The 44,376-nt window shown below is 56.6% G+C and carries 62 protein-coding genes (1 of these 62 running past the window's edge); 41 read left to right on the forward strand and 21 right to left on the reverse strand.

Annotated features, from left to right (window positions below; genetic code table 11):
• From G533_RS0109995 to G533_RS21470, 18 genes are all read right to left on the reverse strand, one after another.
• Positions 1 to 31, reverse strand: the 5' portion of a protein-coding gene (locus tag G533_RS0109995; RefSeq protein WP_035527450.1) for a tyrosine-type recombinase/integrase. Its footprint begins 989 nt before the window's first position; the window shows 31 of its 1,020 coding nt (coding positions 1-31); its start codon is at positions 29 to 31; its stop codon lies off the left edge, out of view.
• Complete coding sequence (locus G533_RS25340; protein WP_084638920.1) at positions 28 to 213, reverse strand: DUF4224 domain-containing protein; 186 nt, start codon at positions 211 to 213, stop codon at positions 28 to 30. The genes G533_RS0109995 and G533_RS25340 overlap by 4 nt, the downstream gene beginning before the upstream one ends.
• Complete coding sequence (locus tag G533_RS24515; RefSeq protein ID WP_144079844.1) at positions 210 to 860, reverse strand: hypothetical protein; 651 nt, start codon at positions 858 to 860, stop codon at positions 210 to 212. The genes G533_RS25340 and G533_RS24515 overlap by 4 nt, the downstream gene beginning before the upstream one ends.
• On the reverse strand, positions 847 to 1,182 hold the full coding sequence (locus G533_RS0110005; RefSeq protein WP_027949837.1) for a hypothetical protein: 336 nt from the start codon (positions 1,180 to 1,182) through the stop codon (positions 847 to 849). Before G533_RS0110005 ends, G533_RS24515 begins: the two co-directional genes overlap by 14 nt.
• Positions 1,179 to 1,607, reverse strand: coding sequence for a hypothetical protein (locus G533_RS25010; RefSeq protein WP_051230181.1), 429 nt, complete (start codon positions 1,605 to 1,607; stop codon positions 1,179 to 1,181). Before G533_RS25010 ends, G533_RS0110005 begins: the two co-directional genes overlap by 4 nt.
• 285 nt (positions 1,608 to 1,892) lie before the next feature.
• A complete protein-coding gene (locus tag G533_RS24785) occupies positions 1,893 to 2,063 on the reverse strand; it encodes a hypothetical protein (RefSeq protein WP_158413407.1) in 171 nt (56 codons plus the stop codon).
• On the reverse strand, positions 2,063 to 2,557 hold the full coding sequence (locus G533_RS24790; RefSeq protein ID WP_027949839.1) for a hypothetical protein: 495 nt from the start codon (positions 2,555 to 2,557) through the stop codon (positions 2,063 to 2,065). The genes G533_RS24785 and G533_RS24790 overlap by 1 nt, the downstream gene beginning before the upstream one ends.
• A gap of 421 nt (positions 2,558 to 2,978) precedes the next feature.
• Positions 2,979 to 3,404 carry a DUF551 domain-containing protein gene (locus tag G533_RS0110030; protein WP_027949840.1) on the reverse strand — a complete coding sequence of 142 codons (426 nt, stop codon included), beginning with the start codon at positions 3,402 to 3,404 and terminating at the stop codon, positions 2,979 to 2,981.
• Positions 3,397 to 3,939, reverse strand: coding sequence for an ead/Ea22-like family protein (locus G533_RS0110035; RefSeq protein WP_144079845.1), 543 nt, complete (start codon positions 3,937 to 3,939; stop codon positions 3,397 to 3,399). The genes G533_RS0110030 and G533_RS0110035 overlap by 8 nt, the downstream gene beginning before the upstream one ends.
• Before the next feature lie 115 nt (positions 3,940 to 4,054).
• On the reverse strand, positions 4,055 to 4,450 hold the full coding sequence (locus tag G533_RS0110040; protein WP_027949842.1) for a single-stranded DNA-binding protein: 396 nt from the start codon (positions 4,448 to 4,450) through the stop codon (positions 4,055 to 4,057).
• Entirely contained in the window at positions 4,447 to 6,075 is a 1,629-nt protein-coding gene (locus tag G533_RS0110045) for a YqaJ viral recombinase family protein (protein WP_027949843.1), read from the reverse strand. Before G533_RS0110045 ends, G533_RS0110040 begins: the two co-directional genes overlap by 4 nt.
• Positions 6,072 to 6,866 (reverse strand): hypothetical protein, encoded by a 795-nt coding sequence (locus G533_RS24925; RefSeq protein WP_169515388.1) that lies wholly within the window; start codon positions 6,864 to 6,866, stop codon positions 6,072 to 6,074. Before G533_RS24925 ends, G533_RS0110045 begins: the two co-directional genes overlap by 4 nt.
• Positions 6,867 to 6,880: 14 nt before the next feature.
• Positions 6,881 to 7,168, reverse strand: coding sequence for a hypothetical protein (locus G533_RS0110055; protein WP_027949844.1), 288 nt, complete (start codon positions 7,166 to 7,168; stop codon positions 6,881 to 6,883).
• Positions 7,165 to 7,401: a hypothetical protein gene (locus G533_RS0110060; protein WP_027949845.1), complete on the reverse strand. Its 237-nt coding sequence runs from the start codon at positions 7,399 to 7,401 to the stop codon at positions 7,165 to 7,167. Before G533_RS0110060 ends, G533_RS0110055 begins: the two co-directional genes overlap by 4 nt.
• Positions 7,398 to 7,544: a hypothetical protein gene (locus G533_RS24795; protein ID WP_158413408.1), complete on the reverse strand. Its 147-nt coding sequence runs from the start codon at positions 7,542 to 7,544 to the stop codon at positions 7,398 to 7,400. The genes G533_RS0110060 and G533_RS24795 overlap by 4 nt, the downstream gene beginning before the upstream one ends.
• Positions 7,541 to 7,777 (reverse strand): hypothetical protein, encoded by a 237-nt coding sequence (locus tag G533_RS0110070; protein ID WP_027949846.1) that lies wholly within the window; start codon positions 7,775 to 7,777, stop codon positions 7,541 to 7,543. Before G533_RS0110070 ends, G533_RS24795 begins: the two co-directional genes overlap by 4 nt.
• Positions 7,778 to 8,004: 227 nt before the next feature.
• Positions 8,005 to 8,313 (reverse strand): DUF8108 domain-containing protein, encoded by a 309-nt coding sequence (locus tag G533_RS24520; RefSeq protein WP_144079846.1) that lies wholly within the window; start codon positions 8,311 to 8,313, stop codon positions 8,005 to 8,007.
• An 8-nt stretch (positions 8,314 to 8,321) separates the two neighbouring features.
• On the reverse strand, positions 8,322 to 8,981 hold the full coding sequence (locus tag G533_RS21470; protein WP_158413409.1) for a LexA family protein: 660 nt from the start codon (positions 8,979 to 8,981) through the stop codon (positions 8,322 to 8,324).
• Positions 8,982 to 9,097: 116 nt separating this feature from the next.
• On the opposite strand from G533_RS21470, the gene G533_RS0110095 reads away from it, so the two are divergent.
• The 40 genes from G533_RS0110095 to G533_RS21535 all read left to right on the forward strand — a co-directional run bounded on the left by G533_RS0110095 (position 9,098) and on the right by G533_RS21535 (position 39,644).
• Complete coding sequence (locus tag G533_RS0110095; RefSeq protein ID WP_027949847.1) at positions 9,098 to 9,304, forward strand: Cro/CI family transcriptional regulator; 207 nt, start codon at positions 9,098 to 9,100, stop codon at positions 9,302 to 9,304.
• A gap of 76 nt (positions 9,305 to 9,380) precedes the next feature.
• A complete protein-coding gene (locus tag G533_RS0110100; RefSeq protein WP_027949848.1) occupies positions 9,381 to 9,716 on the forward strand; it encodes a phage regulatory CII family protein in 336 nt (111 codons plus the stop codon).
• On the forward strand, positions 9,713 to 10,096 hold the full coding sequence (locus G533_RS0110105; protein WP_027949849.1) for a hypothetical protein: 384 nt from the start codon (positions 9,713 to 9,715) through the stop codon (positions 10,094 to 10,096). The genes G533_RS0110100 and G533_RS0110105 overlap by 4 nt, the downstream gene beginning before the upstream one ends.
• On the forward strand, positions 10,096 to 10,755 hold the full coding sequence (locus G533_RS21475) for a Lin1244/Lin1753 domain-containing protein (protein WP_051230184.1): 660 nt from the start codon (positions 10,096 to 10,098) through the stop codon (positions 10,753 to 10,755). The genes G533_RS0110105 and G533_RS21475 overlap by 1 nt, the downstream gene beginning before the upstream one ends.
• Positions 10,752 to 11,708 (forward strand): AAA family ATPase, encoded by a 957-nt coding sequence (locus G533_RS23505; protein ID WP_051230185.1) that lies wholly within the window; start codon positions 10,752 to 10,754, stop codon positions 11,706 to 11,708. Before G533_RS21475 ends, G533_RS23505 begins: the two co-directional genes overlap by 4 nt.
• On the forward strand, positions 11,705 to 11,992 hold the full coding sequence (locus G533_RS0110120; RefSeq protein WP_027949850.1) for a hypothetical protein: 288 nt from the start codon (positions 11,705 to 11,707) through the stop codon (positions 11,990 to 11,992). Before G533_RS23505 ends, G533_RS0110120 begins: the two co-directional genes overlap by 4 nt.
• Positions 11,992 to 12,330: a hypothetical protein gene (locus tag G533_RS24525; RefSeq protein ID WP_035527460.1), complete on the forward strand. Its 339-nt coding sequence runs from the start codon at positions 11,992 to 11,994 to the stop codon at positions 12,328 to 12,330. Before G533_RS0110120 ends, G533_RS24525 begins: the two co-directional genes overlap by 1 nt.
• Complete coding sequence (locus G533_RS0110130; protein ID WP_027949851.1) at positions 12,327 to 12,764, forward strand: NinB/YbcN family protein; 438 nt, start codon at positions 12,327 to 12,329, stop codon at positions 12,762 to 12,764. Before G533_RS24525 ends, G533_RS0110130 begins: the two co-directional genes overlap by 4 nt.
• Positions 12,761 to 13,195, forward strand: a complete 435-nt coding sequence (locus tag G533_RS0110135) for a hypothetical protein (protein ID WP_027949852.1) — start codon at positions 12,761 to 12,763, stop codon at positions 13,193 to 13,195. Before G533_RS0110130 ends, G533_RS0110135 begins: the two co-directional genes overlap by 4 nt.
• A gap of 9 nt (positions 13,196 to 13,204) precedes the next feature.
• Positions 13,205 to 13,423: a hypothetical protein gene (locus G533_RS0110140; RefSeq protein ID WP_027949853.1), complete on the forward strand. Its 219-nt coding sequence runs from the start codon at positions 13,205 to 13,207 to the stop codon at positions 13,421 to 13,423.
• On the forward strand, positions 13,423 to 13,983 hold the full coding sequence (locus G533_RS0110145; protein WP_027949854.1) for a recombination protein NinG: 561 nt from the start codon (positions 13,423 to 13,425) through the stop codon (positions 13,981 to 13,983). Before G533_RS0110140 ends, G533_RS0110145 begins: the two co-directional genes overlap by 1 nt.
• On the forward strand, positions 13,980 to 14,492 hold the full coding sequence (locus tag G533_RS0110150) for an HNH endonuclease signature motif containing protein (protein WP_027949855.1): 513 nt from the start codon (positions 13,980 to 13,982) through the stop codon (positions 14,490 to 14,492). The genes G533_RS0110145 and G533_RS0110150 overlap by 4 nt, the downstream gene beginning before the upstream one ends.
• Positions 14,493 to 14,809: 317 nt before the next feature.
• Entirely contained in the window at positions 14,810 to 15,175 is a 366-nt protein-coding gene (locus G533_RS25345; RefSeq protein WP_420835528.1) for an antiterminator Q family protein, read from the forward strand.
• A 418-nt stretch (positions 15,176 to 15,593) separates the two neighbouring features.
• Complete coding sequence (locus G533_RS21490) at positions 15,594 to 15,899, forward strand: hypothetical protein (RefSeq protein ID WP_035527463.1); 306 nt, start codon at positions 15,594 to 15,596, stop codon at positions 15,897 to 15,899.
• Positions 15,883 to 16,353 carry a lysozyme gene (locus tag G533_RS0110165; protein WP_027949856.1) on the forward strand — a complete coding sequence of 157 codons (471 nt, stop codon included), beginning with the start codon at positions 15,883 to 15,885 and terminating at the stop codon, positions 16,351 to 16,353. The genes G533_RS21490 and G533_RS0110165 overlap by 17 nt, the downstream gene beginning before the upstream one ends.
• Positions 16,346 to 18,538 carry a hypothetical protein gene (locus tag G533_RS24935; protein WP_027949857.1) on the forward strand — a complete coding sequence of 731 codons (2,193 nt, stop codon included), beginning with the start codon at positions 16,346 to 16,348 and terminating at the stop codon, positions 18,536 to 18,538. The genes G533_RS0110165 and G533_RS24935 overlap by 8 nt, the downstream gene beginning before the upstream one ends.
• On the forward strand, positions 18,538 to 20,118 hold the full coding sequence (locus G533_RS23965) for an Ig domain-containing protein (protein ID WP_084638923.1): 1,581 nt from the start codon (positions 18,538 to 18,540) through the stop codon (positions 20,116 to 20,118). The genes G533_RS24935 and G533_RS23965 overlap by 1 nt, the downstream gene beginning before the upstream one ends.
• On the forward strand, positions 20,118 to 22,217 hold the full coding sequence (locus G533_RS0110180; protein WP_027949859.1) for a hypothetical protein: 2,100 nt from the start codon (positions 20,118 to 20,120) through the stop codon (positions 22,215 to 22,217). Before G533_RS23965 ends, G533_RS0110180 begins: the two co-directional genes overlap by 1 nt.
• A 61-nt stretch (positions 22,218 to 22,278) precedes the next feature.
• Positions 22,279 to 22,797 carry a hypothetical protein gene (locus tag G533_RS23515; protein ID WP_144079847.1) on the forward strand — a complete coding sequence of 173 codons (519 nt, stop codon included), beginning with the start codon at positions 22,279 to 22,281 and terminating at the stop codon, positions 22,795 to 22,797.
• On the forward strand, positions 22,797 to 23,075 hold the full coding sequence (locus tag G533_RS0110190; protein WP_027949861.1) for a phage fiber-tail adaptor protein: 279 nt from the start codon (positions 22,797 to 22,799) through the stop codon (positions 23,073 to 23,075). Before G533_RS23515 ends, G533_RS0110190 begins: the two co-directional genes overlap by 1 nt.
• Positions 23,075 to 23,413 (forward strand): HNH endonuclease, encoded by a 339-nt coding sequence (locus G533_RS25350; protein WP_084638924.1) that lies wholly within the window; start codon positions 23,075 to 23,077, stop codon positions 23,411 to 23,413. The genes G533_RS0110190 and G533_RS25350 overlap by 1 nt, the downstream gene beginning before the upstream one ends.
• A gap of 78 nt (positions 23,414 to 23,491) precedes the next feature.
• Positions 23,492 to 23,905 carry a P27 family phage terminase small subunit gene (locus G533_RS0110200; RefSeq protein WP_027949862.1) on the forward strand — a complete coding sequence of 138 codons (414 nt, stop codon included), beginning with the start codon at positions 23,492 to 23,494 and terminating at the stop codon, positions 23,903 to 23,905.
• Positions 23,898 to 25,649 carry a terminase large subunit gene (locus G533_RS0110205; protein WP_027949863.1) on the forward strand — a complete coding sequence of 584 codons (1,752 nt, stop codon included), beginning with the start codon at positions 23,898 to 23,900 and terminating at the stop codon, positions 25,647 to 25,649. The genes G533_RS0110200 and G533_RS0110205 overlap by 8 nt, the downstream gene beginning before the upstream one ends.
• Positions 25,650 to 25,652: 3 nt before the next feature.
• Positions 25,653 to 26,882 (forward strand): phage portal protein, encoded by a 1,230-nt coding sequence (locus tag G533_RS21505; protein WP_035527467.1) that lies wholly within the window; start codon positions 25,653 to 25,655, stop codon positions 26,880 to 26,882.
• Positions 26,866 to 27,504, forward strand: coding sequence for an HK97 family phage prohead protease (locus G533_RS21510; RefSeq protein ID WP_051230188.1), 639 nt, complete (start codon positions 26,866 to 26,868; stop codon positions 27,502 to 27,504). Before G533_RS21505 ends, G533_RS21510 begins: the two co-directional genes overlap by 17 nt.
• A 5-nt stretch (positions 27,505 to 27,509) precedes the next feature.
• Positions 27,510 to 28,772, forward strand: a complete 1,263-nt coding sequence (locus tag G533_RS0110220) for a phage major capsid protein (RefSeq protein ID WP_027949864.1) — start codon at positions 27,510 to 27,512, stop codon at positions 28,770 to 28,772.
• 52 nt (positions 28,773 to 28,824) lie between these two features.
• On the forward strand, positions 28,825 to 29,007 hold the full coding sequence (locus G533_RS0110225) for a hypothetical protein (protein ID WP_027949865.1): 183 nt from the start codon (positions 28,825 to 28,827) through the stop codon (positions 29,005 to 29,007).
• Positions 29,004 to 29,588 carry a head-tail connector protein gene (locus G533_RS0110230; protein ID WP_027949866.1) on the forward strand — a complete coding sequence of 195 codons (585 nt, stop codon included), beginning with the start codon at positions 29,004 to 29,006 and terminating at the stop codon, positions 29,586 to 29,588. Before G533_RS0110225 ends, G533_RS0110230 begins: the two co-directional genes overlap by 4 nt.
• On the forward strand, positions 29,585 to 29,914 hold the full coding sequence (locus G533_RS0110235) for a phage head closure protein (protein WP_027949867.1): 330 nt from the start codon (positions 29,585 to 29,587) through the stop codon (positions 29,912 to 29,914). The genes G533_RS0110230 and G533_RS0110235 overlap by 4 nt, the downstream gene beginning before the upstream one ends.
• Positions 29,911 to 30,369 carry an HK97-gp10 family putative phage morphogenesis protein gene (locus G533_RS0110240; RefSeq protein WP_027949868.1) on the forward strand — a complete coding sequence of 153 codons (459 nt, stop codon included), beginning with the start codon at positions 29,911 to 29,913 and terminating at the stop codon, positions 30,367 to 30,369. Before G533_RS0110235 ends, G533_RS0110240 begins: the two co-directional genes overlap by 4 nt.
• A complete protein-coding gene (locus G533_RS25355; protein WP_027949869.1) occupies positions 30,366 to 30,749 on the forward strand; it encodes a DUF3168 domain-containing protein in 384 nt (127 codons plus the stop codon). Before G533_RS0110240 ends, G533_RS25355 begins: the two co-directional genes overlap by 4 nt.
• Positions 30,750 to 30,822: 73 nt before the next feature.
• Entirely contained in the window at positions 30,823 to 31,287 is a 465-nt protein-coding gene (locus G533_RS21515; protein WP_051230189.1) for a phage tail tube protein, read from the forward strand.
• Positions 31,284 to 31,616 (forward strand): hypothetical protein, encoded by a 333-nt coding sequence (locus G533_RS0110255; RefSeq protein ID WP_027949870.1) that lies wholly within the window; start codon positions 31,284 to 31,286, stop codon positions 31,614 to 31,616. The genes G533_RS21515 and G533_RS0110255 overlap by 4 nt, the downstream gene beginning before the upstream one ends.
• 95 nt (positions 31,617 to 31,711) lie before the next feature.
• Complete coding sequence (locus G533_RS21520; protein WP_169515389.1) at positions 31,712 to 31,879, forward strand: hypothetical protein; 168 nt, start codon at positions 31,712 to 31,714, stop codon at positions 31,877 to 31,879.
• A complete protein-coding gene (locus G533_RS23520) occupies positions 31,869 to 34,883 on the forward strand; it encodes a tape measure protein (protein ID WP_027949871.1) in 3,015 nt (1,004 codons plus the stop codon). The genes G533_RS21520 and G533_RS23520 overlap by 11 nt, the downstream gene beginning before the upstream one ends.
• Positions 34,883 to 35,236, forward strand: coding sequence for a hypothetical protein (locus G533_RS0110270; RefSeq protein ID WP_027949872.1), 354 nt, complete (start codon positions 34,883 to 34,885; stop codon positions 35,234 to 35,236). The genes G533_RS23520 and G533_RS0110270 overlap by 1 nt, the downstream gene beginning before the upstream one ends.
• Entirely contained in the window at positions 35,229 to 35,747 is a 519-nt protein-coding gene (locus G533_RS0110275) for a hypothetical protein (RefSeq protein WP_027949873.1), read from the forward strand. Before G533_RS0110270 ends, G533_RS0110275 begins: the two co-directional genes overlap by 8 nt.
• 149 nt (positions 35,748 to 35,896) lie before the next feature.
• Positions 35,897 to 38,914 (forward strand): discoidin domain-containing protein, encoded by a 3,018-nt coding sequence (locus G533_RS0110280; protein ID WP_158413411.1) that lies wholly within the window; start codon positions 35,897 to 35,899, stop codon positions 38,912 to 38,914.
• On the forward strand, positions 38,911 to 39,300 hold the full coding sequence (locus G533_RS0110285) for a hypothetical protein (protein WP_027949875.1): 390 nt from the start codon (positions 38,911 to 38,913) through the stop codon (positions 39,298 to 39,300). Before G533_RS0110280 ends, G533_RS0110285 begins: the two co-directional genes overlap by 4 nt.
• Positions 39,297 to 39,644 carry a hypothetical protein gene (locus G533_RS21535; RefSeq protein WP_035527473.1) on the forward strand — a complete coding sequence of 116 codons (348 nt, stop codon included), beginning with the start codon at positions 39,297 to 39,299 and terminating at the stop codon, positions 39,642 to 39,644. The genes G533_RS0110285 and G533_RS21535 overlap by 4 nt, the downstream gene beginning before the upstream one ends.
• Positions 39,645 to 39,649: 5 nt before the next feature.
• On the opposite strand, the gene G533_RS0110295 is transcribed toward G533_RS21535, so the two are convergent.
• The 3 genes from G533_RS0110295 to G533_RS0110310 all read right to left on the reverse strand — a co-directional run bounded on the left by G533_RS0110295 (position 39,650) and on the right by G533_RS0110310 (position 42,504).
• Positions 39,650 to 40,222 carry a hypothetical protein gene (locus G533_RS0110295; RefSeq protein WP_144079848.1) on the reverse strand — a complete coding sequence of 191 codons (573 nt, stop codon included), beginning with the start codon at positions 40,220 to 40,222 and terminating at the stop codon, positions 39,650 to 39,652.
• A gap of 106 nt (positions 40,223 to 40,328) precedes the next feature.
• Complete coding sequence (locus tag G533_RS0110305) at positions 40,329 to 41,423, reverse strand: tyrosine-type recombinase/integrase (RefSeq protein WP_027949877.1); 1,095 nt, start codon at positions 41,421 to 41,423, stop codon at positions 40,329 to 40,331.
• A gap of 214 nt (positions 41,424 to 41,637) precedes the next feature.
• Positions 41,638 to 42,504: a phage integrase N-terminal domain-containing protein gene (locus G533_RS0110310; RefSeq protein WP_027949878.1), complete on the reverse strand. Its 867-nt coding sequence runs from the start codon at positions 42,502 to 42,504 to the stop codon at positions 41,638 to 41,640.
• Between the two features lie 1,030 nt (positions 42,505 to 43,534).
• Between G533_RS0110310 and G533_RS0110315 the strand changes: the two genes are divergently transcribed.
• Positions 43,535 to 44,376 (forward strand): IS91 family transposase (locus G533_RS0110315; RefSeq protein ID WP_035527475.1); only part of this gene is annotated, 842 nt, incomplete at its 3' end.

Raw genomic sequence — 44,376 nt, forward strand, 5'->3', positions numbered from 1 at the left:
TATTGACCTTGGTGCGCTTCCTGGGCGTCATGCGAAATTGAGCCTCACGGATTGGCGAGACCGGTCACTGTGCCCAATGTCGGCCCTCAAGACAACTGGCCTGCCGTCTACCCACTTGTAGGGTATTCCGGCGCGGTCCAGCACCTTGCGCTGCGCCGATGGCTTTACACGCCTGGTGTACTCGGACAGCTCTTTTTCTGATAGCCAATTCACCCTTCCTGCCCCTCACTCATTGCCGCAGCAGCCCGGACGCGCATTCTTTCTATGTGCATCATCCAGTCGTCCCCGTATCTCTTGACTGCCCAAAGAACCCGCTCATATGGCTCGTCCATCTCTCTCGCAAGACGCGCCACGCATACCTTTCTGCTGGCGCCGACTCTGGCGAACACAGTCCGGCGCTGGTTGTGATATTGCTCTTTCAGCTTTATCCACTTGCAGTTCCCTGGTTCGTAGTTGCCGTTTACGTCAATCCTTTCAAGGGAGAACCCTTTTGGCATCTTCCCCATATCTTCAAGGAAGTTTTCAAAAACGCTCCACCGCTCGCAAACATGTATCCCTCTGCCGCCATAGTTTTTATAGTCGGGCCGGTTTGGATTACCGCATCTTGACCGCATATTGTTCCAGCAAGCGTATGTGCGGGTGCGGTTCATGCCGTGTTTAATTGGCTTCTCCCTGCGGACTTCTGCATTAAGGCAGCCGCAGCTTTTCGAGTGCTCCGTCACAATGTCCGACTGAGTGATAACTTTTTTAGTCCCGCAATCGCAAAGGCACAGCCACGCCGACCGACCTTTTATGCTTGGCGCTCTTTCGATAACCAACAGCCTGTTGTGCCGCTCTCCGGCTAGGTTACGTTTTGGCATTGTCATCTCCCATCGCTGCTGCCGCTCTTGTGATTACCCTGCGCGTGGCTGCGTGTTTGTCGGTGCCGAAGGTCTCTGTTGCCCGCAAAAGGTCTGAATACGCGCCTCGCGTCCAGCAGCTTGCTTCTATAGATTCGTTGAGATATTCAACATCAATCTCACAATCCACCATCAACCTGAAGGCGTCGGCGTCTGATTCGAGGGGGTTCCAGCAAAAGTCGGGCTTGTTCGGGTACTCCATGCACTGGTAGTCCTCGCGCCACTCCAGAACATACCCACCAGCCCTTGCCGCAGCCTCCAGTAGCTCCCTGTCGCCTATCATTGTTGGTCCTCGGCGTCGCCCATATTCCGTGACAGGTCCTCCGGGTGAACCCCAAACAGTTGGGCCATAGGTTTCAGTAACGCGGTCCTCAGCTCGTGAATCTCGCCCTCGAGGTGGGCAATCCTGGCATCCTTCTCGCTCAATCCATCGTCAAACATTGCTCTGGCTGCGCAGTATGAATCATCGTCCACATAATCCAGACTGCCGTAACCGGATAGGCTGTACCCGATAAGCTGGGCGAGCTGCTGCCGGTCGTCTTTCGTGAAGTCCATCACGGCAAGTTGGTTAAGCCCCATCCCTCGTTCCGTCGCCCAATCCAGTAGGTGACTCACGATCGCGTTTTGCCTGAACCTCACAACTCCGCTGGCTGTGGTCACTATCGGCTGTATCGGGTTTTTTATCACTCCCCTGTCCTGCTCAATCACTGTTTCGCCTCCCAATCATGCGTATCAATAAACTCACCGCAGAGGTGATCCCTCGGTGTCAGGATGTGGCCTGCACGATCCGGCAAGCTGCAACCCTCCATACCCAGCATCGCTATCCTATCGCCACCAGACACCGGCGCCGACCTGGTGCACTCACCCACAACCGAGTTGTGGAACCGCCACCAGTCACACCCGGCACAGCAGGGGCCGTGCTTGCGGTAGAACTGGTCTACGAGCCTCCGCCTGTCCTGCTCTCTGCTCATGGCTCCACTACCTCCCTGTCGGTCATGGGGCGTCCTCTAGGTGCTTTTCCACGATGGCGTCCAGCTCGGTGGCTTTTGCGATACACGCTGCCGCAATATCTCCAACCAGCCGGCGGTCAAAAGACATGCCGCGCAGGTAGTTGGCTGCGCCTTCGATCGCGAGCAGAAGCTCTTCTTTAATTTCGTCATCCATCACTTATCCCCCTGTGCCTTATCCTGACTCATGCGAAGCCGAATAAACTGGATTAGAAGGCGGTATTCCTCTCCAATCTGGCCGTCCCCGTGGCTCCCTTCTACCGCAGTCGCGAACTGGTCAAGAGAGCCTTCGAAGCACCCGCGCGACACCTGTATGCCACCCTCTTTTGATCGCATTGCGGTGAGAGTGCCGTTTTCGCTTCCCACCTTGCTGATCCACACTAAGTCTGCATCGCCGGAGACCCGCGCATTGCCGTAGACCCGCGCATTGCCGTAGACCCGCGCATCGCCGGAGACCCACGCATTGCCGTAGACCACCGCATCGCCGGAGACCCACGCATCGCCCTCGTGACTCAGGTTACTTTCTTTCTCAATCCAGCCGCCAAGTTCGCCTTCACTGACACTGCCAAAGCTAACCAGTGCGCGGATTTGAAAGAGTTTTGTGCCGAAGCGAATCTTTATGTTCGTTGTTAGCTCGTACTTCTGGCTCATGTTTTTCCTCCTTTCTGGTTTTGTGTTGCGGCCTGTAGGGCGGCGCGTATACCGTGCCCGCTTCCGCTGTGAATAAACTCCCCGCTTGGCTGCGACTGGACTGTCACCCAATACGGTTTTTCTTCAAGCCAATCCAACCGCCCCGCATCAGCCTCCGCAGCGGCGAGGCTGTCGCGTAGCTCATCCCGCTGCGCCTTGATGCACTCTGGTCGGTTGCAGTGGTAACTGCACGTGTGGATGTCACCAGATGACGGCATCCGGCAGGCGCCTGCTGGATTTGAAGAGTGTGGATCATTACGCTCACAGTAGTCCAAGCAGGAGCACTGCTTGCCAAGCTTTCTGCGCGTCACATGATCGCAATTTCCGCCGCCCACGGCGCTGTGGGGCCTGTCCCTGTCGTAAAACCCACACTCGCACTTAATCACTCACCACCTCCCTGCGGGGCTGCTGGCAGGGGCATCCAGTGGGTGTATGGGGCCTCAGCAGACGGGCCGGTTACCGAGAAGTCTTCGCCGCCAATACTGTAGCCACCAACGGCCATAAAGTGCTGATAGTTGTTCTCGTGGTTAGACCAACCACCTTCCTCAATGAAATCAAAGTCAATCCCGCCGTCTTCTCCGGGGATGAATACCATCACTAGTTCATCGTCTATTGGCAGTCTCTCGGTGACAGGTATCCACCCCTCCGGCACTGCTGGCCGTGACTCCGCAGCGGCGAGCTTGGCTTCGAGTGTGGCAATGTATCCTTCCGCGATATGCCACGGGGTCCAGTAGCCATCTTCCATTTGCACACATACGAAGTCCTTTGGGCCGCTCCACTCCAAGCCGTATCGAGCAAGGTCACTCATGGTGGCTGTCTCCTGTGGCTGCGAGCATGGCATCACGGCACGCGTTCCATCCTCCCGCGTAAAACTCCCAGTCGCGGCCTTTCTTTTCGTCTCTTTCTAGCGCCACCGGAATGGCTGCGCTGGGCGGGTGGCGGTAGAGGGGCTCTACAGTATCGAAGTCATCGGCAAGCGACTGCGCGCCTGCCTTTGTCATATCAATGTCGGACACAACACCTCCGTGCACTACAGCCCACGCCACGGGCTCCGCGCTCCCCACCTCGGCGGCTGCTTCAAGCTTGTCTATCCTGTCCAGTAAGGCGAGGACTGCGACTGGGTTGGCGGCGGCTATGTAGGCTGCGTCAGAGTGCCGATCAATCCCGTGCGTGTCGTAACTAGGTCCCCATTGCTTGCGATTGTTCTGGTTTGGCGTCTGTACCACTCTCCGTCCAGAGTCCGTGTATATGGCGTAAGCGGGCAGGTCTGACGCCACTTTCCATTCCCCTGGTGTTGCCTCCAGTGCAAGCTCCCGCAACTTCTCGCGCTTTTCTTTATTCACGACTCCATCCCCCACGCCATCACCACTATCACCGCCAGGGCGGCCAATGTTTGCCAGTCCATACCCATCTCCTAAAAAGCCCCGCCGCCGGTTAGAGCAGGCGGGGAGTCTCCTGCTAGAACGGAATATTTTCGTCATCAAACTGCTCTGGCATAGGCTGTGTGCGTGGCTGTGCTGCCTGCCGTGCCTGCTGTTTGGGCTCGCTGCTTGATAGCAATGTCAGGTCGTTCACGCGCATCTTCAGCGTCTTTTGCGTGGAGCCATCCTGCCCGCGCCACTCATCCAGTTTGATTTCGCCAGACAAGCCGACCTGCGTTCCTTTGGTCAGATACTGGCAAAGGTTCTCGCTGGCTCGCTTCCCAAACAGGGCGCAACTCAACCAGGTTGTCACCTTCTTATCGCCATATCCGGAGTCAAACGCGGCGGTAAACTGCATTACCGCATCACCGCTGGGCATGTACTTGAGTTCTGCGTCTTTCCCAAGCCTGGCTATCGTGTTGAATACGTTCATGCTGCTCTCTCCGAAAAGTCCATTTGCTTCAGCCAGTCGATTACGTTTGCTTCGCTGGCCTGGTAGTGGTCACACAGGGTTTTCAGTATTTCCTTGTCGGTTGGTCGATATGTCTTACTCCCCGCCGGCTTGGCGGGTGCAACCTCAACAGTCTTTGTGGCCTGCGGCTTCTCGGGCTCAGGGGCTGGCTTTGCCGCATCGAGCTCGGCCCGATCTATTGCCGCCTGATCCTCTTCAATCTCCCGCTGGCGCTGGGCTTCTACCCTGGCGGCTTCAGCTTCGGCTTTGGCCTTTTCCTCCGCGCGGATCTTCTCGCGCTCGGCCTCAAGCCTGGCTTCCTCTCGCTCTTTGTGCTCGCGTATGCGGTCCTTGATAACCAGCTTCAGGTGCTCATTGTCGGACAGGGCAAGCTGCTGGGCATCGGCAAACAGCGACTCATAGCCTTTGGCGTCGGTTCTCAGGGTTTCCACGTTCAACCTGATCTTATCGGCAATGGCGTTGGACTCGATCTTGGCGCGGGCCAGCTCGGTATCGACGGCATCATTCAGGCTGGTAATGGTTCGCTTGCCCTTCATGGCCCCGGCAAAGTCGGCTGCGATACTCGGGAGCTGGATCTTGCCCAGCGAGGCATTGACGGACGCGATATGATCCTGAAGTGCGGCCTTGCCCTTCGCCAGAATCTCATTGCGCCGGTTTTCCTTCTCTGCCTTCAGCAGCTTCTGCGCCATCAGCCTGTTGTCGCGGGCCATCGCGTGAAGCATGTCTTTGGTGCGCTTGAAGGCGTCCACGGCAGATACCATTGACAGCACGGTAGCCTCTGCGCCATCCAGTGCAGATTCCGCTTTCTCCAGCGTCTTGATCTGTGAATCGAGGTCGGCAAAGTCCTGATCCGTTTGCGGGGAGGTGATAAGCCGGTTGTCTATGAAGTCCCGCAGCGCCGCCTCAAATACCTTGAGGTTGTCCACAATCTCCAGGCTGCCGGATACCTGGGCGGATACTGATGGCAGCTGAGTTACAGCCTCGCCAACAGGCGCGGCGGTCTGCTCAACGTGCTCATAGTTGGCAAGGTCTTTGTCGAATTGCTTCCAACCTGCCATCAAAGCGGCGGTATCGTCTTTGTTTGGCGTAACCCAGCAGCACACCGTATTATCCTCTGTTCCATCCGTGACCATGTATAGGCACTTCTCGGCACCGCTGACGGCGAGCTGGTGGACAACCTGCCAGTAATCATCCTTGGGTGTGAGGCCATCGCGCACAGTGTTGGCCTTGGCCTCATTCCACTGCTTGCACTCCCAAATCACATCTTCCAGCATCGTGACGCCATCGAAGCTCGCAAGCAGGTAGCCGTCCTCATTGGTGGCGGTCGCCGGGTACAGCTCCTGGCCTATGACTTCCTCGGCAATTGGGCGGGCCAGTGCCTCGACTTCGTGACCCCGTGCAAATAGGACGTTCTCTGTCCACTCGCTGAATTCCTTTTCGCTGCCGGTGGCCTTCATGCGCAGCAGCTCATTGCGGGAAACCTTTTTGCTGGCGCCCATCATGGCGGGAGCCTCACTGGCGGTGTGGTATTGCGCGCGGGCCGCTTTCCACTCGTCGCTGCCCTGGACTGCATCAATGATGTTCATACAATTTCTCCCTCTTTCGCCGCACAGTTGCGGATAGTGTTTTTCTGCTGGTCGCTCAGTGGTGCTTTGGACTGAATCATGGCTATGATCTGGTCCGGGGTTTTCTTCTTGTCGTCAATCGCCTTCTTCCATGCCGGAAGGTTCTTGGCAAACTGGTCGTCAGGGTAGGGAGCAGGCGGCTGCCTGCCGTTGGTGGGCTGCTCTACCGGGTCCAGGTACTCAGGCGGCAGATCCTCAATGTCCTGCGTGAAGCAATCGCTTGCTGCGGTGGCGGTCAATACCGCATCAACCAGGGCGCGCTTCTTGGCCATCTTGAGGATCGTGTTGGCAAGGTCTGATGGCTCGGTCCTGATCTGCTGCTTCTTGAAGTTCGGCTTACCCTGATAGCCGCGCGTCCACTTCTCGCGCTTGCGGTCTGACGGGGCTTCGTCAAATTCCTCTTTGCAGATAGCGTTGCGCCATTTGTACTTTTCCTCGCTGCTGGAACACTCGCCAATCCCGGCCCCAACAAAATGACCAGAGGGAGATACCAGCCGCACCTTTACCTGATAGCGGATCTGGTCGTCGTCGCTCAGGTCGGTAATGTCAGGGTCTGCCGACAGTCGAAAAGCAGACATGATTTTTTCAGCTCCAGGCTTGTAAAGGCTCGGCTCCTTGCAGCCCGGAATGACCCCGTAGTGAACATTCTTCTGCATTATGTGGTCCAGCACATCCTTGATCACCCCAACCTGCTGGCGCAACTCTGCCGACCGCATGGGGGCCAGGCTACGGTTGTCTGCCGGGTGTTGCACGACTACGTTATTCATCACCCAGCCCTCCGGTTAGCGGTCACAATGTCGCCTGAAACCAGTTCATCACGGAACGCCTGCATTTCTTTTTGCAGGTCGTACCCGCCCCCGCCGAAGTGCCCCAATTCCATGTACATTGCGTTCTCTGCAGCCAGCACATCACTGGGCGCGAACTGGCTTATAGTGCGCCCATCAAGTGTCGCGTTTTTCAGGCCGTCTATGCGCCCGCACCCGTCTCCGCAGTCGCTGAAACTAATATGCTTCAACGGCACCTCAAGCGTTACAGTTACAAATTTCTCTCTCATGCGTATGCCCTCAGTTCTGGCCCAGGATCTGCAGCCTGGAATGATTCATCTTCAAGTTTTTCGTCAACGGCCTCGTAGAGCTCGGCCTTGCGCGTTTCGCTGATACCCTGCATCAGATTGCTCTTCACAGGAGAGGCAGATTCGATGACATAATCTGTGTCGCCAAAGTCGCCCTCTGTAGGCGCAAGCAGGCACTCAACCTCGCACCACGCCATAACCGTCACTTTCTTCACAGCGCACCTCCAAGCCAGAAGTAGACGCTGATACCACCCCAAGCAAAGCTGACTACAGCAACAGGAAAGACCTTCCAGAAGGCCTCCATGGGCTTGGGGTATGCCATTCGTCGGTCAGGGAACATATATTTCACGTCATTCACGCCGCTACCTCCTGCACCGGCTGGAGCGCAAAAACGCGCACACCAAGTGCCTCAAAGTAGTATTCAGTGTTCTTGTCGCTGTACGGCGCTGTGTTGTGCTGCGGGAAAGCTGCCATAAAGCCAACCAGGCTCATTTGCACAAGCCACTGGTCGTCATGGCCGCGCATGACACTGATAACGCCGTCCGGGATTTCCATATCACCCAGCGCGCCGATCACCTGATAAATGTTCATACCAAAAGCCCCGCGATAGTGATGACCAGTGCCAGCCCGAAGGCCACGCCAATCAGAATGTTTGCTATTGAGATCATTTCGTTCTCCCGGCCCGGTTGTTGTCGGGCATGTAAGTACTATAACCAAAGTTATTATAATATGCAATAACCCGAGTTATATTTATTTTGGGAGAAAATTGGGGGCACAAAAAAGCCCGCACTTGGCGGGCTCTGGATTACTGTTTGGCGCTATCTGAGTCGCTTGCCGTTGTTGATCCGCTTATCAATCGCTGAGTTTTGCGACCCGTTGCTCGCCGCCACAATGACCCAGACCACAACCCATAGGCCGAGGGTGATGATCGTGAGGAAAAGGTGAAGCAGGTGGCTGGTTTTCTTCTTCCTGCTGAGCATCACAGCAACCTCCTGATCGGAGTAGGGGATGATGTCGCCGCGCTGGGCAACTGATGCGCCGGTTGCTATTGGGGAGCCACAGCCAGGGCAGGCTGGTGCGTTGCTGGATACTTCTTTACCGCAGTCTGGACACGCGATAAGCGCCATAAATCCCCCTACAAGCCGCCCCATGAGGCGTCTATTACTCTGCCTATAATTTCAAATTCATCCCTGATTACAGGGAATGCACTTCTGTCAGGATTCAGCGGCACAAGCACCGGCCTGCCTTCTTCAGACAGCAGCCTCTTGAACGTCACATGCCCATTACCACTGTGTTTGGCGACAACATAGTCACCTGATTGCGCTGGCTTTTCAGGGTCAACATATATGACCATTCCAGCCGGGAAGCTATGCCCATTCACCCCATCGGGTAGCGTCATAGAAGGCCCGTCAACACGCAATGCAAAGGTGTGCTTAGAGTGCGGCACAGTCGTCGGGACTACACTTTCCGCATAACCGGGATCATATAGGTCTATGGCTTCAGACCACTGACCGGCCTGCACATAACTAATCAACGGAATCCATCCCTTTATATTTGTTTTGCGAATGTTAGTCACATTCGTGCCGCTTTTGTCAAACACGGCTTGCGGTGGGTTTCTTCCATCCTGCAGGTACTCGGGCGTGCACTGAAGCGCATCGGCCATCTCCAAGAGCTTCTTGGTCTTAGCCCCATTTAGGTATTTGGCGATCATTGGCTGCGACACACCCATGAGCTCGGCCAGTTCCCCTTGGCTCATCCCAAGCTCGTCCATGCGTTTTCTGATTCTGTCTTTCATTTCCATATAACCATTGTTATGCAGCGCGGGTTATGTGCCAATTAACCAAAGTTATAGACAAACGATAACCGAAGTTATAATATGGGCGTGAAGCTATCCACAGGAACCTTACGGCAATGAAAAAAGCAGACGTACTCAAGCACTTCACCACGCAGGTTGCCGTGCGCGATGCGCTACTCGCACAAGGGTACCAGGTGTCACAGCCAGCCATTTCAAAGTGGGGCGAGAACATCCCCGAAGTGGCTGCGCGGTTGCTTGAAAAAGCAACTCGGGGCGCGCTGAAGTTTGATGAATCCATGTACCGCTCCAAATCTGCCGCATAACTAGCCGCTCCCTGTGAGCGGTTTTTATTTGGCTGGATTTTCTACAGGAAAGACAAGGAAAGCGGGGGAAACAGAAATGCAGCAAATCACTCTCAACTACGATGCTGGGCTTGTCGATAGCTACCAAAGCTGCCGCGAGTTCGTTGCGTATCGTGCCCACCACCAGCAGACGTCACAGAAGGCCCTGGCTGCTGATATGGACTACTCCCCGTCAGACCTGACGCGGAAGCTGGCGCAAAGCCCTAACGACTCCAGACGCTTCACGCTGGACGATCTGGAAAAGTTCATCGAAGTCACTGGCGACACAAGCCCGGTGATGTATCTGGTTGAAAAGTACCTCACTGAATCAAACCGCATTGCTGAGCTTGAGGCTGAACTTAATCGCCTGAAGCGCATGAAGGGGGTCGCATGAGCGCTCACGATATTGTCTCTCGCCTGGATCACTGCCGACAGGTTAGTGATGGCAAGTGGATGGCTCGCTGCCCAGCGCACGACGACAAGGGGCCTTCACTTTCAATCCGAGACGTTGGCGACGGCAGGACACTGGTGAACTGTTTTGCTGGATGCGGGGCAAATGATGTTCTGGCGTCAATTGGTTTCGAACTTTCCGACCTGTACCCGCCAACAGACCGCAACTATCCAGCAGAGCGCAAGCGCCGCACTGAGACTGAAGACGAGCTTGTGGTTGAAATCGGCAGGCAGGCTATGAGCAAAGGCCAAAGGCTTGAAGGTAAAGACCTTGAGCGTTTCCGTCAGGCTCTCATTAACACAAAGAAAAGGAGCGCCGCATAGTGCAGTGGTTTAAGCATGATAGCAATGCCAGTGCAGACGCGAAACTCAAACGTGTACGCATGAAATATGGGCTTCAGGGATATGGTTTGTACTGGTACTGCCTTGAACTGATAGCTCAGTCGGTAGAGGCCCATAACCTAACTTTTGAACTTGAGCATGACGCGGAGGTGATTGCGTATGACGTTGGTTTGAGTCGGGAGATCGTGCAAGAAATGATGATTTACATGGTAAATCTAGGACTTTTCAGCGCAGATAGCCAAGGGAGGATTTTCTGCGTGAAGATGTTGAAGCGCATGGATTCGTCCATGACAAGCAACGCAAAGATGCGCGAGATGCTCACAAAGGCAAAGCAAAATCATGATGGGGTCATGATAGGTCATGATGAAGGCATGACGAGTCATGATTCTGTCATGCAAGAAAGAAAGAAAGAAGAGAAAGAAAGAAAGAGTGGTCGGTTTACACCTCCCTCGGTTGATGAGGTTTCAGAATACTGTTCCTCTCGCGGTAACTCTGTTGACGCACAAGCCTTCGTTGACCATTACGAGTCAAACGGCTGGATGCGTGGCAAGACGAAAATCAAATGCTGGAAGGCTTGCGTCAGAACTTGGGAATCTAAGCGCGAAGCCCCTAAATCGGGTTCGGGGATGGTTGAGATATGAGAACTATTCCGAGCCAACACGATTTCACCGACCAGGACTTGCAAGCCATTTACGCCGAGACTGAGTTCAACTCTCTCCGCAGGCCGGTTGAGTTCAGGGATCAGGTTCTGCACCGGCTACAGCACCCCAATGAAATATCAGGCTTGAAGCTGCCTTGGTCGCGCACTCACACCCGCGTCAGGCTCCGCAGTGGAGAAATCAGTATATGGGCCGGTATCAACGGTCACCGGAAATCAACACTACTGAATCAGGTCGCATTGTGGGCAAGCCGTGATGTGACGGTTGGCATTGCGTCTTTTGAGATGCCGGTTGAGGGATTGGTTCACCTGATGTGTCAGCAGGGTAGCGGCTCACCCAGCCCCAACCCGCAATGGGCTGGCAGCATGATCGACTGGCTCAACACTCGCATGTGGTTTTATGACCGCCTTGGCTCAGTTCCACCACTTGAGGTGCTTGGGGCCATACACGCAATGGCGAATGAAGGCTGCAAGTTTGTCATTGTCGATTCGCTGTCTATGTGCCGCGTGTCGGATGACATGGAGCGCGAGCGGCTGTTCATGAGTGAGCTGGTGTCGCTTGCAAAGGCGCTCGATATTCACGTTGCCCTTGTCCACCACGTTCGTAAGCCTGGGTCTGGCGGTGACGAATACATACCCTCGCGTTTCGACGTCAAGGGAAACGGAGCGATCGTAGATTTAGCGCAAAACCTTTTCATTGTGTGGGCTGACAAGAAACGCGCCAACCTACTCAGGATGCAGGAAATGGGCGTCTCCCTTGACGCCAAGAGCCTTGAGTACCTGAAGGATTCCAGCGACCAGAAACTGATCGTGGCAAAGCAGCGTCATGGGGAGTTTGAGGGGGCAATACGCCTGTATCACCACCCATCACGACAGTTCACTGAGAACGAGCGCAGGGCCGAGTTCTTAACCGAAATTCAAGGGAGTGCAGCATGAGCGCAGCGCGTGAAAGGCACATGGAGACACTACGCAATTCGATTTTATTCCAGAAACGCCAGCCGTTCACTATCGCGCAGGCGAGTGGGGCCATCAAGTCATCGTGCAGCACGGCGATGAATGCGCTTCAGGAGCTGGTGCGTGAGGGTGAGGTTGTGGTTGTGCCGAAGGAGAAGATCACCGCAAAGCAGACCTATCTTGCACGGCCAACAACCGTATCGCCGTTGCGTGATCCTTGGCGCAAGAACTGGGACATACCCGATTGCAGCCCGAGGTACTACTGATGAACACCAACCCACTGACGGTACAGCGCCGCACGTTCATTCGCCCTATGCGCTGGGCAACCCTTGAGCAACTTGAGTACATGCTTGCAGAGCTTGCCGAGGAGCTTGAGCAGGTACACGAATCGGTTATTGGGGCAGCAGCGAGGCGCAACGGTTATGTCGAAGTCCAGCGGGAAATCAACTGGCGACTCCGCACAGGTCTGGCCCCGGCACCTCGCGGCAGAAATCGCCGCAATCGAGTTGCTGCAAGGGCGCAGGGACGCGCTCCAGAGGGTTCCGAGTCACTTGCGTTCATTGGTAGAGGCTCACTTAAAAGTCGCTTGGGAGCGCAGGCGTGAGTCGCTGGGACTTGAGCAATGAGACCGTGATGCAGCGGTTCATGGCGCACGTTGGGACTCTGAGGCTTTCGGGCAAGCGGCCTGTGGTTGAGTTCGTGCCAGAGTCCCGGAGCCTTGACCAGAATTCGCTTATCTATGCCCTGTACCAGCAGATTGCCTCACAGCTACCAGGCAGCGCCATTGTGGACATACGGCGGGAATGCAAGTTGAGATATGGCGTGCCGATTCTCCGCGCTCACAGTGAGGAGTTTTGCTACGTCTACGACAAGGCGATCAAGCCGCTTGATTACGAGTTCAAGCTGCGTGCAATGGACTGGCTTCCAGTCACTTCAAAAATGGCGAAAGCCCAAGCAACCGAATTTATTGAAACCGTGGTGAGGGAGTACAGCCAGCAGGGGCTGTGCCTTCTCCACCCAAGCGAGGTAGCGGCATGAACGAAAAAGCAGAATTGATACTAACTGAAATGCTCCAGAGAGTTCTTGATGGAGTGGATACAGCCACAGACTTTGCGCAGCGCGAAGTGCCCGATGTTGTGCAGCAGTTGCTGGTCTGGCACATGCTGGAGGCTATTGTGTGGGCGGTCATTTTCGCCGCCATAACTGCTTTTATCTGGGTCATAGTTCCACGGCATTGCAGAAAGGTCAAGCTGGACCCCAGCAAGGACCGTTGGCGCGAAAACACGAAGTTAAATCTTGTATACGACGAAAACGGATATGCCCATCCGGGCGTTGTGGTCGTGGGCACCGTTTTCGGTGCTTCAGCAGTAACATTTTTTGCATCCATCTCGAACGCAATGGCGGCTTTAAAAATAATCTTGGCACCGAAGTTTTACCTTCTGGAATACGGCGCAAGCCTGGTTAAGTGAGGATTCGAAATGAGATCAGAAAAGCTAAGACACTTCCCCAGCAGCGACCCCGTGGCCCGCAACTACAGCGAGACAAAGCAGCGGGAGAGGGCAGAGATTGAGGCAGACGTTGAGCGGTTCCTTGCCCAGGGCGGGGAGATTCAAGAGTGCGGCAGTGAGGCCAACCGCAACCCACAGTTCAGGCCGGGGGCGATGGTGTCACGGCATGGCGGGCTGGTGACGCTGTAATGGCGAGAACCAAGGTCTGCAAAGTCTGCAAGCGTGACTTCAACCCAATGAGGTCAATGCAGGCCGTGTGCGGGCCACGGTGCGCCATTCAGCACAACGCCAAGGCGCGGGAGAAATCCGCGAGAAAGGCTCTCAGGAAGCGCAAGGAGGCGCTGAAAACCAAAGCCGATTGGATGAAGGAAGCGCAGGCCGCTTTCAACGCTTACATACGGGCAAGGGACTACGGTAAGCCGTGCATATCGTGCGGGTGCTACGAGCAAGATAGGTTTACGGGCGGGCACTTTGACTGCGGGCATTACCGGTCAAGGGGTGCAGCAGCGCACCTACGTTTCAACGTGTTCAACGCTCACGGACAATGCAAGCGGTGCAATCGTGAGTTATCGGGAAACGTGGTGGAGTACAGATTGCGACTCACCGAAAGGTATGGCCCCGAACTGGTGCAGCGTATTGAGCACGACAACGGCGCGCGCACCTTTGACGCTCAATACGCAAAAAGGGTGAAGGCTGTTTTTTCAAGAAAAGCCAGAATTTACAAGAAAATATTCAGGAGTTCTTTATGAACAATCTAGTTGAAATATTAAAAAGTAGGCTGGACTACAACAGTCAGACCGGAAATTTGACCTGGAAAAAAACATGCTCCCCACAAAACAAGTTTAAAGGCATGGCTGCCGGGGGTATAGGTGTAAACGGGTACATATACATCGGAATTTCTGTAAATGGGGTTCCGGTGACGCTATCTGCGCACCGGGTGGTGTATATGATTTCGGAGGGGGTTGAGCCACAAGGTGAAATCGATCACATCAACGGAGATAGGGCGGATAACAGATGGGCGAACCTTCGCGTTGTTGACAGACTGGAGAACAACAAAAATATGGCGAAATACAAAAACAACTCCAGCGGCGTTATGGGTGTTTATAGGAATAAAAATAATGGGCGATGGTATGCGGCCATAAGTGACACTGGTAAAAGAATATCTCTTGGTGGATATGGTGATTGGATGGACGCGGTTTGCGCAAGAAAGTCCGCAGAGAACAAGTTTGGTTATCACCAAAACCACGGGCGCAGTTAAACGATGAAGCGAGTTAAGCGCATATTCAGCCGCAGGGCGCGGCACTACAAGAAATTGCGTGGTATCTCATGACGTGCTGGTGGCTCCTGGCAATCCTCACCTTCGGCCCCCTGCTCTGGTACGGGGTGAGGGTGGGGATACTGCTGCTGGCGATGTGGATGGACAAGAGGGATAGGCGATGAATTGCCCTCACTGCGGTAAGCAGGTGACTCCGTGCATCAACGCATCCGAGGGTATGAAGGTAAGGGCTTGGTGGTGTCAGTCGTGCGGCTGGACTGATAGGGCTATTGGGCGGGAAAGGCTGATGGGGGTTGATGATGGGAAGTGACGTGCAGCAGTACCTTATTCGCTGGGGCAAGAGTCGCGCTATCAATGATCCATATCATCTTGACTATCCTCATGAAACTCCATTTTCCCGACTGAGCAAAAGCGGAGGATGGGCGGTAAAGCTTTCTGCGCTTGATGATGAGACTCACGGCCATGTTGATAGAGTGGTATCACAGCTCGCCAGTGTTGATGAGTACCGCCACGCTGTTATCGTTATGTCATACGTCCACTGCTGCAGCGATGCCGTGATCGCCAGAGCGCTGAGCAAGGAGACACAAACGCGCCATACTCGGCACCACGTCAGGGATATGCGTCACCGCGCTGAGGGTTGGATAGAATCACGATTGGGGGGTTGACTGTCGCAGCAGATTGGGCATAATCAGGCAGTATAGACTTTTTGTCACACCGAGAACCCGCCAAGTGCGGGTTTTTTGTGCCTGCTTAATCCTGAGCACAGGAAGGCGAACCCGGCGGGCAGGCGCAAGTATATAGTCCGGGATAGTTTGCGGTTGGCGCCCGCTTAACGAATCAGCAGCCAACATTGCACAGGAACACCCCACCAGCCACCGCTGGTCCTTGCCCGCCGCGTGCGGGCTTTTTTATTTCGACTTGATGGAGCCGGATTCGCAAACCGGCCCTTGCCCGCTACTCGTGGGCTTTTTTATTCCTATTCGGCGTCAGTTGGACAACTTCCGCCGGATCACCCACCGCCGTCAGCTCACCAGGCTATCCACTGGGGCGTGCGCGTGGGTGCTTTAACCCCAAGGAAGTTGAATGTCTAGCCCAACTCAGCACGCGGTAGAGCAAGCCGCGATCAACATATCGGGAAAGGTTGGTGGTGCAGGTACAGCCGCTGCCGTGGGTTCTGGTGTTGCTGGGCAGGTTGTGGATAGGGCGTCTCAAGATCCAGCCTTCGTGCAGAGCGCATTAACGATAGCGGAGCTTGGCGTGATTGTTGGTATCTGCCTGGGGATTGTCGGCTACCTGACACAGGTGGTTTTCCAGCTTCGGCGCGACAGACGCGAGAGTGTGATTTTCAAGCGCAAGATGGAGCGTTTGGGCGATGATTCTACGCCGTAGCGCGTTGGCGCTTGCGACCACAGCGAGCCTTGTTGCCGGTTTTGAGGGCTTCAAAACTGCCGCATACCTTGACCCTGTAGGCATCCCGACCGCGTGTTTTGGTATGACCAAGGGCGTTGAGATTGGGCAAGAGTACTCAGAGGCTGAGTGCGAAGAATACCTTTTCGAGCAAATCATAGGTTATCAGCGAGCAGTCAGGGCGCGTGTTGACGTGGATCTGACGCAAGACCAGTTGGCCGCATTCACCAGTTTTACCTACAACGTGGGCGTTCGGGCGTTTGAGTCCAGCACCCTACGCAAGAAGTTGAACGCAGGCGACACAGAAGGCGCTTGCAATGAGCTGTTGCGCTGGCGTTACGCAACCTTAGCGGGCGTGAAGGTTGAGCTTCCTGGATTGGTTAAACGGCGTGAGGTTGAGCGCGATCTTTGCCTAAATGGAGTCAGCAGTGACTGAGTATACCGATACCAAGCCAGACATGAGCCTGATTCGTGATGGCGTTGTGGTCAGTCGTCACAGCGAACGCAGAAAGGCGGTGCAGTCGGCAATCAAGAAAGGGCCGGGTGTTTACACCATTCACCAGCCCGACAGTACGCTGGTTATCCCGGACTGGATGACCGCTGACAAGCCGGTGGAGCCTGATCCAGACCCTGAGCCGGAGCCCGAGCCCGAGCCTGAGCCTGAGCCTGAACCAGAACCCGAACCGCAGCCAGACCCCGGCACCAAGCCCGCAGCCATTCACAAGCGCGTGAACGAGGCGGCGCTGCTGAACTTTGAAGAGTGGAACGGGAGCAGCCGGTATACGCGAGCCTCAAAGCTGACGATCTGGCGCGATGATCTTGTTTCGGTGGCTTTCGACTGCCAAAACATGACCACATCGGGTGGTGGCGGTAGGCGGGTGTTGCAGGGCGCAGAGTACACGCTGTTCATTGACGGTAAGCCACACGCGACCACGCTGCTTGCGCCTGACTCCAAGGTTGGTGCGTTCTCGGTCGATACCACGGGGCTTGCACCTGGTTGGCACGTTCTCGACCTGTCTGAGTTTGGCGACGAAACCAGTGTGCCGTATCCAGTGTTTGTGCTGCGTGGCGAGCTGCCTGTGCAGGAGCGGATTCCGGTGTTCACTGGGAGCCATGAGATTGACGGCTGGTTCAATCTTGATTGGGTGCCCGCTGTACACGACCCGAAGCCGTGGCCATGCCCGCGCCGGGAGTTTCCGCACTTCAGCACAGTGCCGGGTGACAACTCCGTGTTTCTGGAGATGCTCACGGGCGGCGTTACAGGCCACGCCCGCAGGCTGAACCGGAACAAGGACGGCATTCTCAGCACAGCGACGAAGCAGGATTATTTCTGGTCTGACTTCATCGACAAGCTGCCGGTGGTGGAGCTGCTGGACGGCCCCAGGGGCGCAAATGTCCTGACCATGGCCAGTCATATCAGCATCGGCACGGGCCAGCAGGACGATGAGCCGGGTTCGCCGCTAATGGATAACCTGTATGTGACTGACCCATGGCGTTTTGTCCGTGTCAGCCCCAACGGCACCTTCACCACGCTGGTGGGATACCGCCACAAGTCACCACCGAGCTATTGGGAAGATGAACCCGAGCTGGAGCTGGTGGGTGATTGGTCTGCCGTTCCTGTAGAGCGGCGGGGTTTCCATGAGCTTTGGGGCATGTGCTGGTACCCCGAAAGCCTGAAGGTCGATAACACTGCCGACCGGATACCGGAAGAGGGCAACCGCAGGCCGCACATCACGGCCCCTGTGGCGTTCCTGGCTGACTCGCAGAACAACCGGGTTTGCCGGGTGGAATTCAACGCCACGGCCCACGGTGTGCCGCCGAAGGTGTCCGAGTTCATCCTTGCCCCTGACTGCTGGGACTGCGTGAGCTGGGGCAATTCTCTGATCGTTTCAGAGCGCGGTGCCCACCGCATTGCGCAGTACAGCATGGAAACAGGCGAGCTGGAGCGCGTCATTGTTGAAGGCGCTGCACTGGCTACCGTTGACCGTAACCGCCAGGTGCAGACTACCGGCACACTGGAAGATCGCCGCGCCGAAGACGTTGTGGCCCCTGAAGGGTTGTATGTGCTGGGTGATTGGCTCTACTTCGGGTCAGCAGCACAGGAGCAGGTGCGCCGGGTTCACCTGGTGGATGGTCAAATCGAGGTGGTCATCCCGCATGTTTCTGGTCGTGGCACGTTCCTGAAGATCGCTGTGAGTGACGGCACAACAGGCCCCGAGGGCACCGTGTTTGTCTCGCAGTGGGATGTGGGCGCACCGGACGTGTACACGCCTGACGGTTCCAAGTGGTCGCTGACACCTTACGACAAGCGCGGCCTTGCCCGTGGCCGTGGCGGGAAATCTGCCAAGTACGGATACAGCAACACCAGCTACAGCAGCGCCGTGGCGTGTGGCAATGGCCGCGTTGTTTTCGGTTCTGCAATGGAAGGCCTTCGCCAGATCAGTATGGCGCTGCCCACCGACCCGGACATTGACCGCCCCCGCTACAGGGCTGGCCGAGACAAGTGGCGCGATCAGGGCTACTACCTGACGCACGGCGATCACGGCGAATCATTCTTCGGCCTGCCGTTGCCCCAGGGCGATGCAGACATTGATTACTACCTGAGCGTGTTGGGTCACTGATGGCTACTGGATTCACAGACTTTTCTGGCTACACGGCAGACGCCCTGCCTAGCGATTGGACTATCCGTTTCAACACCTCCTCTGGGGACGTGCTTACAAAGGCCGATGCTGGCGCGACAGGCGGGAAGGTGCTGCGGATTCTAACATCTGGTGGCACCACTGGTTATTTCGGGGCATCGTGGGATGCTATCGACGCTCACAGCGATCGCGATGATATTGAGGTCTATTGTAAATACCGGTTTAACCAGACTGGAAGCAATCAGGAGTGCCTGGTATTTGGTCGTGGATCTGGCACGGCTCTGGCGAACTCAAACCTTTACGCTGCTGGGCAAGCAAGAAGTGGCGGCGGCAGTAGAGCAATCACGGAGCGTAATTCAGGTAGCAGATCAACAAAAGCATCTTCATCATACTTGCCTGACGACAACGTGTGGCAGCATGCTGTCATACGCATAAATGCCACATCAATCAGCGCAAAGTTTTGGGCGGGCGTGGAGACTGAGCCTGAGACCTGGACGCTTACAGCTACGGACAGTAGCACTTCCGCTGCCGGGTTTGCCGGTATTGTTTCAGGCGCGTATGTATCTGGTCAGATAGACAACGTTGACGTTGATGTTATCGGTTATGGCACGGGGGGCGATTCGGCACCCAGGACTGCGGCAAGCAGCACCCCGGTAAGCTTCTCTGGCACAGTCCCCACTCAGAACCTGACTGAAGACAGCGCCATGAGCGCGCTGGATCTTTCGAGCTACTTCAGCGGCACAGAAACACCGTTCAGCTACGCGGTACAAACTGGAACACTGCCTGCCGGGTTGAGCCTGAACAGCTCCACTGGCGTCATAAGCGGCACGCCAACGGCGACCGGCACGGCGAGTATTGTTGTCCGTGCCACGGATGATGGCAGCGACACGGCAGATACCAACAGCTTTGATATTGTGGTTGCGGCGGCCGATGTGACCGCTCCAACGCTATCCAGCCCCAGTGGTACGCAAACTGGATCGACAACTGCCGAGCTTTCGGTGTCTACGAACGAAGGCAACGGAGCGCTTTACTGGGTGGTCACAACGTCAGCCACCAGCCCGAGCGTGGCCCAGGTTCAGGCAGGGCAGGATCACACTGGTGCGGCTGCGGCTGATGATGGAAGTCAGGCTGTATCTGGTACGGGTGCTCAGAGCGCAAATGCTACCGGGCTAACCGCTGACACTGCTTACTATGTCCACTTTCAGCAGGAAGACGCGGCGACCAATGACAGCACCGTATCGACCAGCTCCAGCTTTACGACAGCGGCAGTCGCGGTTAAGGGTATACAGCTCTCTCTCAAACAGGCAGACGGCACTACAGCAGCAGCGAGCCTGACCGGTCTGTATTACCACGCATGGGACGCCCTGAATCCCGGCGGTGCGTCTGACGCCAACGGCTCCACAGAGACCACCGACGGCTCCGGTGTTCTGGAAATCAATATCAACTCGTTTTCTGCTGCGATTGACGGTGAAGTGTTCCTGTTCGTGTATGACCTGGATGGCACGGAGGACAAGGATTCTGTCTGCTTTGCCGGACGCGTGCCGGTGGTGGATATTTCCTAATGGCCTATGTAGCAACGCTGCAAAAGCCATGGATTAGCGGATCTGCGTCACTTGTCCCCACATGGGTGGACGATGCAGTAGCAACCACGACCCTGATAACAGGTTTTGATGGTGGCAATGCGTCGTCTAGCCTGTCGAGCATTACGGGCGCTACAACGCTGACGCCGACGCTTGAGATTGATTCACGGGACGGTGACTGGCGGCATCTGCTGTTCGCTGTTGAGGGCGTTGAAGGTAAGACCCCGGTTTTCAAGCTGAACCGGGCAACATTGAACACACCGGCGTTTGCGCCAACAACAGATTTCTTGCCACTTTGGACACAGGATTTCGTCACCTGGACGCAGGCTACCAGCAGGACGCTGACCGGCGGGACTAGCGGCACAATCGATTTCTCGTTTGACGGTCCACTTCCGTCTGGTCGGGTGTATGTTTCGACCCACCCGATGGGGCAAAACGCGGATGCCGCCACGTTCGCTGCCGAGCTGCTGGCCGATTATTCAAGTGTGGCAGCGCCAACTACCTCGGCCGACTCCAGCGGGGTCTACAACACCACTCCGACCGAGACCGGGGACGACGGTAGGGCGGTAGGCGGTAATGGCCAATATGCGATAAAGCTGGCCTGGGGTGGGTCAACCACTGACTCCGGGCCAAAGCGCAAGCTGGTCATGTTTGCCGGCATTCATGCCGCCGGGGAGCATGTGAGCTGGGTGTCTTTTGTGGCATCCGTTCGTCACATGCTGGACGCAACGGAGGCCGCAGATTTCCGATCTAACTGGGACGTATACCTTTACTTCAACGTGACAGCCAACGGCATTGTTGGGGGTGAGAGCAGACAAAACCCGAGTCGGAACATTGACCCTAATCGGGACTTTGTTGACCAGGATTTGCAGGAGATTGATGCGCTGACCACGGCCATTCTGGCCGATACTAGTGGCAGTGCTGACGCACAGTTTGCTTGGAACTCGTTTGGCTATGAACAAGATGACGACTTTATTCCCGGAACAGGGGAAAGCCCGAACACAGAGACTGCGGCCTTTATCACCAAAGGCAACACGATCTTCTCCAGCCTACGGACGTACTACCTCGACATCCCGACAGCCGGTTATCGGTGGGGCTATGACGTACTGGGTGCCAAGATCGCCTTTGCTGCCGAAGTCCCTATGCGAGGAGACACATCGGTTGCGTTTTACGAAGGCATTGGTGAGAACTGGATAAAGACCCTTCAGGCCATTGACGCAGACGGTGTTTTTTACAGCTCCACCACCATCACCGCCTCGTGGGCGGTGCAGGGGCAGGCAGGCGTAAGCATGTCGGCAGAGGTGGTATCAGCGGCCGCTATGAGCGCGGCAGCGAGCCATTCTTCGGTGGTTTCTGGAATGGCTTCCACTGAGGCGTCTATTCCGGCCGGTGTTGAGCATGGCGCTACAGCAACCGCCGGGGCAAACGCTTTGGCTGACATGCCGGTATCCGTGCAGGCTAGGGCCTCGATGGTGGCGCGCGCTGATTTCGTGGCGTCTATCACGGCCACAGCGTCACATGATGCTGCCGTATCAGCCGGGGCTACTTCCGCAGGTTCCATGAGCGTATCAGCGGAGCATAGCCAGGCAATGGCCGGTCAGGTGGACTCGGCAAGCCAGATTCAAGCCGCAATGGTCGTTAGCGCCACAGTAAGTGCCACAGCATCCGCTGAAGCCCAGGCGCTTGCATCCATGCTGGCAAGCGTTGAGGGCGGGACCACCATGGCCACCGGTTCAGCGATTGACGCAACCATATCTCTGGATGCATCGGCTGGTGTTGGAATGAGCGCCACGGTGGAGGCCGTTTCTGGGTTCAGCGTAAATGCTTCAGCCGGTGCCACAAACTCAGCCGGTGCCCAGGCACAGGCCATCCTGCAGGTTTCAGTAGAGGCAGCCAGTGCACTCATAGCGCAGGCTGCCGCACAGGCAGGCATACCGGTTTCGCACATCCACAACATCACGATCACAGCAACCTCGATTGCGGGCGACCTTGTAACACCAGCAAGCCGCACATTCCGTGTCGAGCTGGAGCTTAGAGGGTTCATTGTGGAACCCGACAACCGAACCTTCACGGTCCACTAAGGAAATCACCATGTCAATGAGCACTGACGGCGCTTCGGGCGTCTCTGTCGGAGGGCAGGCTATGTCTAAATCAAACGTATCAGCGGCGGTAAAGGCAAAGCACCTGTACCGATTCGAGGCGCGAGATCGCCACGGGAACCTCAAGTGGGTTGTCGAGGAGGAGAACATCATTCCCAACGTGGGACTGGATGACATCCTGGACAAGTACTACAAGGGGTCCAGCTACACCGCTGCACACTATGTGGGGCTGACTGATGGCACGCCTACAGTGGCTGCAGGCGACACCATGGCCTCGCACGTAGGGTGGTCTGAGGTCACCGCATACGATGAGTCTGTGCGCCAAACGCTGACGATGGGCAGCGTGTCCAGTCAGTCTGTGGATAACTCATCGTCCAAGGCCACGTTCACGATCAGCACGAACAGCACGACCATCGGCGGCGGCTTCATCACCACCAACAGCACCAAGGGCGGCACATCGGGCACTCTTGTGTCTGCGGTGGCCTTCACTGCTGGCGATAAGGGGCTGGACGACGGCGACACCCTGGCGGTTACTGTTACGGCGACCATGGCGTCTGCCTAATGACATTCCGCAAGATCAAAGACCCTGATGCAGTCCTGGATTACTCCATCGACTGGTCAGCCTGGCTGGTGGACGACACGATCACCACCAGTTCGTGGAGTGTCACGGGGGCTGATTCTGACCTGACCGTGGACTCGGACAGCAAGAGCACCACTGCCACCACGGTTTGGCTGAGTGGTGGGACGCTGGGGCTGACCTACACCGTGACCAATCGGATCACCACGGGCGATGGCAGGACGGATGATCGGTCGATTGCTGTGGATGTCCTGGAGAAGTAATGCCTACTTCGCCTCGCACCCATTCACCACGTTACGCGACAGCCCCGCGACACAAAGGTCCGGCACGCGCGTCTTCTGCGGTGCGTGGGTACGGCGCGAAGTGGAGGCAGGCCCGGGCTGGCTATTTGGCCAAGCATCCTATCTGCCTGCACTGCGAAAGGCGGGGGATGGTGACCACAGCTACTGACGTGGACCACATTATCCCCCACAAGGGAGACATGCGTCTGTTCTGGGACAGTTCCAACTGGCAGCCGCTGTGCAAGCGATGCCACTCGACCAAAACTGCGGCCGAGGATGGCGGGTTCGGCAATCGGGGAGGGGGTGGGTCAATCTCATGAACCCTTCGACGCAAGACCGCGTGGGTAGTCTTTTTTTTGCACGGTCAAAATTCAGATTTGAAATTTACGGAGTAAATCATGGCTAGAGGACGGAAGCCGACCGCTCCGAACCTCAAGGTTCTGGCGGGCACGGATAGGCCTGACAGGAGCGTGCCTGATGCTCCGGAGTTTGACCTGGTAAGCAAGTTTCCCGAGCCACCGCAGCACCTATCTACGGATGGCGCTGAGATGTGGAACCAACTGGGGCCGCAACTGGTGGCAGCTCGGGTGCTGCAGGTCGTTGACCTTTTTTCTTTGGAGCAGCTTTGTTTTGCCTGGCAGATGTTCAGGAAGAAGGCGCGCGCTGGAATGGAATCAACAGCAGCGGAGAACAGCGCACTTAAAGGGATGTTCTCGGAGTTCGGCATGACGCCGGCCAGTCGCCGCAAGGTTGCAGCGGGCGGCGAAAAGCCGAAGGGAAACAAGTTCGCGGCAAACGGCAAGCGTGCGTGATTACGTCAAGATCGCAAAGGACTATGCGAGGTCCGCGATCCGGGACAAGAAGGGGAAGAAGCACGGCTTGCTGATCCGGCAAGCCAGTCAGCGGTTTATTGACGATCTGGCTCGCGCCCGCAAGAAAGGTTCGCCGTTCATCTTTGATGAGTGGCATGCATGTGATGCGTGTGACTTCATTGAGAAGCTGCCGCACGTTGAAGGGAAGTGGGACACCCCAACGATTCTCATGCATCCGTCCCACGTATTCTTCGTCGTGCAACTCTTCGGGTTTCGCCGCAGGGCGGCTGTTGATGTTGATGGGTACGGCGAGTTCCGACACAGGCGTTTTACCTCGGCTCTTTTTGCTGTGGCTCGCAAGAACGCGAAATCAACGCTTTCGGCGGGAATAATGACCTATTGCCTGTGCTGTGAGCCCGAAGAGGGCGCGCAGGTGATTAGTGCGGCCACGACCTATGACCAAGCGGCGATAATCTTTAAGGTCGCCAAGGCGATGGTCGACAAGACGCCTGACCTGCGCGAAGCATTCGGTCTCGAGACCTGGGCAAAGTCGGTCACTCGCTTCGAGACTGGCTCCAGTTTCAAGGCGTTGCACGCAAAGGCATCAACACAAGATGGCCTGAACCCGAGCCACGTTGCGCTGGATGAGATACACGCGCACAAGACGCCAGATTTGCTCAACGTACTCACCTCTGCCGCGGGTGCCAGGGGAAATCCTTTGTGGCTTTACACAACCACTGAGGGTTACACCAATCCCGGCCCCTGGGCCGAAATACGGATGTTTGCAAAGCGGCTTCTGGGTGGGGTCTTCGGAAATGATGCCGACCATTATCTGGCTGTTTTCTACGCGGTTGATGAGGAAAACAAAACCCTCAAGATCAAGGCGGACGACGAGTTTGACGAAAGCGCCTGGATAAAGGCAAACCCGCTTCTGGACGTGAACCCACACCTTCTTTCTGCAATTCGGAAGGAGGCTGTCGAGGCGCGGCAGATGCCGTCAAAGCTGGCAGAGTTTCGAATCAAGAGACTGAACCGGCCGGCCTCCACAGCAGAAGGCTGGATTGATTTAACCAAGTGGCAAGCATGTGATGGTGAAGTTGACGTGGGCTGGCTGTCTGAACATCCATGTTACGGGGGGCTCGATCTTGCCAGCACCACAGACCTTGCGGCTTTCCGGCTGGTTTGGGTAGTAGATGGGATCACTTACACAAAAGGCTGGCGTTGGGTGCCATCTGAGGCGGTAGCGCAGAGGACGGAGCGGGGAACTGTTCCGTATAGCGCCTGGGTTGAGACTGGACTGGTTCAGCAAACCTCTGGTGATGTCGTTGATTACGGCGTCATCGAGGAGGCGATCATCGACCTGCATCATACGTTCAACATTCAGCAGATTGCCTTTGACCGCTGGAATGCCACTGACCTGGTGAACAGGCTGGTAGAGCAAAACCTGCCGATGATTGAGTTCGCCCAGGGCGCTAAATCGTACCACCCAGCAATGCAGGCTCTTGAGCGCTCATACATTGCCGGAAACTTGCGCCACGGCGGCGACCAAGTGCTTGGCTGGTGTGCTTCCAACATCGTCACGCGCAGAGATCAGAACATGAACATGGCCCCGGACAAGAAACGATCCGCAGACAAGATCGATGACATGGTGGCCTTGCTAATGGCGGTCGGCGTCTCATCCGTGGCCGACGAATCAGAACCTGTCTCCCCCTGGGAAGACGAAAACTTTTCAATTCTGGGGTAACACATGGCGTTTTGGAATCGAGACAAGACGGAGAGTCGCTCTACCGTCGAAGATCCGACCGTGCCCCTGACATCGGCTCGACTGATCGACATGCTATCTGATGGCATCGATGCCGAGTCCGGCGTGGTCGTGAATACAGAAAGCGCCCTGGGTGTTCCTGCAATATGGGCGGCGGTTAATTTTATTTCAGGCACTATCGCTGGTCTTCCGCTGATGGTCTACGAGAAGTCCGGTGATAGCCGCGAGAAGTCGGACCGTCCCATTGCGTCGATCCTGCACGACGCAGTTTCCGATGAGATGAGTTCTTTCGATTGGAGGAAGTACACATTTGAACGTGTGCTGACCAGTGGGCGCTCTTTCACTCTTATCGTCAAAGACAGGACCGGCGTCATCACGGGCCTGGAGCCATTGATTCCCGAGCACGTCACTGTGCGCAGGGGGGCTGGTGGCCTGCCTGAATACGTTTATGACGCGCCGGGGATCAGAAAGCGGATTTATCTCTCTCGCCAGGTGATCGACGTCTCTTTTGCCATGAAGGCGGACTTGCTCAACCACTGGAACCCTATCCGGCTTCACCGTGACACCATCGGGCTTGGCATTGCTGCGACCAAGTACGGAAGCAGGCTGTTTCAGAATGGCGGCGTTCCACCTTTCGTGCTGACCGGAAACTTTCAGTCCGGTGGGGCACTGAATCGGGCCTCCGATGACCTCCAGAAAGCGATCCGAAAGGCGTCAAAGGACAACCGGCTGGCGGTAACGATACCGACTGGTCACGAACTCAAAACAATCGGTCTTGACCCTGCAAAATCTCAACTAGTGGAGCTTAAACGCTTCCTGATTGAAGAGTACGCACGCATCTACTCGCTGCCACCAGTGTTCCTCCAAGACCTGAGCCACGGCACTTTCTCCAACACCGAGCAGCAAGACCTTCACTTTGTAAAACACACCATCAAGCGTTGGGTTGAGCAGTTTGAGCAGGAGCTAAACCTCAAGATATTTGGCCGCGGTGAGCAGGAGATATACGCGGAGTTCAACCTGGACGGCCTGCTTCGCGGCGACTTCAAGACGCGAATGGACGGATACGCGCAAGGCATCCAGAACGGCGTCCTGAAGCCGAATGAAGCCCGCCGGCGGGAAAACCTGCCAGACGACGATCATGGCGGAGACCTGATGATTCAGGGCGCTACCGTCCCGATTAAATCCCAAGGGGAGAGCGATGAAAGTGAAAACTGAAGTAAGGGGCGGGCTTCCCGCTGAGGTGCGCGCTGACGAAGAGGGTCCGCTGCGCGTGTCCGGTCACGCTGCCGTATTCAATGAGCGCGCCAATATTGGCAACTGGTTTGAAGAGGTCATTGCACCTGGCGCGTTCTCCGATGCGATCGGCCGGGATGATGTGGTGTTCCTGGTAAATCACGAAGGTTTGCCGCTTGCACGAACCCGCTCCAAAACCCTGAAGCTGGTCGAGGATGATCGCGGCCTGTACATGGAAACCGAGTTGGACCCGGATGACCCGGATGTTCGCTCGATTGTGCCCAAGATGAAGCGCGGCGACCTCGACAAGATGAGCTTCGCTTTCATGGTTGAGATTGAAGAGTGGGATGAGACCGGTGATTTGCCTCTCAGAACCATCCGCAAGGCATCGCTGCGCGACGTCTCCATCGTAACTATGCCCGCCTATGAGGGCACTGACATCGGCTTGCGCTCACTGCAGGCCCATCGTGAACAGCAGAGCAACCGTTCTGCACTGAAGATCAAAGACGCGCTTGGTAGAAAACTGGCCATGCGCACCCGTTTCGTGGCGGTTCCCGCTACTGAAAAGCCCACCAACGCCCTTGGGCAAGGCGAACAGGAGTAGTTGATATGAAGTTTTCAGAAATCACCAAACTGCGGGAACGTGCTGGCGAACTCGCTACCGAGGCCCGTGCCGAGCTGGACAAGATCACGGACAAATCCACCGACGGCGAGATCAAGGAAATCGAGGGTCGCTTTGACCAGATGATGGCGGACCATGACAAGATCATGAGCCGCTTGGAGCGAGAGCACCGCCTGGCGAATGTTGGCGGTTCCAGCGAAGCCCCCGAGCGACCTGAAGGCGAAGCGCGTGGCGATGAGCCCGTGAGCGAGCCGGAATACCGCGAAGTGTTCTCAAAGCTGCTGCGTTATGGTGTTGCGTCACTTGCCGATGAAGAGCGCAGTGTGCTGCTCAAGAATCGCCAGGAGCTGCCCGAAGAGATGCGCGCCCAGTCCATCGGGACCGATTCAGCCGGTGGATACACTGTGCCTGATGAGTTCTCCGGTCAAATCGAGAAGTCACTCAAGATGTGGGGGCCGATGTGGGACGGTGGCATTGTCCGCGAGCTGAACACGTCAAACGGCCGCCGTATCGACTGGCCGACCGTCGATGACACCGCAAACACCGGTCGCATCAAGGCTGAAAACGCTGCGGTTGACGATGACAACTCGGATGACGTGGCCTTCGGTGAGAAGCAGCTGGATGCGTATGTATACGACACAGGCATGGTGCGCGTGCCCATCGAGCTGCTGCAGGACTCTGCTTTTGACCTGAACACCCTGATGTCAGATCTGTTCGGTGAGCGACTTGGTCGCCTTGCCAACTCGGTGCTGACCACAGGCACGGGTTCATCGCAGCCGAATGGTGTCGTGACAGCTTCAGCGGCAGGCAAAACTGCCGCTTCCGCCACTGCGATCACTGCTGACGAGCTGATCGACTTGCTGCACAGCGTCGACCCCGCCTATCGCATGTCTCCGCGCAGCCGCTGGATGTTCAATGACTCCACCATGGCCGCTATTCGCAAGCTGAAGGATGGCGACGGAAACTACCTGTGGCAGTTGGGTGACATCCGGAACGGTGAGCCCGCGACCATCCTGGGGCACGCCTACGCTGTAAACCAGGCGGTGGCGAGCATCGGTGCAGCTGCCAAGCCGGTGATTTTTGGTGACTTCAGCAAGTATGTTGTCCGCAAGGTCAACGGCTTCCAGATGATCACCCTGCGTGAGCGGTATGCCGAGATGTTCCAGGTTGGACTGGTTGGCTTCAAGCGTTTTGATGGTGAGCTGCTCAACACTGCTGCTGTGAAGCATCTGGTAAACGCTGGCTCCTAAGCCCTGTGCCGCCCTTCGGGGCGGCTTTTCCTTTTGCTTCTGGGGGGTTCCTATGAAGGTAGAGCTATTGGTAAGCCGCGCAGGCGCTGATTTCGTGCAGTCTGCCGGAGATATTATTGATGTGGGCGAAGAAGAGGCTCTTCGGCTGGTTGCGAGTGCGCAGGCGGTTGTTGTCGAGAAGTCACCCGAGCGCGCCACAAACAAGCGTCACGCCGAGAAGGCGGTCAAGCCGTGAAGCTAATCCGTCGAGTCGCGCCGACCGTTCTTCCGGTAACGGTGTCGGAGTGCAAGCGCGATTTGCGGATCTTCGACCAGTCAAGCGACCCGCACATCGCGGAGATCATCAAAGAGGTTGTCGACTATTTGGATGGCCCAGATGGCGCGATCGGCCGCGCTCTCGTTACACAAGAGTGGGCGCTATCGATGCGCGATTTTTATACCGTGATCGATGTTCCATTGACTCCGGTTCAGTCGATAGAGTCTATTTCCTACTTTGACACCGAGAACGCCACGCAGTCGTTCGATGTGGCGAGCTATTTTCTGCATTCTGACAATGACCAGGCTCACATTGAGCTGGTGCCGGGAGCGTCAATGCCAGGCGTCTACGACCGACCTGACGCGGTATCCATCGTGTTCAAGGCTGGGTATGGAGACACCGCCCAGGATGTGCCTGCCAGCATACGGCGAGCAATGCGGATACTGGTCGCTCACTGGTTTGATAACCCTGTTGTTTACAGTTCGAGCAGCGTGAACGCGATGCCTATGTCCGCAGAGGCACTGATTGCCATTCACCGGAAGGGCTGGGTATCCGCATGAACCCAGGAGAGCTGGACCAGGTCATTCAGATCGAGTCTGAGGTCAGCGCATCTGATGGAATGGGCGGCACGGTCCGGTCCTGGGTAAGTGATGGCCAGCAGATTGCGGCGAAAGTTCGCCCTATGTCTGGCCGTGAGAGAGAGAACGCCGACCAGGTCGAGGCATCATCGATGTATGTCGTGTTCCTGCGGAACCGGGCCATTGCCGAAAATCAGCGCATCCGATGGGTGAGCTTTAGTAACCGAGTCCTGAATATTCGGTTCGTGGCCTTAACTCCGCGCTCGCACTTCCTGCGGGTGGAAGCCGAGCTGGGCGTTGAAACATGAGCAAGTACGAAGATCGCAGGGCCAAGATAAAGTTGCGTCGCCTGCTTAGTTCCACCGAGTCTAGCATCAAGCCGGCCATGCGTGACTCGGCCAACATCCTGGAGCGTGAAATGCGCGCGAGGGTTCCTCGGGATACGGGGAACCTTGCCGAAGTTATATCCAGCTTTGTTGCCAAAAATGGAACGCGGGCAGAGGTCGGATTCCGTGGCAAGAAGGGCAGGGCGGCGGGCTTCTATGCACGTTTCATTGAGTTCGGCACCAAGGGACACAAAGCCGCCGCGGACCGCGCAAAGGTTCTTTCTGGTGCTGGGGAGACATTCGGGACCAGCGCCGACATTCCAGCGATGCCGGCAAGGCCGTTCATCGGGCCGACATGGGACGCGAAGAAGCCCGAAGTAATATCGCGGGTGAGCAAGGCAATCAGCGACACCATCAAGAGGGTGCAGAATTCATGAGCGAGCCAACACTGGCTTTTCAGTCTGCGGTTTTTTCTGCTCTGGACGCCGCACTCTCGTGCCCGGTATACGACCATGTGCCACAGGATAGCGCTTACCCTTATGTGACGCTTGCATATCAGTCCGTGACATCTACCGACTTCCTGAGCAGCAGGAAGGATAGCCGAATGCTTTACCTGTCCGTTTGGTCGACATATCGAGGTCAGAAGGAAGTCCTGGAGATCATGCAGGCCGTGTACAACGCGCTTCATGAGCAGCGAATACCTCTATCCACTGGTCGCGTGGCTCAGCTTCGGGTGGTAGATAGGGACACGAACAGAGAACCCGACGGTGTTACCTACATGGGCAGGATTCGCCTCATGGCTTTGACCGAACACTAACCAACCCTTGCAGTACCCATAACCCGCCCCGGCGGGTTTTTTCGTTCTAAACCCAGCACTTTGGAGGTGCTTCATGGCAATTTACACGATGGCTAACGCCACTTTTTCAATCGGCACCACTGCTGCGGCAACGAATCTTACAACCTACGAGGCAGACACTTATGTGGCTGTTGGTGAGGTCGAGTCGGTCTCTGCGCTGGTGGACGTGCAGAACTTCACTCAGTTCACGGGTCTGTCTGATTCGCGTGTTCGCAACTTCAAGACCACCAAGGCTGCTGACAGCGTGACGGTGACGCTGGGCTTTGACCCCGATGACGCCGGTCAAGAGGACCTGCGTGCAGCTGCGGCTGACACGGACCAGGTCAACTACAACTTCAAGCTGGTTTACAACGATGCGGGCTCAACTAATGCCACCACCGTTTACTTCAGCGGCCAGGTTGGCAATGACCCTTACCCCGGCGGTGGTGCTGAAGATGTGTCTCGCATTGAGTACATGATCATGAACAACACCGGCTTCACTGTGGATCTGCGCGCATGAGTCGGGTTAATCGCGGCACTGTTGAGATCGAGATTGACGGCGACGTTTACGAGCTTCGCCCAACGCTCGACGCTTTCAAGAAGATACAGGCCCGCTTCGGCGGGCTTCGTGGAGCCCTTGAGGCTATCTCACAGATGAACTCTGAACACTTGGCCAACATCATCCTGGCGGGCAGCAATGCACCACGGCGTGACCTGGCGAAGATTGAGGAGCAGATCTTCAACGAGGGCCTGGCGTCTGTCACTGAGGCCATCGCGCCGTTTGTGACGACCCTCTTCAATCCTCGGGGTGATGAAGAATCGGGAAACGGCAAGGCGGCGAGCGAGTAGAGAGCGACGCTCCGCCGCCTGACTTCGTTGACTGGTTGTTCGGGGTGGCCACCGGATGGCTTGGCTGGCCACCTTCCGAGGTTTGGCATACCCCCATGCCCGAGATCTTTGTGGCCCTCGATGCGCGTGTCGAGTGGCAGAAGATGACAAATCCGTTCGGCGCGAAAGACGAAAAGAAGCCAGAGAAAGAGAAGCCGAAATCAATGGGCGAATTTATCGCCAAGGTGATCCAGATGCCGGGGACAAAGATACATGGCCAATGATGTTGCTGACCTCCTGCTAAGGATCGACGCCACCACGGAGGGATTGAGGCGTGAGCTGAAGCGCGCTGAGACTTCCGTGGATGGAGCCACCAAGGGCATTGACCGCAAGGTTAAGAGCATCGATGACCGGTTTAACTCACTGGGCAAGACCGTAGCGCGTGCGGGTGTTGCCATTGGTGCCGCCTTTGCCGGTATGGCTTTGGCAAAGGTGACATCGGAGTTCACCAAGACCAACGTCGAAGCCCAAAAGCTGCGTGCGTCACTGGTCACGGTGACAGGATCGGTGGAGGAGGCAAATAAGGCGTGGGGGACGCTGGAGCAGTTCGCCACTCAAACGCCCTTTGCGCTGAATCAGTCCGTGGAAGGCTTCATCAAGATGAAGGCCCTCGGTCTCGACCCCACAATCGATGCGCTGGAGAGCTTCGGCAATACCGCGTCTGCGATGGGCAAAGACCTCAACCAGATGATTGAGGCCGTGGCTGATGCGTCTACTTCAGAGTTTGAGCGACTGAAAGAGTTTGGCATCAAGGCGAAGCAGGAGGGTGATCGGGTCAGCCTGACGTTCCAGGGGGTGACCACTGAGATAGGTAACAACTCGCGGGAGATTGTCGAGTACCTGGAGCAGATCGGTAAGGTGCAGTTTGCTGGCGCGATGGAGCGCCAGATGGACACGCTCGGGGGCGCAATATCCAACCTTCAGGACAGCTTTGATGGACTGATGCGGGCGGTTGGCGAGGCCGGTGCGGCTGACGAGATGACCCAGGCCATCAAAGAGATGTCGGATTTGATGGGCGATCCGAAGTTCCAGAAGAATATAAAAACCCTCACCACTGGACTGATAACTGTCACGACCACAGTCATCGAGCTGTCTGCGGAGTTCGCTGCGTTCGGCATGGAGATTGCCAAGTGGACGCCGGCCGCACTGTACGGCAAGGCCATTGGCTGGCTGGTGGATAAAGCGGAAGAGCTTGGCCTTGTAGAAAAAGAGCTGTCTCTGATCACCGTAGAGGCCACCAGGACGCAAAGCCAGTTGGCCGAGTCTCTTGGTGTGACCGGAGATTCTGCCGGCAGGACGCAGGAGGAAATCGACAAGCTTCGCGATGCGGTCAAAAGGAACACAGAAGCCGCATTCCCACACATCCGCGCTGCACGCGAATACAACGAAGCACTGGATGAGATGCGCGAGGCTCTTGCTGCAGGCGCGGTCTCGCAGGAGGAATTTGCCAAGTGGCTGGATAAGACCCAGACAGACCTTCTGCCAGGCGTAACGGTTGAAGCTGAGCGCGTCACTGCTGAAGTCATCAAGATGAAAGAGCAGGCCGACCCGATGGCCGTTGCCTATGAGCGCGGCATCGAGCGTATGCGGGATGGGTTTGGAGACTTCTTTCAGCAGATCCTGCTTGACGGCAAGGTGACGTTTGGCGACCTGGTTGACCTGTTCAAGCGCACTGTTGCGGAGATGATCGCTACTGCGGCTGCGAACCGCATATTCCTCGGCGTTGGGCTTGGTGGTGTGTCTGGGGCGGCAAGTGCGGCTGGTGGTGCAAGCTCGCTGCTTACTGGTGGTGGTGCTTCTGGCCTTGGCGGGCTGGGCTCACTGCTGTCCACTGGTATCGGGGGCTCGCTGATCGGCGGTATCTCTGGCATCGGTAGTGCGCTGGGGCTTGGTGCGCAGACAGGGGCATTCCTCGGGTCTACAGGGCAACTGGGTTACAACGCACTTTCTGCCTTGGGTATTCAGGGTGCTGGTGGCACGACCAGCTTTCTGGCTGGTGGCGCGCTGACAGCCGGGGCCGGTATTCTCGGCGGTATGGCCGGCAACGCGCTGGGTTTATCCCTTACCGGTCGAACCTCTAACAGCAGTTGGGGTGCTGGTCTGGGCGGCACTGCAGGTGCATTCCTCGGCGGGCCACTGGGGGCAGCCATCGGCGGCGCTATAGGTGGCGCTCTGGATTCGGCATTCGGTTCGAGCAAGAACCGCATCGGCGGCGTAGGCATCAACACGGGTACGCGAGAAGCGAACCTGTGGGGCACACAGCGTGCCGAGTATCAAGACCCCATGCAGGAGCTGGCCAACGTCCTGCAGGGCTTTTCTGATGCGATAGGCGGCTCTGGCTCCATCATGACCATCAGCCGGGGGAACAAATCACCCCTGCAGATGGATGGTGTCGAGTTTGCGAACGTGGCTGACCTGGTGGCCGCCGCGATGGACAACATACTGGACACCGCCTGGGAGCTGGCACCGGTTGTTAAAGACCTGGCCAAAGCCTTCGATGGCTCTGTGGAGGAAACCGCAGCGTTCGCCCGCGCCATGCAGGGCCTCTGGGAGCAGACCAAGGTCAACCCAATTTCCGCTTCCATTACCGACTTCGCCAACGCGCAGAAGACGGTTTTCGACGGCTACCGTGACCAAATGGCGGCTATCCGCGGCATGACTGCGGAGTTTGATGGATCAGTGAGTTCAGCCAACGCGCTGACTCAGGCGCTCGCAGTCAATCAGAGTGTTGCCTACCAGTTAGCGCAGCAGTTCATGGCTGTCGGACAGCAGATCAGCGGATCGGCTTCCAGTTCGGCGCAGTCCATCCGTGAAAGCGTGATGACTGAAGATCAGAGAATTCAGGCTTGGAAGTCACAGCGAGGCGGGCTGCGGGATTCCCTCGGGTCACTGTCTGACCCTAACCAGATCGCCAACGCATCGGCTGAAATCCTGCGGCTCAACGAACAGATATTCAACGCGCTGAGCCCCCAGGCACAGCAGGGTCAGGCTGAGGCTTTTGCCAACTACGCGGAGAAGACCGCAGAGATTGCAGACAGGCGTATTGACCGGCTTGTTTCCCAATTGGAGTCGGAACAACGCCAACAGAATGCCGAGGTAAGGCAGGCCATGATGGACGCAGCCAGCGCACAGCAGGAGGCCGCAAACACCATGTTGGCTGCTGCACAGATCATTCAAGGTGCTGCGTCCTCGTTTGGTGGGGGTTTCACGGCTGAGGTGGTGCAGTAATGGCGACAGCGTTTCCTTTCAGCAGTTACGCGCTGCTTGATACATCGGGCGCGATGGATGACCACATCGTATCCAGGGAGGTCATGGATGACGGCACGCCGGTTATCCGCGTTCTCGGGACATCGACGTTCCGCACCCTGACCTGTGAGTTCGTGCCCATGAGCATATCGGATGCACAGGCTTTGATGGATTACCTGCACACCAACAAGGCGACCGAGTTCGACATGAGCGGGGACGGGCTGGGTACGTCAATCTACCGAGGATACATCTGGTCTGAGCCTCGCATCCAGTTCTCGCAGGGCGTTCTCGCAACCGTCTCATTCAACTTCTACGGGAAGCGCATCAGTGGCTGACCTGACTACCTCGCAACTCCAGAACGCCAGCCAGCCAGCAACCCGCCCGATCTACATCGTTGCACTGGAACACTCCGGAGTCGAAGAGCTGCTGTCGTCGTCTGGCGACGTGGTGTATGACGGGCAGAACTTTCTGGCCGGTGGGATTACCGTGTCCGGAATATCCAACACTCGCAGCGCCACGCTGACGCTCCCCTGGTCCACCACCAGAATGACCGAGATCCAGAATGGCTCGTACCGGGGTGGGTCGTGCAAAATCTGGTACATCCCTGGCGTTCCTTCTGACACCGACCTGATCTTTGATGCTGAGGATGGGGTGCTGGTGATGGACGGCGAAATTCAGTCCAGCCGGTTTTCTGGTGATCGCGTCAACATAACCGCAGCGCATATAAGTAACTCAGCCGTTTATTCGCCCAGAACCACGCTTGATGAGGTGACCAGCTACGCGGTAGCCCCCGGATATCAAATCAAGTGGGAAGGGGAGATTCTAGTTCTTGAGGCGTCCCGATGAGTAAAAGCGCAACTGAGTATTTTCGCTCGCGTGGAATGCAACCTGGTGGTGGTGGGGCGTGGTATGTTCCTGAAGTGACCATGTACCGTGCAAATGGGCGGCTTCCTGCGTCGGCCCTAAAGTCATTCTCTGGCAGGCGCACCATGCAGGTGGCTGGCAAGAACACCATTATTCCAATCAACTACGGGCGCGTCAGCGTTCCTGGGATTATCGGGCCAGTGGGGTCTATATCTGGAGATCTTGTTGTTTGTGTTATTTGGGGGCTTGGAAAGCACGAGGAAGTTGAGGCCGTATACATAAACGATGAGCCTGTGCCCGCCGGGGTTTCGCAGTCGCACTATATCGGGCGAAGCTCTCAGGGTGTAGATGTCACGCTTGCAGCAGCCATCCCAGCGTTCAATGATCCCATGGTGTTGAGTACCCCATCTGGGGATATAGGTGTTTGCTATTCGGTTTTTCGTATTCCATCTGGGGAGATTGATGGCGCGCCGCGATTCCAGGCTGTCGTTAAGGGCCGATGCGTCTTCGATCCTCGCGACCCTGACGAAGTGGCCGAGTATGGGCCAATTCGGGCAAAGCACTGGCGAATTTACATCACTGCAACGCGAACCGGCGACTCCTATTTTGCGTCCATTAACGAGATTCAGATACGGGCGAACCCGGGGAGTGGTGACCAGACTGGAGGCGGGACAGCCACATCATCGACAGAGATAAACTCAAACTATGATGCGGACAAAGCGTTTGATGACAATAATTCTACGTTTTGGTCTAGCTCACTGGGCGCATCGGGTCCGCAGTGGATCGCCTACGAGTTCGCATCTCCAGTTGATGTTGCAGAAATACTCATGCGCTCAGGAGACGCCACCCGTGCAGCCCGCATGCCGCGCACATTTCAGGTGCAATATTCAGAAGACGGGTCATCTTGGACGACAGCCGAAACATACACTGACGAGGATGCGTGGCCCACAAACACCAGCCGAACCTATGAGGTCAGTGGATACATAGGCGATACCAATGAGTTTTACTCTGACAATACGGCCTTGTGTCTCGGTGATCTGGTAAGGAATCCAATATACGGAACTGGTGGATCAGTTTCTGGTCTGGATGATGCAGCCGATTGGTGTGACGCGATAATAAGCGGTGTGGAGCGTTGCAAGATCTCTATTTCCCTTTCTCAGCCTCGCCGGACTGACGAATATATCGACCTGCTGGCGACATATGCTGACTGCATACGGTACAACGAGGGGGCCTCTGTAAAGATCGTGCCTGACTCGGCTGTGACCTCAGCAGAGGGCCAGGAATACGTTACCGACGGTGATTTCTCGTCCGCTGATGGCTGGACCGTCGGCTCTGGCTGGACTGTCGGCTCTGGCGTTGCCAGCGCAAGCAATCCCGGCAGCGCCGCTGTTCTGTCTCAGGTCTTGACTGGGTTAGCGATAGGCCAACCCGTGACGCTTTCCCTTGATGCCACGGTTTCGGCTGGCAGTTTCATTGTTGAGGTGGGCGGGGTTGAAGTAGATGAGGTAAGTGCATCCGGTTCAATCTCCGTTGCTATTGAACCTGTCTCCGGTGATCCGCTAATTGAAATCATTACATCTACGGACTTTAACGGAAGCGTCGATAATGTGTCTGTGCAGTCCTATTACTGGACCGTCACGAAATGGGTAAAAGGCACACTCAATATCGAGGGGCTTGATGACAGGGACAACCCGACTCGCGTGTTCAGTCGCTACACTGACCAGGCTATCGGTTCTGCTGTATGGCCCGATGCAATTACTTACGAGGAGCTTCCTGGAGTTGTTGATGGCGGCACAAAGCTACTTGAAACCACGCTAGACTTCCCTGGAGTTTTTCGTCTGGAGGAAGCCCAGCTCAAGGCGTCCAGTCGTGTTGCTCGATATAAAAACAGAGTTCGGGCCTCTTTCGTCACTACCGATATAGGAGCGCGCCACAGGCCAGGTCATACACTCAGAGTGTTCAGCCAGCCCAGGGGCGTCAACATTCTTATAAAAGTGGAGTCCGTTGACTTGGTGGGGTACGGACGCCATCGGGTTACGGGCTTGCGTTACGACCAAACCCACTACCCGGAAGCTATATTTATTCCAGAAGACGCTGGTGTGGTGCCTGTCGGGCTAATCATGCCGCTCTCTGGTAACACAGTACCATCTGGATGGGAGGCGTACACTGCTGCGGACGGCAGGTTTATTATGGGTGCGGGCAACACCTATGACTCAGGTGATACGGGCGGCAGTGAAACGTTTGCGGGCTGGAGTGGAGACACGGAATCTGTAGACTCTCACGGTGGAAGTTCTTTCAGCTCATTTGTTGGTACTAGCAACCCGCCTGGCCCGAACCTGCTTTCCCGGATAATCCCGACTTCACCCCCAGATTTAACGCATGCTCACACATATAGCACGGGGGTTATAACACCAAACTTATATCGTAAAGAGCTTAGGCTCGCCAAAAAAACAGGGAGCACCGCCTCGACTTTCCCTGACGAGATAACCCCTCTTGGACTGCCGGGGCTTCTTGCGGCGGGCATGTCACGCCTTACATCCGAAGCCGGTCGGCTGCTTATGGCAGAAGTCGCGGCGAACAATGCTGGTGTTGCATCGAAGTTTATTTCCATGACATCTGGAACAGATAACGACGCCCACGACCACTGGACCAGGCAGAGCGGTGAAAGCGACTTCACCACCACTGATGTGGTGTACAGCAAGGAGGGTGGAGGTGGGGCGCACAGTCACACATATAGCCTTGAGCTTCATCGGAACGTGAAACGGTGCCGCGTGGCTATGTACCGGGCAACCCAGCCGATACCGGTCCTGCCCGGGGTGATTGGGTTCTGGGATGAAGTCACTGATGGAACCATACCTTCCGGGTGGGTTATCTGTGACGGCACAAATGGGACGCCTAACATACAGGACCGATTGGTAGAGATCGCTGCGGAGGGGAACGAGGGGGCAGTGTCCGGTGACAATACGATTGCTATCGACGGAAGCGGCTCCAGCGTGTCGCATAGTCACCGTGGTGGTGCTAGCCAGTCGTCTGCATTTAAATCCAGTTTCAGTCACTCCAACAGCATTAGTCACAGGCACAGGATAGCGGCTTCAGGTTCGTGGACTCCTCCCTATTTTGCGCTGAGCGCCATTATGTACTCGCCATGAAGACCATCCTGAAAGCCTACCTGCCCCACATCGTCGGGCTCACCCTGATCGCTCTCCTGGTGTTTGCCGGGTGGCAGTGGGTTACTGGGCTGGGGTATCGGGCACAGGCGGCGGCCCTACGCATGCAGCTGCTGGAGTGCCAGGGTGATCTGGCCGTGCAGACCGCCAACACCGCCACGCTGAAGGGTCAGATACAGCGCCAGAACGATGCGGTGGACGCTGCAGCCAGTGAGGCGGCACGAGTGCGGGCGGATGCTCTGCGCGCGCGTGACGCGGCGCTGGTGGCGTTGCGGGGCGCACAGGATGACTATGCTAGACTGCGTGAGGATTGGCCGCAGGATTGTGTGAGTGCGGTTGATAGGGTGCGCGAGGCGTTGGGTTTATGATTCGATTTATCTGGATACGCGTTCTGCAGTTCTACAACTCCCCGAGGCTCGGGCATATTCTCGACATGCTGATATTTGTCGGTCTTCTGTGCTTGCTCATTGGTGTGCTCACCGGCTGCACCCGCACACAATACGTCGATCGGCCGGTGGAAGTGAAGGTGCGCGTCCCGGCCGAGTGCCTGGAACCCGGCGACATCCCAGCCCCGATGATCTACCCAGTCGACCAGCTGCGGCCGGGTGTCAGTGATGGGGATCTGATCGGTGCGCTGTTGGCTGATCGGGAGCACTGCGGGGCGATGGAGAAGGTGCTGCGAGGGGTGCTGGCGGGGTGTGTTGGGGGGTGAAGTGGTCAGTCGAAGTATGGTGGTGGATAGATTGGCCCGACAAGATTTTCTCTGTCCCGCTTTATTTCGGCTGCGTATTCGTGAAGCTGTTCACCCGCCCAAACTCTCGCAGAGTTCAATACCGGCTCAAGTGTTTCGATGAAGAAACCCTCCACCTCGCCAATGATGTCCTGGGGAATGCCGGTCAGGCACCAGTAGTGAGTGAAGTGCTTCCTGTCCAGCTTGTGCGCCCACATTCTCCGCGCAATTGACGTTGCCTTGCCAACATACCCAATGTCGCCAGAAAGGCCGAGCACATAGATCCCCGCCAAGTTCGGTCCAGGCCGCACCCCTTTGTATTCCTGAAATTGCGCTATGATCCTGTCTCGGCTGAAGGCAAATCGATGCTTGTTTTCGCTGATCCATTGGTGGATCTGGGTTTTCTTTTCCCATGGGTCTGCGGGCCAGTAGTCCCTAGGCTTTTCGGGCAATATTTCAGGGAATTTTTGTCCCATTGAATCTTTTAACTCCGCGCTGTTGCTGGTGTCTGCGCAACCTTTCGATGGTCTTGAAAGGGACAGGTGACGTGTTTCAATCATAGCATTCATGCGCCTTTAGCTGGTTTTTAGCAGTTGGCTTTTAACCAATTGGTCGCTGGTTCGAATCCAGCACGGCCCACCAATTCCACCTTTTTGTATCAGATGCTTAGCGCGATGACGCGCTCAGCGTCCTGTGTCTCAGCACAACCAGTGCCGGAGTTTTGCCGGACTTTCCTTCACACACCCTGTTTGCTGCCTTGATGAGTTCCTCCAACTCCGGCGCTGAATAGTGCGTGGTGATATCGCCGTTCCTGTGGCCCAGCAATATTTTCCGGGTTTCCAATGGCACTCCTGCCGCGCGTAAACGACGACCGAAGGTGTGTTTCAGGTCGTGCACACGGATGGGCATATCCAGCTTGCGCCGAACCGACTTCCAGCCATTGTTGTTGATGCTGCGCACTGGTCGGCCGTAGTAAGTGAAGACGCGCTCCGGGTGTTGCCCACGCACGCCTTCGATCACTGACTTTGCTACCCGATTCAGTACCACCAACCGATCCTCCCGGTTCTTGACCTTCTCTCCTGGAATGAGAAACACCGCGGTGCCCAGTTCCGGCACATCGATCTCCCAATCCCACCGCAAGCTACAGACCTCGCCGTCGCGGCACCCGGTATTTACCTTGAACAGACACATCCTGCTCAGGTGATCCGGCAGCGCCTTGAACAACCGGTGTTGCTCTTCCCAACTCAGCGGGTAGGGGCGCCGTGCATCGTTCAGCGGCAACAGCTGGATCAATGGCGCCGACTCCAGCCAGGTCAAACCGTGTTCATCGCGCCACAGCCGGGCACTCAGGTTGAGTACCCTGCGTACCGTGGCCAGGGCGCCGTTCACGGTCTTGTTCTTCTTGCCCTCCTTCTTCCTTCTATCTATATACGCTTGCAGTGTGCCCATGTGGACCTGATACAACGGCAGTTCACCGATGTAGGGGTCCAGCTCTTTCAGATGGAAGGCGTAGGTTCGGATGGTAGCGAGGTGGGTGTTCTCCTCAAGGAAGCGCGTGGCTGCCTCGCGAAAAATGCGCACCGGCCGTATTCCAAATACTGACGCCTGCCTGATCTGCTCAATGCGGCGGGCCAACATCAGCTCCGCCGCTTTGAGTTCACTCGTTCCAGTGCTTTCGTGAATGCGGTGGCCGAGGACCTGCTTGTCGATATGCCAGATCCCGCCCCGGTTCCGTAGCCCGGAGTTTCGATTGCGTCCCATACTTCATCTCCTCGATTCAGTGGGGGACGCCCGTTGCACCGCATATAGTGGTCCACCCAGGCATCCATTTCAAGGCGGTCGAAGGCGACGCCCTGTCGGCCGATGGCAATTTCGGTCAGGGCTGGGCGCACCTCCCGGTTAAAGCGGTTGCGGTCCATGCCCAAGTAGATCGGGGCGTCGCGAAGGCGTATCAGGCGGGGTTGGATTTGCATCGCTATCGGCCCAGGTAGACTGCGGTAATCTGTTCCCTGACATGGCCCAGCTCCACGCTGATAGTCAGCCGAACCCGCTGATCGATATCCCTTTGCGACTTGGTGAGCTGCACTCTGGAAGGTCCACCGCAATGAGGGGACTGCCAGCCGGTGAGTTCCAGGTAGCGTTGCTGGGCATAGGCATGGCGCAGGCCATGCATTTTCGATAGCCCGGCATTGGCGGTGTGGCGCTCGTAGATTCTCAGTTGCTCAATATAGTTGCGGCCCCCGGGAATCAGGGAACCCAGGCCGGCCAGTCGTTTGGCTTCTTCCAGCACGGCTCGCTGCTCAGGGGTGCGGATGGGTACCGTGCGTTCCCGGCCGCCCTTGGTCCAACTGGACTTCAGTTGCATGTGATCTCCGCGATCCGCCCAGCGGGGCTGGATCTTCAGGGCTTCCTCTCGTCTTAATCCGAAGGCCTGTTGCAGGCGCAGGCTCATGCGTACGTGTTCATCCTTGACCTGAGCGAGCTGTTCCTCCGCCAGGTCTTTTGCTTTGCTCTCATGGGACACGAACTGCCGGTCCGGAATTCCATAGAAGTCATTGGCGCTGGCCACCACGGCCCGCTTGTTCACCTTCTCAGCCCACCAGCGTAAACAACTCATCCGGTTCTTGATGGTCCCGGGGGAGAGGTTTTGTTGCAGCCACTGATCCACCAGCGCCTGGACATGCTTTTGTTTGAGCGACGTGGCCTTCAGTTGTCTGAAGCCCAGGTCATGTAACTGGTTGGCAATGGCGCTGAGCTGTCTTTCCCGACCCACGCGCGTTTCGAAGCTGCCCTCATGGCTGTGCTTGCATAACAGTTTCAGTTGGTAGTTCAGGTCTCGCATAGTGCTGTTTCCTTCGGTGAGTGTTTCTGATCACCTGGCAACAGAAGCTGCGCAGGTCCGCCTAGCGGTACGATCACGGGACACCAATCCCGGTTGACCTGAATGTGTCTGGCCCTAGACAACACGGTGTGTTTTCGAATGAAAACTGGCCCGTGCAAACCAACGGTTATCCAGCCAAAGGCTGGAGTGGACTTACCTCCTTATGTGAAAAGAGCAGAACGCACTGACCGCCAGTGCGTTTGCAGAGTTGAAGAAACTGTAGATACGTCAGGGCACAAGCGCCCTGACATCAACAGCAGTTATGGAGCAGATCCCCGTATCTAGGGGGAGAGGTTAGAAAGAGCGATACCCTACGATGCGGCACCGCGATGGTTCGAAGATGGACCCGGTCATGACTGACCGCTGCGTCAATAAAGGTCCGAAGGGACGCATTCAGCAGATTCCAATAACGCCGGAAACTACCTACCCCGTTTGCTTTCGCAAGGTGGGGTCTTCCTTACCACTTTAAGCGCAGTGGCAGCGACAAAATTCTGTGTTGGAGCCTACTATACGAACCCAAAATACGGCTGTCACAGAAAACTCGACCGGAATCGGAAGTGCTTTTTATCGAACGTCTGGCGCTGTGGTAGTCAGTACCTGGTCGGGGAAGCGACTTCTGAGGTAGCAAGCGCGAGTTCGAGCCCGCAAATTCGCAAGTTTAGGTGCTTCATGGAGTGGGTCCAGTGGAACCACTCCTGAATTCGCATGGAGCAGAAGTGTTGCTGCGTTTATTGCCGGAATGCGCGGGCGCCCACGTCACTACCCGCTGCGCCTGGCAGTGACTTGAGCGCATCCGCTTACCGGCTGCAAATTGCCCTCTGACTCATTCAGCCGCCGAGTTTCTCTCCCGTCTGGCCCGCCGACGCGAGCGTACACGGGCCAGATCTGATGTCCTAAAGCAGTTTCACCGCGCGCTTCAGACGTGGCATTCCTCGTGCTGCCGCCCCAATCTGGCTCGTTCCGCACAATGGAGATCCGAGACGGAACCACCATGTTGGCACAAGGCAGCGATGGCCTCAGCAAAACCGCCTACGAGCGCCATCAACCCGAGCAGACACTACTCTACCATCTCGTCGAAACGCACTACCCCGCCCTTGTGGACCAACTGGCCCAGCAGGGTAAATCCCTACCTGCACATGTCCACCGGGAATTTGAGGCTTACCTGAAGTGCGGTCGCCTCGAGCACGGCTTTCTCCGGGTGCGCTGCGACAACTGCCACTTCGAGCGGCTGGTGGCGTTTTCCTGCAAGAAGCGCGGGTTCTGCCCCAGTTGTGGCGCCCGCCGCATGGCCGAGACCGCCGCCCTTCTGGCCGATGAGGTGTTTCCCGATGTCCCGCTTCGCCAGTGGGTCATCAGCTTCCCCTTTCCCCTGCGCTACCTGTTTGCCGCCCACCCCCAAGCCATGGGCAAGGTGCTGGGCATCGTTTACCGGGCGATCTCCACCCACCTGATCCACAAGGCCGGATTCTCACTCAAAGATGGCGCTACCGGGGCCGTAACGCTAATCCAGCGCTTCGGTTCCGCCCTGAACCTCAACTTACATTTCCACATCCTGTTTCTGGATGGCGTCTATGTGTATCGCGACAATCGACCACCCCGATTTCAACGCGTCAAGGCACCGGACAAAGGCGAGTTGGAGGAGTTGGTTCAACTGATCAGCCAGCGCGTCGGCCGCTGCCTCGAGCGCCAGGGCTTGCTGGAACAGGACACCGAGAGTGCCTGGCTGGACCTCGACCCCGCCGAGGATACCGATGCCATGCCACAGATCCTGGGCAGCTCCATCTCCTACCGCATAGCCGTTGGCTCACAGCAAGGCCAGAAAGCGTTCATGAT

The organism is Haliea salexigens DSM 19537 (genome assembly GCF_000423125.1).
GTDB classification, from domain to species: domain Bacteria; phylum Pseudomonadota; class Gammaproteobacteria; order Pseudomonadales; family Halieaceae; genus Haliea; species Haliea salexigens.

Bases quoted from the DNA above. Each gene is read 5' to 3' on its own strand.
- G533_RS0110030 (WP_027949840.1), bottom strand. From the start codon at position 3,404: ATGAGTGACCTTGCTCGATACGGCTTGGAGTGGAGCGGCCCAAAGGAC.
- G533_RS24515 (WP_144079844.1), bottom strand. From the start codon at position 860: ATGCCAAAACGTAACCTAGCCGGAGAGCGGCACAACAGGCTGTTGGTT.
- G533_RS25350 (WP_084638924.1), top strand. From the start codon at position 23,075: ATGCCTACTTCGCCTCGCACCCATTCACCACGTTACGCGACAGCCCCG.
- G533_RS0110225 (WP_027949865.1), top strand. From the start codon at position 28,825: ATGAAGGTAGAGCTATTGGTAAGCCGCGCAGGCGCTGATTTCGTGCAG.
- G533_RS0110145 (WP_027949854.1), top strand. From the start codon at position 13,423: ATGGCGAGAACCAAGGTCTGCAAAGTCTGCAAGCGTGACTTCAACCCA.
- G533_RS0110190 (WP_027949861.1), top strand. From the start codon at position 22,797: ATGACATTCCGCAAGATCAAAGACCCTGATGCAGTCCTGGATTACTCC.
- G533_RS0110165 (WP_027949856.1), top strand. From the start codon at position 15,883: ATGATTCTACGCCGTAGCGCGTTGGCGCTTGCGACCACAGCGAGCCTT.
- G533_RS21490 (WP_035527463.1), top strand. From the start codon at position 15,594: ATGTCTAGCCCAACTCAGCACGCGGTAGAGCAAGCCGCGATCAACATA.
- G533_RS21515 (WP_051230189.1), top strand. From the start codon at position 30,823: ATGGCAATTTACACGATGGCTAACGCCACTTTTTCAATCGGCACCACT.
- G533_RS0110255 (WP_027949870.1), top strand. From the start codon at position 31,284: ATGAGTCGGGTTAATCGCGGCACTGTTGAGATCGAGATTGACGGCGAC.
- G533_RS0110220 (WP_027949864.1), top strand. From the start codon at position 27,510: ATGAAGTTTTCAGAAATCACCAAACTGCGGGAACGTGCTGGCGAACTC.
- G533_RS0110305 (WP_027949877.1), bottom strand. From the start codon at position 41,423: ATGGGACGCAATCGAAACTCCGGGCTACGGAACCGGGGCGGGATCTGG.
- G533_RS0110005 (WP_027949837.1), bottom strand. From the start codon at position 1,182: ATGATAGGCGACAGGGAGCTACTGGAGGCTGCGGCAAGGGCTGGTGGG.
- G533_RS0110150 (WP_027949855.1), top strand. From the start codon at position 13,980: ATGAACAATCTAGTTGAAATATTAAAAAGTAGGCTGGACTACAACAGT.
- G533_RS0110285 (WP_027949875.1), top strand. From the start codon at position 38,911: ATGAAGACCATCCTGAAAGCCTACCTGCCCCACATCGTCGGGCTCACC.
- G533_RS0110055 (WP_027949844.1), bottom strand. From the start codon at position 7,168: ATGAGAGAGAAATTTGTAACTGTAACGCTTGAGGTGCCGTTGAAGCAT.
- G533_RS21535 (WP_035527473.1), top strand. From the start codon at position 39,297: ATGATTCGATTTATCTGGATACGCGTTCTGCAGTTCTACAACTCCCCG.
- G533_RS24525 (WP_035527460.1), top strand. From the start codon at position 11,992: ATGAACACCAACCCACTGACGGTACAGCGCCGCACGTTCATTCGCCCT.
- G533_RS23965 (WP_084638923.1), top strand. From the start codon at position 18,538: ATGGCTACTGGATTCACAGACTTTTCTGGCTACACGGCAGACGCCCTG.
- G533_RS24520 (WP_144079846.1), bottom strand. From the start codon at position 8,313: ATGGCGCTTATCGCGTGTCCAGACTGCGGTAAAGAAGTATCCAGCAAC.
- G533_RS0110200 (WP_027949862.1), top strand. From the start codon at position 23,492: ATGGCTAGAGGACGGAAGCCGACCGCTCCGAACCTCAAGGTTCTGGCG.
- G533_RS24790 (WP_027949839.1), bottom strand. From the start codon at position 2,557: ATGAGCCAGAAGTACGAGCTAACAACGAACATAAAGATTCGCTTCGGC.
- G533_RS23505 (WP_051230185.1), top strand. From the start codon at position 10,752: ATGAGAACTATTCCGAGCCAACACGATTTCACCGACCAGGACTTGCAA.
- G533_RS0110095 (WP_027949847.1), top strand. From the start codon at position 9,098: ATGAAAAAAGCAGACGTACTCAAGCACTTCACCACGCAGGTTGCCGTG.
- G533_RS0110235 (WP_027949867.1), top strand. From the start codon at position 29,585: ATGAACCCAGGAGAGCTGGACCAGGTCATTCAGATCGAGTCTGAGGTC.
- G533_RS0110140 (WP_027949853.1), top strand. From the start codon at position 13,205: ATGAGATCAGAAAAGCTAAGACACTTCCCCAGCAGCGACCCCGTGGCC.
- G533_RS25355 (WP_027949869.1), top strand. From the start codon at position 30,366: ATGAGCGAGCCAACACTGGCTTTTCAGTCTGCGGTTTTTTCTGCTCTG.
- G533_RS21520 (WP_169515389.1), top strand. From the start codon at position 31,712: ATGCCCGAGATCTTTGTGGCCCTCGATGCGCGTGTCGAGTGGCAGAAG.
- G533_RS0110180 (WP_027949859.1), top strand. From the start codon at position 20,118: ATGGCCTATGTAGCAACGCTGCAAAAGCCATGGATTAGCGGATCTGCG.
- G533_RS21470 (WP_158413409.1), bottom strand. From the start codon at position 8,981: ATGAAAGACAGAATCAGAAAACGCATGGACGAGCTTGGGATGAGCCAA.
- G533_RS0110240 (WP_027949868.1), top strand. From the start codon at position 29,911: ATGAGCAAGTACGAAGATCGCAGGGCCAAGATAAAGTTGCGTCGCCTG.
- G533_RS0110045 (WP_027949843.1), bottom strand. From the start codon at position 6,075: ATGAACATCATTGATGCAGTCCAGGGCAGCGACGAGTGGAAAGCGGCC.
- G533_RS0110270 (WP_027949872.1), top strand. From the start codon at position 34,883: ATGGCGACAGCGTTTCCTTTCAGCAGTTACGCGCTGCTTGATACATCG.
- G533_RS0110120 (WP_027949850.1), top strand. From the start codon at position 11,705: ATGAGCGCAGCGCGTGAAAGGCACATGGAGACACTACGCAATTCGATT.
- G533_RS0110040 (WP_027949842.1), bottom strand. From the start codon at position 4,450: ATGAACGTATTCAACACGATAGCCAGGCTTGGGAAAGACGCAGAACTC.
- G533_RS23520 (WP_027949871.1), top strand. From the start codon at position 31,869: ATGGCCAATGATGTTGCTGACCTCCTGCTAAGGATCGACGCCACCACG.
- G533_RS24785 (WP_158413407.1), bottom strand. From the start codon at position 2,063: ATGGATGACGAAATTAAAGAAGAGCTTCTGCTCGCGATCGAAGGCGCA.
- G533_RS0110295 (WP_144079848.1), bottom strand. From the start codon at position 40,222: ATGATTGAAACACGTCACCTGTCCCTTTCAAGACCATCGAAAGGTTGC.
- G533_RS25345 (WP_420835528.1), top strand. From the start codon at position 14,810: ATGGGAAGTGACGTGCAGCAGTACCTTATTCGCTGGGGCAAGAGTCGC.
- G533_RS21510 (WP_051230188.1), top strand. From the start codon at position 26,866: ATGAAAGTGAAAACTGAAGTAAGGGGCGGGCTTCCCGCTGAGGTGCGC.
- G533_RS0110135 (WP_027949852.1), top strand. From the start codon at position 12,761: ATGAACGAAAAAGCAGAATTGATACTAACTGAAATGCTCCAGAGAGTT.
- G533_RS0110105 (WP_027949849.1), top strand. From the start codon at position 9,713: ATGAGCGCTCACGATATTGTCTCTCGCCTGGATCACTGCCGACAGGTT.
- G533_RS23515 (WP_144079847.1), top strand. From the start codon at position 22,279: ATGTCTAAATCAAACGTATCAGCGGCGGTAAAGGCAAAGCACCTGTAC.
- G533_RS0110100 (WP_027949848.1), top strand. From the start codon at position 9,381: ATGCAGCAAATCACTCTCAACTACGATGCTGGGCTTGTCGATAGCTAC.
- G533_RS0110070 (WP_027949846.1), bottom strand. From the start codon at position 7,777: ATGAACATTTATCAGGTGATCGGCGCGCTGGGTGATATGGAAATCCCG.
- G533_RS0110310 (WP_027949878.1), bottom strand. From the start codon at position 42,504: ATGCGAGACCTGAACTACCAACTGAAACTGTTATGCAAGCACAGCCAT.
- G533_RS21505 (WP_035527467.1), top strand. From the start codon at position 25,653: ATGGCGTTTTGGAATCGAGACAAGACGGAGAGTCGCTCTACCGTCGAA.